Annotated in this window: 42 protein-coding genes (2 of these 42 running past the window's edge); 21 read left to right on the top strand and 21 right to left on the bottom strand. The window is 33.9% G+C overall.

The genetic code is table 11. The features are described 5' to 3' along the window. From gcvT to JS605_RS13840, 4 genes are all read right to left on the bottom strand, one after another. Positions 1-133, bottom strand: the start of a protein-coding gene (gene gcvT, locus JS605_RS13855; protein ID WP_203258316.1) for a glycine cleavage system aminomethyltransferase GcvT. The gene continues 950 nt to the left of window position 1, outside the view; 133 of the gene's 1,083 nt are visible here — the first part of the coding sequence; its start codon is at positions 131-133; its stop codon lies off the left edge, out of view. 1,026 nt (positions 134-1,159) lie between these two features. Beyond that, entirely contained in the window at positions 1,160-1,570 is a 411-nt protein-coding gene (locus JS605_RS13850; protein WP_203258315.1) for a hypothetical protein, read from the bottom strand. 96 nt (positions 1,571-1,666) lie between these two features. After that, positions 1,667-4,027 carry a P-loop ATPase, Sll1717 family gene (locus tag JS605_RS13845; protein WP_203258314.1) on the bottom strand — a complete coding sequence of 787 codons (2,361 nt, stop codon included), beginning with the start codon at positions 4,025-4,027 and terminating at the stop codon, positions 1,667-1,669. A gap of 673 nt (positions 4,028-4,700) precedes the next feature. Next, positions 4,701-7,574, bottom strand: a complete 2,874-nt coding sequence (locus JS605_RS13840; RefSeq protein ID WP_203258313.1) for a T9SS type A sorting domain-containing protein — start codon at positions 7,572-7,574, stop codon at positions 4,701-4,703. A gap of 405 nt (positions 7,575-7,979) precedes the next feature. Between JS605_RS13840 and JS605_RS13835 the strand changes: the two genes are divergently transcribed. After that, a complete protein-coding gene (locus tag JS605_RS13835) occupies positions 7,980-9,854 on the top strand; it encodes a transthyretin-like family protein (RefSeq protein ID WP_203258312.1) in 1,875 nt (624 codons plus the stop codon). A gap of 116 nt (positions 9,855-9,970) precedes the next feature. On the opposite strand, the gene JS605_RS13830 is transcribed toward JS605_RS13835, so the two are convergent. Together JS605_RS13830 and JS605_RS13825 are read right to left on the bottom strand one after the other, a co-directional pair. Beyond that, the gene (locus JS605_RS13830) at positions 9,971-10,237 is read right to left on the bottom strand and encodes a hypothetical protein (RefSeq protein ID WP_203258311.1); all 267 of its coding nucleotides are present in this window, start codon (positions 10,235-10,237) and stop codon (positions 9,971-9,973) included. Positions 10,238-10,500: 263 nt separating this feature from the next. Further along, positions 10,501-11,418, bottom strand: a complete 918-nt coding sequence (locus tag JS605_RS13825) for a hypothetical protein (RefSeq protein WP_203258310.1) — start codon at positions 11,416-11,418, stop codon at positions 10,501-10,503. A gap of 369 nt (positions 11,419-11,787) precedes the next feature. On the opposite strand from JS605_RS13825, the gene JS605_RS13820 reads away from it, so the two are divergent. Further along, a complete protein-coding gene (locus JS605_RS13820; RefSeq protein WP_203258309.1) occupies positions 11,788-13,098 on the top strand; it encodes a C2 family cysteine protease in 1,311 nt (436 codons plus the stop codon). Between the two features lie 92 nt (positions 13,099-13,190). Here the strand turns inward: JS605_RS13820 and JS605_RS13815 are convergent, their stop codons facing one another. The 9 genes from JS605_RS13815 to JS605_RS17710 form a co-directional block, all read right to left on the bottom strand. Further along, on the bottom strand, positions 13,191-13,421 hold the full coding sequence (locus JS605_RS13815; protein WP_203258308.1) for a hypothetical protein: 231 nt from the start codon (positions 13,419-13,421) through the stop codon (positions 13,191-13,193). 28 nt (positions 13,422-13,449) lie between these two features. Further along, a complete protein-coding gene (locus JS605_RS13810) occupies positions 13,450-14,229 on the bottom strand; it encodes a prohibitin family protein (RefSeq protein WP_203258307.1) in 780 nt (259 codons plus the stop codon). Between the two features lie 248 nt (positions 14,230-14,477). Beyond that, positions 14,478-15,458, bottom strand: a complete 981-nt coding sequence (locus JS605_RS13805; protein WP_203258306.1) for a T9SS type A sorting domain-containing protein — start codon at positions 15,456-15,458, stop codon at positions 14,478-14,480. A 16-nt stretch (positions 15,459-15,474) separates the two neighbouring features. Continuing rightward, on the bottom strand, positions 15,475-16,965 hold the full coding sequence (locus JS605_RS13800; protein ID WP_203258305.1) for a glycoside hydrolase family 30 protein: 1,491 nt from the start codon (positions 16,963-16,965) through the stop codon (positions 15,475-15,477). Between the two features lie 7 nt (positions 16,966-16,972). Beyond that, the gene (locus JS605_RS13795; protein WP_203258304.1) at positions 16,973-18,412 is read right to left on the bottom strand and encodes a glycoside hydrolase family 30 protein; all 1,440 of its coding nucleotides are present in this window, start codon (positions 18,410-18,412) and stop codon (positions 16,973-16,975) included. A gap of 15 nt (positions 18,413-18,427) precedes the next feature. Continuing rightward, a complete protein-coding gene (locus JS605_RS13790) occupies positions 18,428-20,146 on the bottom strand; it encodes a SusE domain-containing protein (protein WP_203258303.1) in 1,719 nt (572 codons plus the stop codon). Positions 20,147-20,159: 13 nt separating this feature from the next. Then, positions 20,160-21,635, bottom strand: coding sequence for a RagB/SusD family nutrient uptake outer membrane protein (locus JS605_RS13785; protein WP_203258302.1), 1,476 nt, complete (start codon positions 21,633-21,635; stop codon positions 20,160-20,162). A gap of 11 nt (positions 21,636-21,646) precedes the next feature. Further along, positions 21,647-24,589, bottom strand: a complete 2,943-nt coding sequence (locus JS605_RS13780) for a SusC/RagA family TonB-linked outer membrane protein (protein ID WP_203258301.1) — start codon at positions 24,587-24,589, stop codon at positions 21,647-21,649. A gap of 252 nt (positions 24,590-24,841) precedes the next feature. Continuing rightward, positions 24,842-26,509, bottom strand: coding sequence for a DUF6377 domain-containing protein (locus tag JS605_RS17710; RefSeq protein WP_203258300.1), 1,668 nt, complete (start codon positions 26,507-26,509; stop codon positions 24,842-24,844). A gap of 180 nt (positions 26,510-26,689) precedes the next feature. On the opposite strand from JS605_RS17710, the gene JS605_RS13770 reads away from it, so the two are divergent. The 3 genes from JS605_RS13770 (at position 26,690) to JS605_RS13760 (ending at position 30,868) form a co-directional block, all read left to right on the top strand. Beyond that, the gene (locus JS605_RS13770) at positions 26,690-28,774 is read left to right on the top strand and encodes a DUF3857 domain-containing transglutaminase family protein (RefSeq protein WP_203258299.1); all 2,085 of its coding nucleotides are present in this window, start codon (positions 26,690-26,692) and stop codon (positions 28,772-28,774) included. Positions 28,775-29,216: 442 nt separating this feature from the next. Continuing rightward, complete coding sequence (locus JS605_RS13765; protein ID WP_239000351.1) at positions 29,217-30,116, top strand: M23 family metallopeptidase; 900 nt, start codon at positions 29,217-29,219, stop codon at positions 30,114-30,116. 242 nt (positions 30,117-30,358) lie between these two features. Beyond that, positions 30,359-30,868 carry a hypothetical protein gene (locus JS605_RS13760; protein ID WP_203258298.1) on the top strand — a complete coding sequence of 170 codons (510 nt, stop codon included), beginning with the start codon at positions 30,359-30,361 and terminating at the stop codon, positions 30,866-30,868. 80 nt (positions 30,869-30,948) lie between these two features. Here JS605_RS13760 and JS605_RS13755 read toward each other — a convergent pair whose 3' ends face one another. Continuing rightward, positions 30,949-31,575 carry a hypothetical protein gene (locus tag JS605_RS13755; RefSeq protein ID WP_203258297.1) on the bottom strand — a complete coding sequence of 209 codons (627 nt, stop codon included), beginning with the start codon at positions 31,573-31,575 and terminating at the stop codon, positions 30,949-30,951. Positions 31,576-31,853: 278 nt separating this feature from the next. Between JS605_RS13755 and JS605_RS13750 the strand changes: the two genes are divergently transcribed. The 10 genes from JS605_RS13750 (at position 31,854) to crcB (ending at position 44,351) form a co-directional block, all read left to right on the top strand. After that, complete coding sequence (locus tag JS605_RS13750; RefSeq protein ID WP_203258296.1) at positions 31,854-32,234, top strand: response regulator transcription factor; 381 nt, start codon at positions 31,854-31,856, stop codon at positions 32,232-32,234. A 358-nt stretch (positions 32,235-32,592) separates the two neighbouring features. Then, on the top strand, positions 32,593-34,230 hold the full coding sequence (locus JS605_RS13745) for a hypothetical protein (protein WP_203258295.1): 1,638 nt from the start codon (positions 32,593-32,595) through the stop codon (positions 34,228-34,230). Positions 34,231-34,325: 95 nt separating this feature from the next. Then, on the top strand, positions 34,326-35,978 hold the full coding sequence (locus JS605_RS13740; RefSeq protein ID WP_203258294.1) for a 7TMR-DISM family protein: 1,653 nt from the start codon (positions 34,326-34,328) through the stop codon (positions 35,976-35,978). 98 nt (positions 35,979-36,076) lie between these two features. After that, positions 36,077-36,217, top strand: coding sequence for a hypothetical protein (locus JS605_RS13735; protein WP_203258293.1), 141 nt, complete (start codon positions 36,077-36,079; stop codon positions 36,215-36,217). Positions 36,218-36,265: 48 nt separating this feature from the next. Next, positions 36,266-37,090 carry a T9SS type A sorting domain-containing protein gene (locus tag JS605_RS13730; protein WP_203258292.1) on the top strand — a complete coding sequence of 275 codons (825 nt, stop codon included), beginning with the start codon at positions 36,266-36,268 and terminating at the stop codon, positions 37,088-37,090. A 39-nt stretch (positions 37,091-37,129) separates the two neighbouring features. Next, positions 37,130-38,464, top strand: coding sequence for a hypothetical protein (locus tag JS605_RS13725; protein WP_203258291.1), 1,335 nt, complete (start codon positions 37,130-37,132; stop codon positions 38,462-38,464). Between the two features lie 142 nt (positions 38,465-38,606). Continuing rightward, positions 38,607-41,582, top strand: coding sequence for a T9SS type A sorting domain-containing protein (locus JS605_RS13720; RefSeq protein ID WP_203258290.1), 2,976 nt, complete (start codon positions 38,607-38,609; stop codon positions 41,580-41,582). 11 nt (positions 41,583-41,593) lie between these two features. Then, positions 41,594-42,619, top strand: coding sequence for a hemagglutinin protein (locus JS605_RS13715; RefSeq protein WP_203258289.1), 1,026 nt, complete (start codon positions 41,594-41,596; stop codon positions 42,617-42,619). A gap of 336 nt (positions 42,620-42,955) precedes the next feature. After that, complete coding sequence (locus tag JS605_RS13710) at positions 42,956-43,975, top strand: SRPBCC family protein (RefSeq protein ID WP_203258288.1); 1,020 nt, start codon at positions 42,956-42,958, stop codon at positions 43,973-43,975. A 4-nt stretch (positions 43,976-43,979) separates the two neighbouring features. After that, on the top strand, positions 43,980-44,351 hold the full coding sequence (gene crcB / locus JS605_RS13705) for a fluoride efflux transporter CrcB (protein WP_203258287.1): 372 nt from the start codon (positions 43,980-43,982) through the stop codon (positions 44,349-44,351). Positions 44,352-44,429: 78 nt separating this feature from the next. Here crcB and JS605_RS13700 read toward each other — a convergent pair whose 3' ends face one another. The 3 genes from JS605_RS13700 to JS605_RS13690 all read right to left on the bottom strand — a co-directional run bounded on the left by JS605_RS13700 (position 44,430) and on the right by JS605_RS13690 (position 46,923). Then, entirely contained in the window at positions 44,430-45,335 is a 906-nt protein-coding gene (locus JS605_RS13700) for a TIGR01777 family oxidoreductase (RefSeq protein ID WP_203258286.1), read from the bottom strand. 85 nt (positions 45,336-45,420) lie between these two features. Continuing rightward, positions 45,421-46,104 carry a tRNA (5-methylaminomethyl-2-thiouridine)(34)-methyltransferase MnmD gene (gene mnmD, locus JS605_RS13695; RefSeq protein WP_203258285.1) on the bottom strand — a complete coding sequence of 228 codons (684 nt, stop codon included), beginning with the start codon at positions 46,102-46,104 and terminating at the stop codon, positions 45,421-45,423. Positions 46,105-46,302: 198 nt separating this feature from the next. Further along, positions 46,303-46,923, bottom strand: coding sequence for an L-threonylcarbamoyladenylate synthase (locus JS605_RS13690; protein WP_203258284.1), 621 nt, complete (start codon positions 46,921-46,923; stop codon positions 46,303-46,305). Between the two features lie 47 nt (positions 46,924-46,970). Here JS605_RS13690 and JS605_RS13685 point away from each other — a divergent pair, with 47 nt between their 5' ends. The 3 genes from JS605_RS13685 to JS605_RS13675 are packed head-to-tail and all read left to right on the top strand — an operon-like array spanning position 46,971 to position 49,813. Further along, positions 46,971-47,840 (top strand): alpha/beta hydrolase, encoded by an 870-nt coding sequence (locus JS605_RS13685; protein WP_203258283.1) that lies wholly within the window; start codon positions 46,971-46,973, stop codon positions 47,838-47,840. Positions 47,841-47,882: 42 nt separating this feature from the next. Further along, complete coding sequence (locus tag JS605_RS13680) at positions 47,883-48,848, top strand: pepsin/retropepsin-like aspartic protease family protein (RefSeq protein WP_203258282.1); 966 nt, start codon at positions 47,883-47,885, stop codon at positions 48,846-48,848. Beyond that, the gene (locus JS605_RS13675; RefSeq protein WP_203258281.1) at positions 48,845-49,813 is read left to right on the top strand and encodes a glycogen-binding domain-containing protein; all 969 of its coding nucleotides are present in this window, start codon (positions 48,845-48,847) and stop codon (positions 49,811-49,813) included. Before JS605_RS13680 ends, JS605_RS13675 begins: the two co-directional genes overlap by 4 nt. A gap of 3 nt (positions 49,814-49,816) precedes the next feature. Here the strand turns inward: JS605_RS13675 and JS605_RS13670 are convergent, their stop codons facing one another. After that, positions 49,817-52,192 carry an ATP-dependent helicase gene (locus tag JS605_RS13670; RefSeq protein WP_203258280.1) on the bottom strand — a complete coding sequence of 792 codons (2,376 nt, stop codon included), beginning with the start codon at positions 52,190-52,192 and terminating at the stop codon, positions 49,817-49,819. Positions 52,193-52,323: 131 nt separating this feature from the next. On the opposite strand from JS605_RS13670, the gene JS605_RS13665 reads away from it, so the two are divergent. Together JS605_RS13665 and JS605_RS13660 are read left to right on the top strand one after the other, a co-directional pair. After that, entirely contained in the window at positions 52,324-53,892 is a 1,569-nt protein-coding gene (locus JS605_RS13665; protein WP_203258279.1) for an FMN-binding glutamate synthase family protein, read from the top strand. Between the two features lie 17 nt (positions 53,893-53,909). Then, a complete protein-coding gene (locus JS605_RS13660) occupies positions 53,910-54,431 on the top strand; it encodes a DUF7935 family protein (protein WP_203258278.1) in 522 nt (173 codons plus the stop codon). Here JS605_RS13660 and JS605_RS13655 read toward each other — a convergent pair. After that, positions 54,415-55,347, bottom strand: a complete 933-nt coding sequence (locus JS605_RS13655; RefSeq protein ID WP_203258277.1) for a patatin-like phospholipase family protein — start codon at positions 55,345-55,347, stop codon at positions 54,415-54,417. The two genes, JS605_RS13660 and JS605_RS13655, sit on opposite strands and share 17 nt — an antisense overlap. A 183-nt stretch (positions 55,348-55,530) precedes the next feature. Between JS605_RS13655 and JS605_RS13650 the strand changes: the two genes are divergently transcribed. Continuing rightward, on the top strand, positions 55,531-57,671 hold the 5' portion of the coding sequence (locus JS605_RS13650; protein WP_203258276.1) for a PKD domain-containing protein. It continues 3,940 nt past the right edge of the window; only the first 2,141 of its 6,081 coding nucleotides appear in the window; it begins with the start codon at positions 55,531-55,533; its stop codon lies beyond the right edge, outside the window.

Raw genomic sequence — 57,671 nt, 5'->3', positions numbered from 1 at the left:
CACCAACAGCGTTTCTAACCGTTTCGTGTTCTATAGTTACACCTTCGTACTGTACAGGCATATTATATCCAGCAAAAGGCACCATTTTGGCACCAAGGGTTTCGTGTATATGGTTTAAAGCAGTATTTTTCATTATCAATGATTTTCAATCAATATATAGACGATTATAAAACAAACTATTAGAAGTGTAAATGCAATTATAATTGTATATTTAGTTTTAATTGATTCTACAAAATCTAAAAAGAAATTAGCGATAAACTTGATAACTCCAATTAAAAAATCTTCCATAGTTTGAACGTTAGCAAAAATATTGAAATTAATATAACTTCTAGTACTAAGAAATAGAGAAGTGTTATATTGGATGTAAAATACTCTATTTTACATAATGTAAATTATAGTGCAAATACCATATTTCGATTATATCTTGTTGTTATGTCATTTGTAAGCTATAATTCCATATTATGTAAAATATCCCAGAAAGTCTTGAACATACAATAAACTGCAGTACTTGGGTCATTAAATATTTGGCTCTTGGGTTTGTTGCTAAATAAGAAACATTCTGCTGTTTGTACTATAATTAGCCGTTATGTAAAATTGCCGCGCCCAACCGCTAGATTGTTTTTTAAAAATTTAAATGCCTCAATGGCATTTATTTTTAAACACAATTTGCCACCGCTTGGCCACACCAAAAAAAGCTAAACCTTTTGCTATTAATTATAATTCTCGTATTCGAGGAAAATCCTGCAAGATTTTTTTCTACGACATTCTCGTAAGCTTGCCACAAGAGTATAAAATTTTTCCTGGCTCTAATCCACGCTCTAAAATTTCTATACACTTGTTCTAATTGTGCTTTTATTTAAACTTTTAAGTGTTTGCATATCTTTTTGTCTTGATACAAAAAGAAACAAAAAAATCAAGGCTGCAGAAACCTTTGGAAACAATGTACGGCTCAATCACTATATTTTAGAAAACATTGTAACTCATTAAGATTGCTTAGAACTAGCTTAAAAATTCTGTTATTATTAAGAATATGTATTGCTAGCCCTCTAAAATATGTACGCTCATTCACCTATTGTTTTCACCAAAGTTTTCTGAGGCCGTTTTGCCAACGCTTCATCTGGGTAAAAACGCACGATCTATTTTACATAATATTATAAAACTAAGCTTTTAGTTTAACAGCCATATTCTTTAAAGCATACTTTTCTAGTTCTTCAACAGTTTTACTTGATATTATAATTTCCCAATTAGATAAACTAGGCATTAAACTCACTTCGTTATTTATAAAGTAATTGTTAATAGAATCTCGTAATTGCTTAGATGGGATTAAATAGACAACTCTTGGTTGTTGCTCTATGATTAAAACTAAAGCGATAAACAAGTTATCGTTGAGTTTTCCTAAATCTTGTTTTGAAACCTTAACACTTTGTTTTACAGTATCTAAATCTAGTGGTTGTAAGTATATTTGATAGTTTCCAATAAAAAAGTCTACTCCTTCCCTCCCATCTGTTTTGGCAACTAATTCTAAGCTATAGTTTTTTAATTCTGATTTTAGGAATTCTGAGGCAATCATTTTGTAGACACTGATAACTCTTTAATATACAAATTCAAGATTTCTACTATCTTTTTTTTAATATTATTTTTTTTAGCCAAAATTTTATATTTTCTGTTAAATACATTCAAGGTAAGGTACTAATGCTTTGTGAATTTCAAAACGATTAGAATTATATTTGTTAGCTAGCACTTTTATCTTTTTTGCATTATTTATATCATACTCAAAGCTAAAAGTATCTTTTCCAATTTCTCTACCTAAAATTGTTAAGCTAACTAAATGGTCTACGAATTTATCTACATCATTATCACCTTGATTATATATCTTTGAATTTGACATTTTTTCGCTAATATCTGCTTTAGTTAAAACCCTATTACTAGCCATTAATTCATACATAAATTCTTCCATTTGATTATATGTAATCCCATTTTCAACAAGTACAGATTTAAACACCCAACTTGAATAATCTTTTAACGAATCAATTACATCTTTTTCTTCAATTATGGCATGACCTCTAGATATCGCAGTATCCTTACATGTTTTAAAAAAATAAATAATATCTCTTGGTCTTGGGAATATATTTTGCGTTATAAAATCTTTTGTTCTCTGGCCTTTAATATGAGAAACAAAGAATCTTTCCCATAAATCTTCAGCTGAATATTTCCCATTACTTAAAGCAATAAATCTATCTTCAATAATTCTAAAAAGTATTTCTGGGTCTTCCCATTTTAAACGTGAAACTTCTATTTTATCTGGCTCTCTAGCAAATGAAATAACTTGTTTGAATATATCACTTCTTAAAAATATTGTTAAATGAAAATCAATTTTCTTATCCTTAGATTTAACATAAGATAACTCTCTAAATATTCTACCAGAAACGCCTAATAATCCTAAAATATATTTACTTAAGATATTAATCTTTGAGTCTTTTCTCCAAGATTTATCTAAATTATCGATTAAAACAATTAGCTTATGTTTCTTAGGCATTAATTCACCAAAATAATCTTTCATTTTATGAATTGAACCTTCATGAAGTAACTCGGAAACTTTAAGCCTAAATTCCTTGTTGTTTCCTGCACCAATTTCTTTTATATCATTTTCTCTTAGTACTTTTATCTGTTCTTCTAGCCTAGTAGAGAAGTCAGTTAAATATACAGCTCTATATGATTCTATATATTCAAGAAATTCAGTTTCAATTTCCTTTAATGCGTATAAAGGCTTTTCTTTTGTCTTATAGTACAGATATTTAGCAATTTCAGTATAAATTAGAAATTTCCAAATAGTTTCGATTAAAAAGCCCTTTTCAAAATCACTGTTAGATTCTTCCATTAATGAAATCAGACCATCAACTTCAAAATTTATAGGTTTGATTAGTATAATATTGTTTCTTACATCTTGTGATAAATCTTCTTTCAAATAATATAAAGTTGCAGTTTTACCAGACCCTTTTCTTCCAACTACAATATTATACTCATTTTTAATTAACTGTTGTGTATGATTAGTGTCAACATAATAATCATATAAGTTATTACTTTCATGTTCGGCTATAGCTTCACCGAAATTCACATTTTGTAATTCAGTTCTTTTTCTTTTATCCTTGGCTCTTTTATCTCTATTTATTAGTAACTCAGCTATTTCTCCATGAAGGTTCATTAAGAAATCGCTAACAAATAAAGAACACTCTTTTCTATTGCTAAATTTCTTTAGAAGCTCCTTAAAATCTATAGGAATACTATAGGGTTTTTCAGCTATAATTTGAAGTTTTAACCCTAATCCTAATGCAATTCCAGAAACTAGTGAACATTTTGAATTATGAATTTCAAACCCTGCTCTTGCTTGTGATGAAAATTGTACTAGAACAGCAGGTACAGAATGTAATTGTTCTAAATACCAACTTATAGGTTGCACAATATTTTCACTTGCATCATCTATAACACTGGGTAATTTATAAAAATTTAGCAGGTTATTAATCTCCAAATTATAATTAGTTTCAACTTGACTATTTAAAACGAGTAAAGCTTTTCTATCAAAACTATTTGGTAACGTAGCTGTTAAGTTATCCCAATATTTATCTACTGGGTCATTTGGGGCCATTTTATAAAAGCCTTCTACTATTTGATTTGTATTGGTATATGGGTAGTAACCAACGGTTGTTAATAGACCTAATTCATTAAATTTTCTTAACGAGTCTTCATGAGAAGTATCATTTATTAAATAAAGAGGTTTCTTTTTTGCTAATGCATAACCGATTTCAAATAGAACATTATCATTTAATCCTGTTAAATCAGCGCATAAAAAGTCAGCATTATCTATTGCGCTTAGGATATTAGATATAATTAATGAACCTGATACTTTTAAATTAATCCAAGATTCAATTTTAACATCTTCATTAGCTTCATTTATTATTTTTATTGCTTCTTCTATACTCTCACCGCTCGATGGTATTTGGGAACCATAAGCAAAAAAACCTGTTTGCATACTTTAATTTTATAAAAGCAATTTACTAAAAATTTAGGGTTGTAATTACAAATATGTAGGAAACTTTGTCATTACATACACATTCCCACTTCACTCCTATCGTCGCTTCGGGCAAAGCGTATTCCATTACATTTTTAAAGAAACTTTTTAGAAGGAAAAAAATCCAAGAAAATTGGGTTAAAGAACTTCGCTTTTACCAAAGCAAAGTTACATAACGCAGAACATTATAGTACAAATATCATATTTCGTTTATATCTTATTGTTATGCCATTTGTAAGCTATAATTCCATATTATGTAAAATATCCCAGAAGCTGCTGTAATTCTTATTAATATTCAGTACTTGGGTCATTAAAATTTCAAATACGCGATTCTCACGGATTACGATTTTATTTTATAAGGAAAGTCATTTGTAGCTATAATTTGCCGTTATGTAAAATATCCGCTGCCAAGCGCTTTATTGCTAAATAAAATCAAATTGCTTTTCCCAGCTGCATCTACTCGCAGATTCACAAAATTGATACTTAATCAATTTTACTCCCTCGTATTTTAACCATAATTTGCCAACGCTTGCCAGCGCATAATAAAAGCTTCGTTTTGGTGACCAATTATAATTCTCGTAAACGGGATTTGGGATAGGAAAAAAATCTAATATGTTTGTCGTTTATCCATATTTTAATCACTAATAATAATTTTTGAACTTTCATTATTACCATCTAAAAAATGAACTTTAATTATATAAATACCTTTTGAAAATTTGCTTAGATTATATGTCATTTCACTTGATAATGGGTTGTTTTCTTCTCTAATAAGACTTTTACCATAAATATCGAACAACTCAAAACTTTGTATTTGATTATTGTGTATTGATTTTAAATTAATAAATTCAGTAGTCGGGTTTGGATAAATATTAATCAGTTTTTTTGAGGTGTTAGCTTGTAATGCATCATAATTATTAAAACTAAGACTAGAAAAATTTGGTGTCGTTACATACATCTCGCTTCCACTTATATCATTTCTAGCTTCAAAATATAATTTATCACCATTTGCTGCCATATAACCAATGTTATCATATCCTTGTAAATTAGGTCCATTACTTACCTGAATACCTAGTTGAATGGCCTGATTAGGAACTCCATTGGTAGCCCATATATTCTTAGAAGAGATTTCAGCAATATAAAGAAGATACTCTTTAAAACAAGTAAAATTCCTAAAATATGAGAAGTCTTCAGTTTCAGATCCAGCAACCTGTAAAGTTCCACTTATTGTACCATCTGTTCTCCATAATTCATCAATTGCTGAAAAACCTTCTCGAATTCCAAAATACAAATAGTCTCCACATATCATTAACTGTTTAATATCATTATTATGTTCAGCTTGGAATATTTGAGTTGCAGTTATTCCGTCCGTTTTAAATAGTATATCTTCACTATTACCTCCAACAAAATAAAAATCATTTTCTCCTGCAACACTGGTTCTAATACCTCCACCAATATTTGCTAAATTTACTGTGCCAGCTTGTGTTCCATCGGATGCAACTAAAGTACCATTAAGACTTAATAACATCTTATTATTAATTACCCCGGTAATGCCTGCCTCACTTAAAAAATCAATTTCAATAGTTCCTTGACTAGTTCCATCGCTTTTCCAGAATCCTCTTTGGCTACCATTTTTTAATCCATTAAAAAATATATAGTCATCTACATAACCAAAATGACTTCCATAACCATCATTTGGTCCTTCAAATAGATCTTTTATCATATAAGTGCCTTCTTCTGTACCATCACTTACCCAAGGTTCAAAACCATGAATGCCATCATCTGCAGAAAAATAAATTTTATCTTTTATTATAGTGAATTCTTGATAGTCACCCATGCTACTATTCTTGCCTTCAAAAATATCTTTTATCATGTAAGTCCCATTGTCTGTGCCATCACTAATCCATAATTCATAGCCGTTAACACCATCATTTGCATTAACTATAAGCTTGCCATTAAAATCAATGAATTTAGACCTTTTATATATTCCTCCTTCATTCGATCCAATATTAAGATACCTAGTTCCTTTAATAGTTCCATCTGAAGTACAAAGTCCAAAAGTGCCGTATTTGTTTCCTCTGAAAAATAATTTATCTCCTACAGCCGTCAATAATGAAGGATTAACTCCATAACTATGGTTTACATCATAAAACAGTTTAGTTCCTTCGGGAGTGCCATCAGTTACCCATAATTCATTACCATTGAGTTTGTTTTTTCCGTTAAAAAACATACGATTATCGTAAGCAAGAAAGTCTTGCTCTGAAACAGATATATTAGTAACTTCAATATCCTCTGAAAGGACGCTAGTACCTTCTGGGGTGCCATCACTTTTCCAAAACAAACTTTTTCCTTTTTCGCTATTATAAGCAAAGTAATACGCAACAGTTCCGATTTCATTTCCTTCTATTATTTGAGGCCATGATGCATTTATAAAAATTGTACCTAGATCTGTCCCATCACTTACCCATAAACCAGATTGCTCTGCGCCATCAGTAGCTGTAAAAAACACTTTATCTCCTACTACTTGTAATTTTGCATCAAACTGAAATCCATTTCCTGGACCAGGATAAAAATCTTTAAATATTGCAGTACCCTCCGAAGTACCATCTGTAGACCAAAGCTCATTTCCATCAACTCCGTCATTAGCAATAAACAGCAATTTATTATTTAAAACCACTCCAATCATGCCATAACTACTATTATTGTATTTCCCAGGATAAATATCTTTAACTAATTGTGTGCCTTCTGTTGTGCCGTTGCTTTTCCATAACTCATAGCCTGTTTCTCCATTATCTGCAAAAAAATAGAAATCTCCATTATAAATAACTTGTCCTTCTGTAAGACCACCAAAACTGTTATCTTCCTGAATATATTTTAAAAGTACAGTACCGGTTTCTGTTCCATCCGTAGTCCAATACCCATAAGCACTTCCATCCACCGAAGCCTGAAATATTAACTTATCATTAAAAATAAAAAAACCTCTAGGGTTGCTATTGCCACTCTCTGTAATATCTTTTAATACAACTGTACCATCAGAAGTACCATCACTTACCCAGAGCTCATTGCCATAGGTTTCACTGTAGGCGCCAAAATATATTTTTCCATGATACTCAATTATTTGATTAATACCTTCAGTACTAAAACCTACATTTCTGTCTGTTAGCTGAATTGTTCCTTCCTCAGTACCATCAGACACCCACAACTCTCTATTATCTCTACCGATTTGAGCAACAAAAAAAACGCTATTTCCAACAGCAGTAATAGATGTAATATCATCGTACAATCCTGATTCAAAATCTTTTACTAAGTATGTGTTTTCAACGGAACCATCTGAAAACCATAATTGGTCATCTTCTGAACTAAAGAAAAACCCATTATCAACTTTCGTGAATTTTTCCGGGTAACCATCATTAGAGAATTTTAGTTCTAGAAGTGTTGCATCTAAAGTTTGTGATTGAAGTAGAGTTTGAAAAAAAAATACAAAATAGATAAAAAAAGAAATGTGTTTCATTTTTAGTGGAAAGAAATATATTAAAATTAAGTACTAAAAAAACTTACAAATAAAGGTATGCTTAATATTTTATATAATTTAGAGAAACAGGATAATCAACAAATAATTTCGACCAAAAGTTTAAAGGAAAATCCTTTGTTTATAGCTTATAAGTTATTTTCTTAATGTAGAAACGAATAAAAGCAACCAAACCAAAATTTGACCTTAAATAACTAAACCCATTCCACACACATTTTACCTCCCCACCCCTACCTCAAATAAAACCCAGACTTTGTGTTAGCATTCGTTTAATCCCCGTAAAAAAATAGGGGTATTACCTACAAAAAACAGTTAAAACACTCTTTTTAAGAATATTAGTACAGAGTACTTTTGAGACTATATATTAATCATAAAACTTAACACAAAATGGGATTTATTTTAAAAGGAAATCTTTTTGCAGAAATATGCAAAGATTGTAAGGAACCATTATTTGGTTCTATTGTACGCTTTTACAGGGTAGCAGATATAAACCTTGATGTGGTAACACATGTTACGGCACATCCTAAAGACACGTTACAAATTTTAGACGAAAAACAAATCAAAGCGAAATCTAAACTGCTATTAGCAGAAGCAGAAATTGATGAAAACGGCAATTATGAGACCGAATTAAAGGGTAAATATGCAGAATATGATGGCCCTATCATGATTGATATAGTAACAAAACGGGTTTACAATCAAACAAGTAAAGAACGTAGACCTATCCAGTTTACGCTTACTACCTTACAGCCAAGATGGAGACAGACGAAACTAGGTATTGTATTTTACTGGAAATATTGTATTAACAGTCGTTTTTGGTGTAGAATACGCGAGTTATTTGATGCCTGGGTAATTTGTGGTGTATTACTTGACTGTAAAAATGACTACATTCCAATTCCTGGCTTAAAAGTAATTGCAATGGATGATGACTGGATTCATGATGACGAACTGGGCTCTGATACTACTGATGCTAATGGACACTTTAGAATAGATTATAGTAGTAGCGATTTTAAACAAACCTTTCTTTCTCCGTTAATTAATATAGAAACGCCTTTTCCTCCATTTAATAGTGGACCGGATGTATATTTTAGGTTAGAATTCAATGGAAGTCCAATAGAATTTGAAAAACCATCTGATAAAAGAAATAACGTAGGGCCGTGCCTTTGCGTAAAGCTTTGTTTGGACGATATAGTAATTCCTGATATTCCAATTCCAGCATCATTTACCAATTTTGGGCTGACTAGAAAAATTAAAATACAGGACGAAATTAATTCTGCAAGCGGTAAAACATTACGTCCCGGATTTGATGGTTATGCTTTTTATAGAACGATTAATCTTATTGGTACCATTACACAAACATTAAATGGAAATCCAATGGAATATATGTTTGAATACCAAGAGGTAGGCGCCCCCAATAGTATTCCCGCACCAGCAGGATGGCTTCCGGTAACACCAGATATGGTGCCTCCCACAACAATTGGGAATCATATTTTCCTTACTGGAGATCCTATGAATCCCGTATCAAAAATACCATATATTACAGATGGTATTGCTCCAGATATTAATTTTAACGGCAATTGGATTCCTGTACCACAGGATGGTAATTTTGAGCCTCATCAAGATGCTGAAATCCTAAAACTTAATACTGTTGCATTAACTAATTTATTAGCTTTGGATATGGCAGCACCTCCATCTAATATTGGTACTGCAACCGTTTCGCCAGCAAGACCACATACTACCAATCGTTATTTTGCCATTAGAATGAAGCAACGTGAATTAAACAATGCAGCTACAGAAGTTATAGCAGGAACATCCAAACCTATTGCCATTTTTAATGTTGAATATGACAATGTAAACAAACACGGCAATTGGGCTCCAGAAATAGTACAAAATCAACTGGCTGCTGTTTCTGTAAATATTGATGAAATTGTTTCTGTGACTACAGGTTGTAATAAAATCACTAATGCATTACATGTAAAGTACCATGCTAGAAATGAAAACCTTTCTTCTATATCATTATCTATAACAGGGCCAAAAAAACCTGGCCAAAGTTTTGGTTTTGCTTCCATCCCAGTAGCAACGGCACCAGAGACATTTGGAACTGCCCAGCTTATTAATCCTGATTCAAGCCCAATTGGTCCTTTTGATGTTAATGATTTGCTACCTTGTGCTTATACTATACACTTAAATGCAAGAGTGAAACTCACTACAGGAGATGGTGAGCCTGGGGTAATACAGGATTTTATTTCGTTCTGTAAAGTGTAAAACTTTATAGTGCCTACATATTAAATTTTAAAGGGTGTCTTAAAATGTTAAGACGCCCTTTTATGTTTTTATCTTTGGTGTAAAAAATATAAATACTTGGCTGTTGGGTATTATTACTAATTTATTCCTAGAATTGCGCAGATTAAATCCACAATCAGTCTTCTTGTAAAAGAATTTATAAGTAAAAGAATAATTGCACCTATTACTTTAACTGCCCAATCTGTAGCTGAACCAATTGCGGCTCCTATGGCTGCACCAATAGCTCCAACTATTAAAGCTACAAGCCAATCTCCGTTTTCGGAACCTATAATTGCTCCTGTTAAAAAACCAAAAACCCCAAAAATACCTTGGAAAGGTCCAATCTTTGTTTCCTTGTTTCCCATTTGAACTAATTTTAGAATACCATAAAATAAATTTAAAATGATGCTATTTGAAATACCTACATGAGTACATTCCTGTAGAGTGTAAATATCAAAGAAATTAAAAGGGAGAACTTAATTTTAAACACTCACAGTAAAAATATAACTATTGATAAACAAAGATTTACGGGAACCAGTAATTAACACCTATAAAATATTCTGATATAATAAAACCTTCTATTTAAAACACTTAAATTAAAGATAATAGTTAACTAAATTTTATTTATCTAACTGTCATTTCCATTTACTTTTAAGCTGAAGCCTCCAACAAATCTAATTGAGAATTGAAATTGTGTATCGGTTAAACCATCTATTGATGTTTTTGAAGAACCAAGCAAAAACGGCATTGTAAACTCTGCAATTATGTTATTTAAACGAAAACCAAATGAGGGTTCCAATCCACTAAAATTTAAATCTTTTGTTCCTAAGAACAATTCTCTGGTAGTATCATTTCTGGAAGATGAAATATCCCCCCTTATATGTCGTGACCCATAGTGCAAACCTAAGCTCACACTAAATTTTCGTTTGTTTTTGTCATCTCTTATTTTATCATTAGGCAAAAACTCATGAAATAAACCAAATCTAAAACTTATTGCACCAGCATTTCTACTAAAGTTAGTGTCTACGCCATCACTATAATTCCAAAGTACATTTGAAGCATTAATTCTAACATTAGCGCCACTAAATACTTTTGTAAACCAACTCCCCTTTTCCCAGGCAATCTCTGGATTAAAAAAGATGTTAGTATTAATGAAGATAGATTGTTTAGGACTTACAGGATTAAGCAAATATGTACCAAATAGCCTTTGATTTGTGATTCCATCAGATTCTACATCTGCTCTTAGGGAATCAATACTAGATGCTACATTAATATATGCCTCCATATCGATACTTTCTATAAATTTATTTTTAGACTCATCTTTTAAAACTCCATTATTTGTTCGTTTTAAAAAATACCTTTCAAAAATCACTCCCAATCCAGCCGAACCCTGTACACCTTCGTTTGCTTCATTTATGTTCTGTTGTAAATTTGCAGTTCCCACAAAATCAATATGAAATTGATTGGGAGCATTTGTTGGAACAGACGAAGGATTCTGTGAAAATAAACTTGTAGAAAAAAGAAATAAAATGATACTTTTTTTCATAATTAAATGGTTTTGTTATTGAGTGACATGTTATGGTTTTAGTTAAAACCACGACATACCCAATACTGGTTAATTAATAAAAACTATGCTATTTCTTCGTTAAAAGGGAGGTTGAAATGTATCTCACATATTGTGGGTCAAGACTTAATGAGTTCAGGTTTGCTGTAGGTATTATCAAGCATTAGAGGATACTTTAGTTTTTATTCGAAATCTAATACTAAATGTGCTTAAGATGTACTGCTATAGATTTTTCCCTGTCTTTCAAATGGGGTATATCCCCTATTATAAATATTATTTTTCCTCTTTTACAGACTACTTTTTTCGTATAATTTTAACTACAAATTATTAACCTTATTATTAAATTAAATTATGGACAAAGCACCAAAACTTAGCATAGGCGCTATAAATCCCTATGCTTTAACCGAAACACTACTCGGAAGAAAAATTGATTGGAGTAAGAAAAATTCAATCAAAATTATGGAAGACACTCTGGAAACAGATTATAGTGAACTTTTTGATATGAAATTTAATTCGCCAATTTATGCTGGATTAAAATTAAACAAGGATAATATGCCTGAACCATTAAAGGCATCAGAAATTAAAATTAGAACTCTTGAGGATGCCGAAACTCCAGATATTTCCAGACTTAAAAAACTAAGTGAATTAGAAAAACTTGGCATTAAAAAGCTTAGTGATGTAAAAATAAAATCTGGACTTATTAATAAAGATACTTTAGAGCTTAAATTAGATATTCCCAATATAAACCGTACATTATCCAAATCAGTGTTAAGTGAGGCTTTAGCTTCTATTGTACTTAACAAATCTGGATCTTCTAAAAAAGATTGGACGCCGCAAAATGGTGTTTGGGTAGATAAGGGCGATTTTTTTAATGATGTGGTAGAGTATTCAGACCCAATTCAAGGAGCTGTGGCGAACTGCTACTTTATAGCTGCTTTAAATGCTGTGGCTTGGGCTGATCCTTACAGGATTGTACACAGAAATAGAGCTACCGCTACTGGCGAAACCGATAGGGTTAATGCTATTAAGTTTTACTCTAAAGGAGGTGGTAAGGATGCCCCAACCAAACTTGTGGAGGTTACTGATAAAACCGTAGTTAATACTTCTAATAGTAATTGGATTTATTGTCGCTCTAACGATAATAATGAGATTTACCCTGCACTATACGAAAAAGCTTTTGCTAAGTGGGTTACAAAAACCAATTCTGATAAGCCGGATATTACCAAAACTGCATGGGGAAATTGCGTGAAAGCTACAGCGCAGCTAAATAATAAAACCCCTCATTATTATAATACCAACAGTAGAACAGGAAGTGAATTGTATTCTATTGTAAGAGCAAACTCTATGTCTAGAAAAACGATTCATCCTATGACCGCATGGACCTATGGATCTTCGGACAAAAGCTACACGGGTACAAATGTTGTTGGTAGCCATTGTTATGCAGTATTGGGCTGGGCTTATAAAAACCGTAAAAAGTATATAGTATTGCGTAACCCCTGGGGAGTTACAGAACCTGCTGGACTTAACACTTACCAAGGCTTAATTTCATTTTTTGATGAAAGCTTTTGGCGCCCTATAAATACTATTGGTAATGATGGTGTTTTTGCACTTGAGGCCAATTCCTTTAAAACACTTTTTGCAGGAATAGGAGTGGCTAAGTAATAAAAGCTATTAGTCTACCCAAAAAAGCCGAACAACTTTTTTATTAAGGTTGTTCGGCTTAACCAACTAAACTATTTAACTAACACTATTCTCTAAACTGCTGCGCTAAGAGAAAATCCTTTAAGACGTTTATCTATTTTACGTTTTTTTATTGTTACCAATTTCATAATATCCATTAGTTTTGGATCTTTTGTTTTCTTGTAAATATTATTGATGGCCAACACTATGGCTTTAGCTTCTCGTGATGCTAACACTCTATCGCTAGTAGTCATTCGTGCCATACTTCTTTTTTCAAATTCTAGTGCTTTTTCTATTAATTTCATAACTTATTTAATTTAAAGGTTTAACCTATTATTCATCAGTTTCAATTAAAAATGGTGTTTTACCATCGGTAATAATAATTTTACTGTTGGGAGAGTTAGATAATTTATTAAAGGCTTCAATGCTTCGTATTTTTATTATCTCTTGTGTTAAGCCTTCTGATAAAATCTTTTGGGCATCTCTTTCGCCTTTGGCATTAATTATTTTTCGTTCAGCTTCTAACTTTTCCTGTTGGATTACAAATTCCATGCGCATTGCATCTTGTTCTGCTTGTAGTTTGCGCTCAATTGAACTTGCCAACCCACTGGGTAGCTGGATACTTTTCATCAATACGGCTATAAGTTCTATCCCATCTGCTTGTTTTTCTAAGTTTATCATCATTTTTTGCTTGATTTCTTCTTCAATATTAGCTCGCATCCCTGAATGCATATCTTTTGCAAAAAATTGGGCACAAACATCTGATGAAGCTGATCTGAATACACTCGTTATGATAGATTCATAATCACGTCCTAGGTTTTCTAAAACTGATGGGATTTTTTCTTGTTCTAAACGATAAAGAATTGAAATTTCAGATTTTACACTAAGGCCTTCTTTACTTGGTAGATTTAAGATAAGTTTTATGTTGTTAGTTTGGGTAGACTCTTTTATTACCTTACTGTTAAAAGGATTGTAGAATATAGTACCCTGCGTGACAACTTCGTTAGATAATTTACCTAATGTTTGTTTTACCCCTGCCTCTCCAGGTCTAATTACCGCACAACTTGTAAAAAGTAGAAGTGATGGAATTAATAATATGATTTTTGCTTTCATAACTGTTTAATTTTTTATTAAAATTACGAAACAAAAATCATATATTATTATTTATATTTTTTATGATTTATATAATATAAATTTATATTTTATCGCCTTTATACTTAGCTCAAATAATATTTTTTTTGATGAAATATGATGCACTACTAAAATTGATGATATCTAATAATAGTTTATAAAAAAACACGCTCCACATCATAATGATATGAAACGTGTTAGCTAATAACAGTTCAACGTGATTTATTTTACTAGTACACCATTACTTTTTTTACTGCTTGTTTATCTCCACTGGTAATTCTCACGAAATAGAGACCGTTAGTATGGTTTTGAAAATCAATAACTGTATTATGATTTAGAGTTTTGATGGATTTACCTGTTACGTCAAACACTTGAATCTGTGATGCGCTATCAATAAAACCATCATTTAAAATTTTCACTGTTCTATCTGATTGACTATACAATAGATTTAATGCGTTGGCATCAAAAACCTCTGTACTTAACGTGGAATAATTACAGGCATTAAACACATCTAGAAGATGCTCGCCGGAGCTATTAACGGTAACTAGCCTATTTGTACCAGTAACTGTAGCACAGGTAGCTTCTGGCCCTGGTGTTTCATCATTACCCCAACCCGAAGCACTTAAATACTTATATTCCAATTCGATAGGATAATCTGATGGTGTAGGAAGCCTTAAAATACCACTATGTATATCTCCTGAAACATTTGGTAGTGATAATACTTCGGCATTCCAATCGGTTAACCAGCCCGCTACATGTACATTACCTGGTGCAATGGTACCTTCACTAGACATGTCTACATTTAAAGTTACCTCAAAACTTGTTCCTGAAGCATTACAACCATTAAAAGGTACAGGTTCTAAAACTACAGCCGCTCCTGAATTATTGATATACAAGAATCTGTCTCCGTTTGACGGTGCGCAGGGATACCCTGCTTGCTCCTCTGTACCCCATGCATTTCCATTTAAGAATTTGTACCGATGCCATCCTTGATTTAACTGAATAGTTACAGCATAAATACTTGTTGCTCCTTCTTGAGTTAACATTGTAGCGTCTGGAGTCCAACCGTTAATTGTACCCACCACATGTACGCCATTAGCGCTTACAGACTGTCCTGCCATGTCTACTCTAATAGTTACATCTACTTGTGCAAATGCTTGTACTGATATAAGCATCGCTACAGCAAAGCTTAAAATGTAATTGTTTTTCATTGTCTTAAAATTTTAGTTAATAAATTATTGTTTGCATTGCATGGGGCATTATTTTATAATCGATTTGATAATCGCTTACTATTAATTTATAATCAATAGGATGATCTGTTTTATTCATTACTACAGTAACCATCTCTCCATTTGGGTTTTGAAACGAGGTACTTTCAATCGTACTTCTACTCATTGTCGTACTGATACGTTTTGCTTTAGGTTTTATAAATTTTGAAAAGTGTCCTATGTAGTAATAGGTAGGTGTATATATAAGCGTATTGGTTTTTGTATCTGCATGTATAGGCGCAAAACAGAAGTTCTGAACATGATTTGGTCCACCATTTTCATTTAATAAAATATTCCAATCGGTCCAACCAACAGTACCACTGTTAAAGTCGTTAATCATAGAATTGCCATAACGCTCTGCGTTAGACCAACGCTCGTACTGTGTAGCATCAAATTTTTCTTGACATCCTTCTGTGAACAATAAATTTTTGGAAGGGAAAGACGCTTTAATGTTTTTAAGATTATCGTATTTAGGATCTCCTCCTGTCCAAGTTTCATACCAGTGAAACCCAATTCCCCATGCGTATTTCATAGCTTCAGGGTCTTCAAAAATGGTATTAGCCCTGTGTGAAATTAAATCCCTATTATGGTCCCACACTACGATGTTTTTGTCTCCTAAGCCGTTTTTTTCAAATGTTGGCCCTAAGTTGTATTTTAAAAAATCCCGCTCTTCTTCTGCAGTATAAATACAGGATTCCCAACGCTGTGTGGCCATAGGTTCATTTTGAATTGTAACCCCCCAAACAGGAATACCTTCTGCCTCGTAGGCCTCTATAAACTTTACGAAATAATTAGCCCAAGCTTGATAGTACTCTGGCAACAACTTACCGCCCTGAAGCATGTGCTTATTGGTTTTCATAAATGCTGGTGGACTCCACGGACTTGCATAAAACACCAAATCATCACTCACCAAAGCTTGCGCACGTTTAATCATGGGTATACGCTTTTCCTTGTCTTTTGCTATTGAAAACGTTTTAAGCTCCATATCTCCTTCTTCTATATAAGTATGGCTACCTAAACCAAAATCGCTACTGTGGATACTGGTTCTTATAATATTATAGTTGATACCTTCCTCAGAGAAATAAGCGTTTAAGAATTCCTCTTGCTTGTCTTTACTTAATTTTGAAAACACCTCTGCTGCTGCATCGGTGATAGCACCTCCAATACCAAGAAATTCTTGAAATTTTTTTTCTGGATTAACAAAAATGGCTACTTCGGTTTCTAATGGCTGCTTTGCCTTTGTAAATGCTTTTTGGGTATCTAGAGACAAACGTTTGTCTGTGTTTTCGGCCGTAGTAAATACACGCGCATTATTACCTAACAAATTTAGTTTTGCTTTAGCCTCGCTTTTATAATTCATAGCAAAATCCTTAGGATTATTTGCTTGCTTACAAGCAAAGAAAGTGGATGCTATAAAAAGGACGTATAAAAATATTCTATTCATTTCCATTATTTTTTTACCAAACAAACGTGGCTACTGAACCTGCTGGTATAGTTACAGTTATAGGCTCTGATGTTACGTTAATGTTTAATGATTTCTGTACGTCTGAATTGTTTAGAACTAAGACTACAATGTTATTTCCAGGTGTTTTATATGATACATTTGGAAACTCAAAAGAAGCGTTAGATTCTATTCTTATTGAACCTGGTGGCACAAATTTTGAAGCATGCGCTATAATATAATACCCAGGGTTTCTTTGGATAGAATTGCCATCTATTGTAACAGCGCCCAAACATTCTTCACAACCGCCATCGGTATGTGGATCGTTATTAGGGTCTGATGCCAGATTCCATTGCAATACATTTTTACTCCAGTTACGTGGTGCCCCCACCATAAGCTCTCTAACATGCCAACGCATATCCTCATAGAAATCGCCTGGGGCCTGAATCCACTGCTCTGTGAAATACAGGTTTTTATCTGGATGGGCATTATGAACAAGTGACATATTGCTAATTTGACCTGCATATAGGTGAAATGCAGAACCGTCTATATAGGTTTTAGCAGAGGCATCATTCATTATTGAAATAGGATAATCTGGATTATCAAGATTATGATCAAAAAGAATGATTTTAGCTGTAATGTTTTCTGTTGCAAATAAGGGGCCTAAGTGGTCTCTAATAAAGATTTTTTGCTGTTCTGCACTCATGACCATACTCGGGTTGTTAAACGGATTTTCTGGCTCGTTTTGTACAGTAATAGCATCAATAGTGATACCTTGAGCGGCCATACCTTCTACATACTTCACAAAATAATTCGCGTAGGTACCATAATACTGCGGCAACAGCTCACCTCCTACTGTTGCAGTATTACTCTTCATCCAAGTAGGTGCAGACCATGGTGTGGCTAAAATTTTAATGCTAGGGTTGATTGTTAAAATTTCATTTAGTACAGGAATTAAATTTGCCATATCTGGATTTAGAGAGAAATTATCCAGATTAATATCAGTTTGACCGCTAGGTAAATCATTATAACTAAACGTTGTTTCATCCAAATCTGATGAACCAATACTTATTCTTAAGTAACTAATACCTATACTGTTGTCTCCTATCCCAAAAAGCTCCTCTAAAAGACTGCCTCTAGCTGAAGACGACATGTTATTAATTAATTTAGCACTACCTCCTGTTAATGAATATCCAAAACCATCCATCTCTTGATACGTGGTACCTTCATCTACATTAATTGTAAAATTATTATTGGTTACCATTGGAAATAGACCATTTGTAGTTTGAGCCAGTAAATTAGCTTCATCCGGAGATGTGAGGTAAAATGCTACGTTTACATCTGCAATTTCTGGTGGTGGGTACGTTTGCATTTCATCTTCTTTGCATGCTTGTAACGTAACTATGAGAAGGAGTATATAATAAATATTCAAGTTGTATCGATTTAATAATTTCATAAGTTTTTAATTGTATTATTGAGCAAATTCGTAGGTACCTGTTTGATAATCATCACTTAATATGATGGTTACTGTATATGAACCATCAGTTTCTATATTGAGTAAATTTGCTCCACCTCCATTAATAAGGTTTCCTGTTAATGAAGTTGGATCATCACTACCTAAGTCAAAATCCCATGGACTAATAAATTTGCTATCTGATCCCGCTGTAAGATTAGCGGTAATTGTAAATGTATTTGGATGGCTATACGTCATCTGCAGTTCTTCTCTTTCATCCCAAACTTTCCAATGAAATAGTTTGAAATTGTAGTAAGACCACGTGAGTTCTGGTGCGCTAAAATCTATACTGAAACGCAGTGCCCTATCTGAAATAATCGTGAATGCTTCATTACCTTCAACCAACCTAACAGCATCTGTTACCAAATCGCCATCTGGGGTTACACTGTTGGCTAATACATCATTAATACTGTATGAAGTCCCAGACCCATCTATAGCACTATTTAGTGTATAGCTGTTACTAGCTTGCATTGGAATGAATCGATTAGAACTAAAAACATCGCCATTTGCTGATAATTCTTCAATCATGGTTCCGTTTTCAAACAGGAACAATTGTGATGGTGTAGTTATGGGCTCTACAACAGTATCATCAATTTCAAAAGCATAATTATAGTTTTCTGCTGAAAGGTCTAGAGTTACAAAATATTGTCCTGTTTGGTTGTTTGGTATATCTTCAAAAGTTACCCCTTGGTTAGCAGCATCACTTTCTAAAACAAGTGTGTTTGGTGTACCAACAACGCGTTTCAATAAATAACCCCAATCTCCATTGGCTCTAAACACAAACCCACCTGTTTCCGGCAGATTGATAGATGCTCTCCAAACACCATTGCCTTGATAAGCTAAAGGTTCGTCTCCTCCCCAACCTCCATTGATGGGTGTACCTACCATACTCCAAAAATTGATTTGAAGCAACTCGTAAGTATTGTTATCTAAATCTACTTTTATTCTAAATTGACCTGAATCGTTAGCTACTATATCATCTCCAAACGATACGATATTACCGTCGCTTCCTCCAAACTCTAAAGCAGGAAGTGAACGTTCACTGTAAAACTTATAACTTTCTCCTGCTACAAGACTTGTATACACTTCGTATATATTGGATAAACCTCCATTACTATCAGTTAATCGTCTTAACGCTATTGCCTGCGACAAATCATTATTGTTTTCTGTAGCTGTCCCAGATATGTAAAGCGATTGTGGTAGTAGTTCATTTTCAAAACGCGTAACACTTAAGTTTGCAGTAGTTTGGCTAGATTTGCTTAAACTGTTTGCTTTTACAGCAAAAGTAATTTGCGCTTCTTCATTTGCACGAAACCCAGAGAAAGCCAATGCTTGATCTAACGCCTCATAACTTATGGAAAGAGAGGTGTTTGTACCACCATTAGAAGATGCTGAAGTAAAAAGCGGCGTTGTAAAATCTGCCCCTATTTCATCTATTAAAACCTCATAAGTAACGGCATATCCTTCTGAAGATGTTGCTGCCTCCCAGCTAAATGTTACAGTTTCGTTAGGTGTATCTTCATCTAAAACAATTTCAGAGTCTAATGAAGGGGTTAAAATCATTGGAGTACTTAACTCCCACTGCCCTTCGGGTTGCAAGTTGCTTTCTGTTTGGCAAGATGTAAATACCAGAAAGAATGCAACAACAATTTTAGTTATGTTTAAATTCTTTGTCATTATAGCGATATTTTTAAAATGGATTTGGATCTAAAGCTGGATTTCTGTCTAATTCTTGCTGAGGAATTGGTAATAGTTTTTTTGCTTCAGTCATATTGTAGTTCACTGCATTACCCGTTCTTAAATCTATTTCTACAACATTATTCATGGTAGAAACTAGCACACCGTATCTTGAAAGGTCATCCCAACGTTGTCCTTCTTGAAATAACTCTAAGCGGCGTTCTTTGAGTATGGTTGTACTTAATACTTCTTTGGTACTGCTTTGTGCATCTGTTAAATCTGGTAGTTCTGCTCTAGACCTAATACGGTTTACCTCTGTAATAGCAGCTTGAAGTTGATTTGTTGCATTTAAAGCTTCTGCTTTAAGTAAAACAATATCTCCGTATCGTATTAGGTATGTATTATCTGCACTTGCAAAACCACTAGCGTTTTTCCACTTGTAACTAAATGGAATTGATGTACCTTGACTATTACCCCAATATTCATCTACCCATTGTACAGATTCAAACAAAATGGCAGCATTTTTTCTAACCGTATCGCCTTCTGCATCAAATGCATTGATTAAATCTACCGAAGGTGTTACAAATTTTCTCCAAGTATCACCACTTACTGATGGTGGCAACAAAAGCTGTGGGCCAAAATTACCTTCATTTCCTCCTAAATATTGTACTTCAATAATAGATTCTGCATTATTGTAATTATTACCATCAAATAACTGATTATAATCTATAAGCTGATAATTAGCTGCACTAGCCTCAACTGCTTCAATATGAGTTAAGACAGCTTGATAATCTGGCGTTGGCTGCTGAGCATAGGCCTTAGCTGCAAGAGCATGAGCAGCACCTGATGTAGCTCTTCCTTTATTAATACTTGCATCATTTCCGTAAACATCTGGTAATAATGATGCTGCTAAAACCAAATCTGAGGTTATTTGTGCATATACTTCCTCTGTTGAGGAACGAGGTATATTAATAGCATCAGCTTCTGTTGAAGTTATTGTATTAGTAATTAAAGGTACTCCTCCCCATAATTTTACTAGTGTAAAATAATGGTATGACCTTAAAAAGAGCGCTTCACCTCTAATTTGGTTTTTACGTTCTTCTGTAAGTAAAGGGTCATTTATACCATCTACACGTTCTAATACTAAATTAGCTTTAGAGATGGCATTATAAATATTTGACCAATGCTTGAATAATCTAGAATGTGTTGGTGCTATATCAAGAAAATCTAATTGAAAAATTTCAGGATTATCTCCTCCTGCGTAACAGTTATCAGATCTCACATCTTGAAATAATAGATAATCCCAAACATAATATTCTGAAGACTGAAAAGATTCGTAAGCTCCAACTAATGCAGCTTCAATTTGACTAGCTGTTTCATAAGCATTTCCACTTGTTTCTATAGAAATAGGTTCCAATTCTAAATAATCATCACAAGAAAGCCATGTTATTGAAATAAATAGAATCGTTAAAATTTTATATAGTTTCATAGATGTATTTTTTAAAATGTTGCGTTTAGTCCAAATATTAAATTTCTGGTTTGTGGGTAGGTACCAAAGTCTATACCTTGCACCGTATTACTACCGCCAAAAGCGTTCACTTCAGGGTCGAAGCCAGAATAGTTTGTAATCGTAAAGATATTCTCCCCCGTTCCATAAATTTTCAAAGCAGATACACCAAGTTTATCTAGAATACTTTGTGGTAGATTATAGCTTAGAGTGATGGTTTTAAATCTTAAATATGAACCATCTTCAATAAACCTTGTAGATACTCTTGAATTATCACTGTTTCCAAAGCTTGATCTTGGAATATTGGTAATATCCCCTGGATTACGCCACCTGTTTAAAACTGCTATTGATTGATTTTTAGGGTCTATCATGCCCTCGGTTTCAATACGTGTAACATTTAGCATATCTTTACCTTGGGAACCCTGCAAGAATACAAACAAACCAAACCCTTTATAACTTAAAGTATTTGTGACACCATAATAAAAATCTGGGTTGGCATCGCCTATTATGGTTCTATCATCTGGACTTGGAGTAAACGTAGAGTTTCCATTTCTATCAATGTAAAACGCATTTCCTGTTGCTGGATCTACACCTCCAAAAATATAACCGTAAAGTGAGCCTAAGGGTTCTCCTTCTCTAACCAAACTTGCTTCTCCTCTACCTCCAGTAATACCTCCTTGAAGTAATTCTTGGCCTACTAAACCAACAACTTCATTACGATTAAATGAAATATTAAATCCAGTATTCCAGGATAAGTTTTTTGTATCAATATTAACTGTATTTAACGCAAATTCTAATCCTCTGTTTTCAATCACACCAATGTTTCTTATGGCATTATCAAAACCAGTAGCTGTTGGCAACGGTGCATTTAATAGTAAATCTTTTGTCTTTTTAATGTAAGCATCTGCAGTTAAGCTTATTCTACTATTAAATAGTGCTACGTCAATACCTATATTAGTTTGCTCAGACTCTTCCCATTTAAGCTCTAAATTTTCTATAGATGCAGGAAAAGTTCCAGGTTGTACTACTCCTGCGAAAGGATAATTGGCACCAGAACCAACACGCCCTAGATAACTGTATGCTTCAATATTATCATTACCTACAATACCCCATCCTGCTCTAAGTTTTAAATCATTAATGAATGAGTCGTCTTTGATAAAACTTTCTCTAGACATACGCCATCCCAATGAAAATGATGGGAAATATCCCCAGCGTTTATCAGGTCCAAAAACACTAGATCCATCCGCTCTAAAATTGGCAGTTACAAGATACTTATCATCATAGCCATAATTTATTCTGCTTAAAAACGAAGTATTTGCTCTTTCTGATTTAAATGCTGATGCCGAAAAGAGTTCTGCACCACCACTAGGCGTTGTTATGGCATCACTTGCAAAATTTCTAGTTTGTATACTACTATCCTCAAATCTAAATTTTTGCGCAACAGAACCTACTAATGCTTCAACTTTATGTTTATTATAATTTTTATTAAAGCTTATTGTATTTTCTACAATGTGATATGATTTTTTGTTAGTATTATTAATACCTTGACCACCTATAGCAACACCAAAACCGGTTCTAAAAGGATCAAGAAAAGAATCAAAAACACCATGACTATTATCTATACCATAATTAAAACGGTATTTGAAATTTTTTAAAAACTTAGCTTCTAAGTAAATATTTCCTAAAAAGCGTTGATCGTTAAACTCTCTATCCAATCCATCTGTACTTGCTAATGGGTTTTCCCAATTTTGAAATGGATTACTTGTAAACATACCATTATCACTAAAGACTCCTATGATAGATGGCGTTGTTAAAGCACCTAAAAGTACGCCTCCTTGATTTACACTATTATTATCATTAACATCAACATCTCTATATATAGTATACGCTATTCTTGTGCCTACTTTTAGCCAATTGTTTATTTCTTGATCTATATTAATCTTAAAATTACTACGCTCTATCTCAGAACTTCTAACAGCTCCTTCTTGAGATAGGTAACCGCCAGATATAAAATAGTTAATACCATTTACTTTTCCAGAAACTGATGCTTGATAGTTTTGTGAAAATCCATTTTGAAATATTTCATCTTGCCAATCTGTACGTTCTGTGAAACTATCCCAATCTGTAGTTAAACCCATTTCTGTCATTAAATCTCGATACTGTTCGCCATTCAATACTGGCAGGGTATTCCAAACTTGAGAGACTCCAGTATAGGCATCTAAAGTGACTTTTGGCTTAGATGTTGTTCCTCTTTTAGTAGTAATTAAAACAACTCCATTTGCCCCTTGAGCTCCATAAATAGCTGCAGAAGATGCATCTTTTAAAACGGTAATAGTATCAATATCACTTGGATTTATAGATCTAGTATCGTTAGTAGGTACACCATCTACTACATACAAAGGTTCGCTACTAGCATTAATAGAATTGGTTCCTCGAATTCTTAAACTAAAACCAGCAGATGGTTTACCTGAACTTGAGATAACTTGTACTCCTGATGATTGCCCCTGTAATAACGACCCCACTTGTGTGTTAGGTCTAGATTCAAAACTATCTCCATCAATAGTAGCTACAGCTCCTGTAATGTCTTTTTTAAGTTGAGATCCATAACCAACTACAACTACTTCATCCAGAGCACTAACATCCTCCTTTAACTGTACATTGATTACAGCTTGTCCGTCAACAGGAACTTCTAGGGTCTTAAAGCCCAAATAGCTGAAAACAAGAATAGAAGAATTGGATATATTCCCATTTAGAGCATAGTTACCATCAAAATCTGTAGTCGCTCCAATAGTTGTGCCTTTAACAAGTATTGAAACACCTGGTAATGGTATGTTACTTTCATCTACTACTAATCCAGAAATACTGTTTTGGGCTGTTGTGAAAAAACAAGTAAATAAAGTAAGTATTGCAACTGTTAACCACCTTAGTTGTATCATTTATTTAGTTTAGTTTAGGTTAAAAATTTTCTTTGATGCAAGTTAGTTCCGTATAGCACATATTACAACGGGGATATTCTAAAAAGTGGACTCAGTAAAGTCTTTTAAATATGTAAGTATTTAAAAATTAGTATTTTAAAAATTGTGTCTTGATCTTAAAAAGTGGATTTATATTAGAGAAATAACAATAAAACACTACTTTTTTTGTATAATGCCTATTTAAAAAGGAGTGAAAAAGTAGAGTTGAAAATCTTATTGTATCTTTTTTATTAAATCCTCAAACGAGGATTTATCTTTCGCCATACTTTTTATGGCTGCCCTGTAGTTATAAATTGTATTAACAGAATATCTCAAGATTTTTGCAATTTTAGAACTGCTTGTTATTCCTAATTTTAGTAATGCCAAAATCCGTAATTCAGTATTAAGTTTGGTCTTATCTTCCAAGTGTATTTGATTGTCTTGCTTAAGTAGTTTGTTAACTGCATCAACAAAGTCTGGATAGATGTGCAAAAAGGAACTGTCAAAATTTTTATTAAATATCTCTAATTCTTCATCAATTAATTGTTTTGATTTAGAAAGCTTTAATAAGGCATTCATTTGGTTTGCGTTTACATATTTGCTCACTAACTTTCTGTAGACGTCTAATTTTGAGATGTATTCAGAATAAAGGTTTAAAAAATTACCGATGTAGTGCTCTTTAATTTTGTCAACTTCTGAAAGCTCTTTGTATAATTTTCTTAAATCTTCATTTGCTGTTTTTAATTCATTTCTAGCTAACGACACCTTTTTCACTTGTTTATAGATAAAATACACGGCAATTAGTAAAAAGACCGTTAGTATGCTTATGAATATTAATGATTCTTGGAGCCGCTCCCTTTGCTTAGCTGTTTTTTCCTCATAAGCCTTAGTTATTAAAGGCATACTATTGGCAATATTTACAAAGCGCAGGTTGGAGTTGTAAAATTCTGCATCATCATAGGAAAAGTTGATATAGCGGTGCGCACGATCAATATCACCTTCAGTAAAAAGTATCTTTGCTAGTGTGCCCAGCGAGGCATTGTCTTTTACAGAAGAGGTAATATCAGAAATTGCGGATAGGATTAAATACTCTTTTTGCTTAGTAACATTCTCTTCTAATTCATAGAGTAAAGACCTCTCAAAAGTTATCAAAGAAAATAATCTGGACCCGTCGCTTACTTTAGACAAACGTTGGTCATTGATCTTTAAAGCCATGTTTAAATCCCTATTGTCCCTAAACTCTTTTTCTTTAATTCTTAGAGATTCTTCAGAATCAGATTCAAGACGTGAATACAGTGAGTCTTGATAGGCGATGTATAATTTTGTGTAGTTAGATTTACTACTGTTAACCGTGGTGTTATATGCTAAACCAGAATAGCCTTCGTTAAAAGCTATATAATAGTCATCTAATAAAGCATTAGGGAGCGTTTTTTTGTCAACCTCATTTAAAGCATCAATGGATTCTTTGTAACGACCAGTATTTACCAATAGCACTCCTAATTTGAGTTTTGATTCATTTACATAGGTTGTATTTTTTAATTGTCTAGCAATTAGAATATTGTTTTCAATATACTTGAGCGCATTATTAAAATTATAAAATTGATAGGTTTTAAAAAGCGCGTTGTTTAACTTGTAAGTTTGTTCTAAACTGGTAGTCCGATCTCTCTGGGTAAGAAGTGTTTTAATATGGGCTTCTTTTTGCAAATCATAGTCTTCATGCAATTGCATTGTAGATTCCAGCTCAACCAAAAGAGAATCTAGTTGTTGTGCATTAACTTTTAAGCATGTAAAAGCAAATATGGCAATGAATACTATGGCTTTCAAATGAGCAAATTTTTCACTAAAATATTGATAATATTTTATAGGGCATGCAGTACTACGTGTATCTACCCTAATGTGCACAAAAATATATATTTTACACGGTAAATATTTGTATTTAAAGCTACCTATATTGTAATTACCATTGAACTCATCTTGATTTTTTATGACTTAAGTAAATAAATCGTTCATTTGAAATTATATACGTTGTGCTGTAAAGCTTTACACAATATTTTTAGTTTATTTGTTTCCTAATCTAAGTTTATGACCATTAAAGCCAATAATCTCTACCTTTTTACTTTTATTTCCTTTTTTAGTTTCAGTGTATTTTATGCACAAATAAAAATTAGTAATACACCTGCATGGGTAGTGCACCAATCTTATGATAAAACTCCTGAAATAGACTTAAACGACATCTCTTATGGCTTGTTAACCTTATTAAGTGATGAACAAATACATATTCCAAAAAAGGAACGTTACATTCGTTTTGTTCGTAAAATAACAGATAATGTTGGTGTACAAGATGGATCTTCAATATCTATTAATTACGACCCCACTTACCAACAGTTGTTTCTACATAGCATTACGGTATTTAGACAGGGAGAAACCATTGACAAGCTTGATGTAAATGATTTTCAAAGCATTCGGCAAGAGTCCAATTCAGAAAGTTATATTTATGATGGTAGCCTTAATGCCATAGCAAATTTAGCTGATATACGTAATGGCGATATATTAGATGTAAGCTATTCAATTAAAGGGTTTAACCCCATACATGGCAATCATTTTTCAGGAGGTACTTCCCTAAACGATTTTCAACCTGTGGGGAAAATTAATTATTATTTAATCTCTAATAAGACATTAAAATACAAGACCCTGAATTCAGACATTAAACCCCAAATAGGAAATTACCAAGGCCATACAACTTATAATTGGACAACAACCCTAACGAAAGCCCCAAAGTTTGAAGAAAATACACCAAATTGGTATCTCTCTTACCAAAACCTATTTGTTACCGATTTTGAGACTTGGGAGGCTGTTGTAAATTGGGCGTTAAACATATACCAAGACAATGTTAAACCATCGCAGTCATTACAAACTAAAATAGACCAAATACAGAGTAGTACTGAGTATGAAGGCGAACGTATCTCTACGATACTTAAGTTTGTACAAGATGAAATTAGATATCTTGGTTTAGAATCTGGTATTGGAGCATATAAACCTTTTTCTCCAAGTAAAGTATTAGAGCAGCGTTTTGGGGATTGTAAGGATAAAAGCTGGCTTATGGTTACCATGCTACGTAAAATGGGTATTGAAGCTTATCCAGTACTAATTAATACCATATACGGCGAATCCCTTCACCAATTTTTACCATCCCCTAAAGTATTTGACCATGTTGTGGTTAAAGTTATTGATAGTACAAATACCCATTTATTTTACGACCCAACAAACAGTAATCAATTTGGAAATTACAAGTCGGTTTCATTTCCAAATTATGGCAAAGCACTGGTTATAAAAAAAGGCAATACGGCTTTAGAGCAAATTACCCCTAAAAGCGAAAATGTAGTTGAGGTATTTGATACATTTGATTTGCCAACAGTAGGGGGACCAGGCTCCCTAAACGTCATGACTGTTTATAAAGAGGCTGAAGCGGATGTGATAAGAGCGCGATATAAATCGAACAGTATATCTTCATTACGTAAGGATTTTAAAAGCTATTATGATAATCTCTATGATGGTGTTGAAGCCTTAAAAGACCCTGTTTTTGACGATGATAGTTTGGTTAATGAGATACTGGTGGAAGAGTCATACAAAATTACCGATATATGGAAACCTATGGTTGGAAACGATAAAAATATTGCTGTAGAGTTTACACCTTATAGCATATTGGATGTTTTTATGTTACCTAATGAAAAAGAGCGCAAAACACCATATGCTTTATATTATCCAACACATAAGAAACATCAAATTACGGTAAAGCTTCCAAAGCGATGGAGTGTTCCCAAAGATAATGTCACGATAAATTCCAAAAGTTTTAATTTTTCGATTAAGTCCAAAATGAATCCTTCACGAGATATTCTCTACATTAACTATGAGTATAAAAATAAGAGTAGCTACGTAAAGCCAGAAGATTTTGAAGAATACTATAACAAAATTAAAGAGGTAGAGCAAATTATAGCTTACTACATTTTTATACCAAAAAGTGAGGCAAGTAACAAAAGTTTTGATATGTCTGTATTTGATGATACAATGGCATCAAATGTAGCCAATATATTTTACTGGATTATAGGTATTATGGCAACTGTGGTAGTAGGTTTGGTTGTTTTTGTTATTAGAAGTAATAAAAAATAGATATTAATGGGTATGGTAAACTTTTGTTAGTAAAAGTCAACTAATCATCAAAGTCTTCGTCGTGATGATGCTCATTGTTTCTGGTTAAATACCTACTAATAAATACAAAAACTACAAAACCAATGTTTAAAAATACCAGAACATAAAATATGTAGTCTTTAGTTGTCAACTTTTTGCAATTAGTTAAAGGGAGTCTCCATGCAAAGTTAAGGCTTTATTGGTCAATTATAATGCACTTCCACATTACCATTAGGTAGATATGTTTTTGCCTTGCTTCCTTAAATAGGTGTTTTAGATAATAAAGTACACAAAAATTATCCAGTAGATAAAATATTTATGACATAAATAAGTTGTTAGTAAGTCATTATAATTAACTTATGGTTCTAGCTTCTAAATACTTAAATTTGCAGGCATCCAACCAAAAAATAAGACTTTAACCCTCATGAAAGTATTATTTTGTATCGTACTGATGGCTTTATTAGGTTTTCAGTTAAATGCTCAAAAATATGACTTCTTACAACCTATAGAAATTGATATAGTAGTTGATTCTATACCCACAGCTGTAAATTCAATTAATATTGAAAGGGAAAATATAACAAGCGAATATTGGATAAACACAGTGTATAATCCTTATAAATATGCAAAAGATTTAAAGTTTCCACTAAAGTTAACTTTTGAAGATTCTACTTATGCCTCTCCAATCAAAAAGAAAAAGGTAGTAACGTCTCGTTATGGCTGGCGCTGGGGACGCCCTCATAAAGGTATAGATATTGATCTTGTTACCGGTGATAGTATTTTTTCCATGTTTGATGGTGTTGTTAGAATGGCGAGGTATACTCGTGGCCATGGTAAAACTGTTGTGGTAAGGCATTACAATGGGTTAGAAACCGTTTATGCGCATCTATCGGTATACGGTGTAAAGGAGAATGACAGTGTTGTAAAGGGGAGTTATTTAGGAAAAGGAGGTGTCTCTGGAAATTCTAGAGGGAGTCATTTACATTTAGTAGTAAACTACAAAGGCACTTCTATTAATCCTGAGTACATTTTTAAATTTGATGAAGAAAATACTATCCGAGCCCAAGAGATTTGGGTAACCCAAAAATGGACTCAACCCCTAGCCCACAATTCTAAACGACAAAGTAAAATAAAACCTTTGCTTACTGAAGAAGAGGCATTAGCTAGTTTGATAAAACAACGTTCTATTTATATTGTAAAACCTGGAGATACACTTTCTAGAATATCTAAACGGAACGAGGTTACTATTGCTTCTTTATGTAAAGTGAATACTATCCAGAGAAATTCGGTTTTGCGTATCGGTCAGCAATTAGTCATTGAAAAATAGGCGTTCCTGCTACACTTCCATGTTGTTCATAAGACAGATTAATACTGTCCCGTATATCTTATCTAGGTAAACAAGAAATATACCATATTGCTGTAGTTAATACTGCAAAAAAACCCTTTTATTATAGTTCAGAAAAAGATAAACTTAAATTCAAAGTTGAGAATTACTAAATAAAGTGATGACATTTTTAAATGCTTTCGATGTTTATGTAAATAAATAAATACAAACAAACATTGAAAACCATGAAAAAATTGATTTACAACGTATTTCTCCTAAGCTTTATTATTGCTTTAACATCTTGTTCAAATAGTGACGATAGCGACTCCCAAATGGAACAAGAGTCAGAAAAAAATTTTGCTTCTATAACCATTAATGGCGATGGGTTTACAGACCTAAAACTTGAACTAGATATTGTTGACATTGTTGATGTTGAAAATGATAGGGTTCGCTTAGATGTTAGAAATCTAGAAGGTTACAGAATTACCTTTACGCTTCCTGCACCTGTTGAAAAAAAACAATATACCATGATTGTTTATAATAATACTAAGGATAACATTTCTAGTATGAGTATCCCAGATAGTGGTATCTTTTTATCTAAAGCTGGAGGTACTTTAAATATTAATGAAATTATTGAAGATGGAGATTGTAAAATTTTTAAAGGAAGTATAAATGTGGAATATGACAGGCAAGATAACACTCCGGGAGATATTACAGTTGTAGGCTCCTTTGAAATACCTTCTGAATGCAATTGAGAATAGGTATGTAACTAAAATAAAAATCCCCGAACATACATAGCGAGGTATGTTCGGGGATTTAGTTTACATAATAAACACTAATATGTTAGGGTAATTGAAGGTAATACAATGTTACGAGTTCCTACAAGCAAACCATCTTGTTTCTCTAACTTAAGTATATTGTTGATGCCTCGTTTTGCAATTTTTTTACGACACGATTTTCTTAAAAACGGATCGTCATCAAACACAAAATGATTAATAGGATAAACTTCCGTGTCATTGGGCATTTTTACGTATCCGTGAATTTGTTTTAAGGCTTTACTGCCCCAAACTGTTCCCGGAACAAATGTATAAAATGTGTATTCGCCATTTTTATCGGTTTTTACCCATCCTTGATGTCTTAAAACACGTTTTCCATTTACTTTCTTAGAGTGGTAATCACCATCCTCATCTGCCTGACAGATATAAAATATCACATTACTAGCAGGTGTAACACCATCGCTTTTAAATATAGTACCTGTGATTTTTAACTTATCAGATTGTGTATTGAAACCAGGAATTGTGTCTATACTATTTAAATCACTCTCTGCGTAATCATATATAGCATGACGCTTTTTATTGGTTTTAGAATTTTGTATTGAAGTATCAGCATATTCTTGTGCTTTAGCCAAATCTGTATTGGCTAAAAAAGCTGATAAAATTAGAATTGTTAGTACTCGTTTCATGGGGCTATAATTATTTAATCTCCTCAAAACTAAACAACTACACTTAACATGTCTTAAAAAATCGGAAAAGTGCAAAAAATTCATGTTCATTGAACGGGCACAAATATGAACTACAAAAATCAACGATAAAATACGCTTAAATACTGAAGAAGTAATAACTGTATATTTTAGAAAACATAAAGTATAACTAAAAATAATCTCAACTGAATTTACCTATTATTGGTTATGTTTTTTAAAGCCTACTGAATTTATCTTAGGCTTTTAAAGATATTCAATGAATGACCACATACAAAGAAATTATAAAAACAATACATACGCTTAAGGCCAAAAATGCTAAACTTTCAAAAGCAGACATTATAAAAATACTTAATGCTACCAAGGCCATTACACCGCATAAAGATATTATGGATACACTTCTGTTTTTTTTAAAAGCTTACCCTTCACATATAAACCCTAATGCAGTTTTAACTAAGAGAGAATTAGAGGTATTGCAACACATTGGTAATGGTAAAACATCTGCTAAAATTGCAAGCCATTTAAGGCTGAGTATTGCTACTGTGGAGACTCACAGAAAGAATATTAGAAAAAAGCTAAAGCTGGTTGGTAAGGGAAAGTTAATAGAGTTCGCCATTTTGTATTGCCTAAAACAACATTCTTAAAAAAACGAAACTTATACACTGGGGAAAAATCAAATTAAACTGTTATATAAATAAAAATGGTTTCTTAACGCAACCTTTTTTAAACAATTGCATCTTAACAATAACATCAACAGACAACAACATGAAAATAATACTTATAATTAGCTTACTCATTGTTGTTAATTTAATATTATTAGCTTTTAGCGTTAATAAAAAAACAGAACCTTAATTAAGGTTCTGTTTTTATTTTTATTAGTAATTGCTACAGGATTCTAACCTGTGACCGTTTGCTTAGAAGCAGAAAAAATTTTATACCTGCACCCGTTTTGCACCCGTATTTGTGTTTTGGTTAAAATTGTAGAGTAGTAAATTTGGCATCATGATTAAAATTTACCACAATACACTAAAACTTTTTATAACGCTCTTATTCTGTCCTTTTGTTTCTTATAGCCAAAATGATAGTATTAATGTAGATAAATTATACAATCTAGCTGTAAGAAATTCAGATACCAAGCCTAAAATAGCAAAGGACTATTTATACAAAACCGTGACTTATATAGATAGTGTTCTAGATGTAAAACCAAGACTTTCTAAGTTTTTCATAAATAAAAAAGCGACGTCATTACACTTCTTAAGTTATTTTGAAAGACGAGAAAACAATTATGATATAGCTTTAAAGCACATGCTAGAAAGCATCAAAATAAAAGAAAGTCTTGAGAATTATGAAGAACTACCAGTATCCTTCCACCAACTAGGAATTTTATGGATGTATCAAGAAGAATACAGTAAAGCAAAAACAAATTTAGATTCTGCATTAACACTAAGTAAAAAATATAACGTAACAAGAGAACGCTTAGGTGTATTAAGCACTATGGGGAACTTGTATCTCAATTCCAGAGACACTTTAGGTGCCGAACAATATCATTTAAGAGCTATAAAACTTGCAGACTCTATAAACAGCCCATACGACATAGCAGCTGTAAATGCCAATTATGCACAGTACTTAAGGCAAAGTAGAAGAATGAAAGAAAACCTTCCTTTTCTAAAAAAATCCATCGAGTACCACAAAAATAACAGCAACAAAATTGGAATGGAATCTGGATACGCCGCTTTAGCTACAACTTACAGGAATCTAGACAATCCAAAACTGGCATTAAAATACATGCAAGTGGCACTGAAATTATCGGAAGAATTGGGAAACGAAGCACTTTTACCCTATCGTTATAAAACCATACAATTCGCTTATGCTCAACTTGGAAACTACGAGAAAGCCTACGAAAACCATGTCAAGTATTTAAAGCTACTTGAAAAACGTTATAATGACGAAACTTTTAAACGCATGGCTGACTTGGATGCCAAGCATAAATACGAGAAACAAAAATCAATTGATAGTTTAAAATTAGTAAAGCACCAGGAAATAGAAACCGAACGATTAAAATATGAGTCTAACAGACGTTTATGGATTGTAGCAGTAAGTCTACTCGCATTAATTATTTTACTTAGTATTGGTTATATGGTTCACAGAAATAAGAGCATAAAAGCTGAACAGTTAGCATTAAAAAGACAATTTGAAAATCAGAAATTACAAGAAGATGTCAATGTCAAACAAAAGGAAATTGTAAGTTTAATTTCTGAAACTATAGATCATATCAATACTAAATCTAATCTTGTTGAAGAGCTTAAAAAGCTAAAGTCTGGTTATAGCACTCAAGATTTACAAAGTATAATTGCAGACTTAAAATCAAAAACGGTTGAAGAAAACAAATCACTTTTATTAAAAAATTACATTGAAAGTGAAAATCAGGAATTTATTAATCTCTTAAAAAGATCACATCCCAATCTCACAAAAACTGACATAGAAATTTGCACGCTGATACGACTAGGCTTATCGAGAAAAGAAATAGCTGCCCTGAGGAATACATCTATAGAAGCTATTAAATCCTCTAAATTCCGGTTAAAGCGTAAAATGAATGTTTCGAAAGACATTGTTCTAGATGATTACATAAATAACTTATAGTCAATTAATTGATGTAACTGCACCCTGTTTTGCACCCTATTACTCTTTGTTAATTATTACCTTAGTTTTATTATTGCAAAAAAATAATAGTGCACATGAGGTTATTGGGTTTAACTTGTATACTTACATTACTATCAACGTATAGTGTATATACTCAAAACCAAGAACTTATACCTCTTGAAATTAATAAGATCTCTAGAAATGACAGGATTGGTCATGCCTTTCAATACTATTACACAGACAGTATTTTATCTATTGAAGAGGTAAAAAACATACCGTTTAAACCTGCTGAGGAAAACATCATAAATCTAGGTTTTAGTACTGGCACACATTGGTTAAAGTTTCGAGCTGTAAATACGTCGTCTAAGCCTGTTAAAAAATTACTTCAAATACTAAAACCGCTTCAAGATTCAATCATAATGTATCATCAAAACAATAATGCTTGGGCAAGTTACCCTTCAGGTATGATGATTATGGAAGACCAAAAAGCTGAACAAGGTGCATCATTATATTTCCCGATAGAATTAGCGTCTTATGAAACTAAAACATATTATCTAAAGGCACGCAGTAAATATGGCAAATGGTTTATGATGCATGTTATTGATAAAAAACAAAAAGAACGTTTTGAAAACAGAGAACTGCTTATAGTAGCATTAATTATTGGGGCACTTCTAACTATAGCCTTGTACAATTTATTTATAGGTATAGGCCTAAGAGATTCGCTGTACATCTACTATGCCATAGCCATTATATGCTCTTTGTCGGCTCAAATTACTGTTAGAGGCTTTTCTAAACAGTTTCTAATCGATGAATATCCTTTTATGCTAGAATGGTTTCCACCTCTTAGTATAGCACTAGGTATTATTACCCTATGCATATTTTGCATTAAATTTTTGAACATTAAAACCTACAGTACGTCTGCATATTGGGGATTAATGGGGTTAATATATTTTCAGATAGGTTCATTCCTCTATGAAATCATAAATATGGAAGTCTTTGGTAATTATACCACTAATAAACTTGTTGCTATGGGAACATTTGCCTCTGGTTTCATAGCATTATACGCAGGTGTAAAAGCGTATTTAAATGGCAATAAGTTTGCACGTTATTTTATAGGTGCTTGGATAGTATATTGCTTTGGTATATCACTCTATGCTGGCACACTATTACAACTACTACCCGTAAATAAAATTACAGGGAACGCTTATGTAGTAGGTTCTTTTCTAGAAGTATTATTATTATCATTTGCTTTAGCAGAACGCTATAATATTTTGCAAAAAGAAAAATTTCAGTTAACTCAAAAACTAAACATAAAAGATAAAGATATAGAGTTAAAAAAACAGGAAATTATTCAGTTGATGAGCGAATCGGTGCAATTACTTAAAAATAAAGCAAAACTAGCCGAAAACCTTAAAAAACTATCTCAAGAAGAAGATGGTATATCCTTAAAAAGTATTCTAACCGAACTTAGATCTGATAGTTTTGAAGATTCAAAATCACTATTTATTAGAGAAAATATAGAAAGTGAATATTCTGATTTTATGTTTAGAATAAAAGAAAAACATCCAAAACTTACCAAATTAGAAGTAGAAATGGCTACGTACTCCATAATGGGGCTTACCAGAAAAGAAGCAGCTACTTTACGAGGAACTTCTGTTGAAGCAGTAAAATCTGCTCGCGCAAGACTGAAAAAAAAACTCAATTTAGCACCCACCACTACCTTAGAGCAATATTTTAAATCACTATAAAACAGCTATTTAACATCATGCCCCCGCATTTGCACCCTTGATTTTTTGGAATTAATAATCGATAAACGGTATAATTGTATCGACAAAATACATATGCCGTGAAACAATTTTTAAAAGTATGTTTTGAATATTGGCCTTTTCCTATGACTAGAGCCAAGACCATTTTAAAACAAGAATATGATTATACCGTTGATGATAAATCATCAAAAACTAAAGAGATTAAGCTAAATAAAACCTAATCTATAGCTAAAAGTCTATCAAAAAACCAATTAATACCCCAAATCCCAATGAAACAGCTTTATTTATTACTGTCAGTTTTAATTACAAGTTTGTCTTTTTCTCAAACGTATGACTATAGCTTGTCTTTTAGAGGTACAAACGCTTCAACTAGCAATTACCAAATAGCGCTTATAGCTACCCCAGACTTTACTCAATCTGTAGATGCTCCTTCAGCAGATATAGGTGTTGCATTATACATTCCTTCTGGATACTCCTTAGGCAATTTTGAATCTGGAAATTCTGGACTTCAAAATACAGAATGGACAAATACCCAAGAAAACTCGTATGACGGTAACACAACAGATTTGGTACAGTTATTACGAACTGATATGATTCCTAATGATTTCACACACACATCTGGCCAAACTATAGAACTGGTGTTGTTTGATATTATAAGCGATCTCGGTAACGGTAATAATCCAAATTCTGGAGAAATTACAATAGCTGAAAATACAGATGCTAATGTTATTGATAACTATTATGAGACGTATCTAAACGTTAACCTTCAAGATGGTAACGGTACACAAAACTATTTTGGGCAAAACCATCCTACAGCAAAAACCATCAGTTTTAGTACCTTATCAATTGATGATAATGGGGTGCTAACCGATATCTATCTACACCCAAACCCTACTAAAAATTACATCAATATAGCATCTCCAAATTTTACTATCGAAAGTATTGAAGTATACACTATTACAGGACAACTTATAGAACGTAAAACCACAAGTTTAGAAACCATCAACTTAAAAGACGCAAACAACGGTGTTTATTTTATAAAGCTTTCAGATACTCTTAACAATACTAAAACATTTAAAGTCGTAAAAGAATAATTTACAAATCCATTTAATTAACCCTAAAACTATTAAACCATGACAACCAAAACATATTTAGTAACTCTCATACTATGCCTAATGATATGCTATATTTCAGCACAAACACCACAAGGATTCAACTATCAGGCCGTGATTAAAAATGCTTCGGGAGACGTTATAAACAATGGTATAGCCAATACGGAATTTAAAATACATCAAGGTAGTGCTACGGGTACCGTAGTCTATACCGAAACTCATGAATTGACTACCAATGCCAATGGCTTAATTACAGCCGTTGTGGGACAAGGCAATTCCACAGATATCTTTTCAGATATCAATTGGAGTTCAGGTATCTATTTTTTAGAAGTTAGTGTGGATACTACTGGTGGTGGAACGTACGCCTCACTTGGCACACAACAGCTAATCAGTGTTCCCTATGCCTTACATGCAGAAACTACCAGTGGAATTACAGATACCGATGCTGATACAGGTATTGAATTGGTAGAAAATACGGCAGATACTTTGGCAATAAAAGTAGATGGAAGAACTTATGGATTTCTAAAAGACCGCTTGGAAATGAGCGATGCTAATTTTAATGTTGCCATTGGAGATGGTACATTAGACGGAAACAATACTGGCAGACTAAACACAGCTGTAGGTAATTGGGCTTTATTCGAAATAAACAGCAATCTTAACAGCAATACGGCGATTGGAAATAGAGCGGGTAGGCGTATCGCAGGCAGCGGAAATACTGCCATCGGGCAGAGTACTTTACAATACGCAGGAAACTCAAATACAGCTGTAGGAAATAATGCTGGAAGTACTGCAGATCCTGGAGGCTTAGGTGTAGGAAATCAAAATGTATTTGTTGGTGCTGGAGCAGGTTTTGATAGTAATGCAAGCTATAATGTTCATATAGGATATACTGCTGGAGAATCAGCACAAGGTGACGGTAACGTATTTATTGGTTATGGCGCAGGAAAAGATTTAGATGATGATGATCAACTCGTTATAGATAATGAGTTTGATACAACACCCTTAATCACAGGAGCTTTTGATACTGATGATATTAACTTAAATGCTGATGTTACCATTAGAGACGGACTTACCTTAGGTGGAGGAACCAAAGTAAGTAAACTAGCAGAAGGTGTTTATGATTATAATACCGATGGTGCAGCAGGCGTAAATACTACAACGATCACATTTGGCACTACGTTTAACGCTGTTCCTAAAGTCAATATCACTGTAAAATCTGGTGTGGCCACAGAAATGTATGTAGCTAATGTGGTTAGCACCGCAACAACCAGTGCTACTATTGCTGTATACCGTATTGATAATAATGGCGGTACTTGGACTACCGATTTAGATATTGAATGGATGGCGTGGGAGTAAAAAAGAGCCCCTCCCAGCCTCCCCGATGGGGAGGAGAAAAGAAAGATAAGTTTAGAATAGAATTAACAAATAGTTCAATTAAGGCGTCATTACGAAGCCAAAAGGCTGAAGTAATCTTTTTATTAAAATAGCCCAAAATAGCATGAAAAAAATTACCCAAATCTTAAGCATACTAATGCTACAATGTTTTACAACATTAACATTAGCACAAAACATTACTTCTGTATTAAGTTGTGGAGACTACACTTGGTCAGTTAATGGAGAAACATATACGTCTTCTACAAAAGTAACCTCAGGTAGTGAAACCTTACATTTAACGGTGTATGATAACTTACCCGAAGTCACTCGCATTTTTGCAGACACGGACTACTATTGGGATCGAACAGATACCACTTATAACACTTCGGGGACGTACTCAACTACAGCAACCAATGCGGATGGCTGTACCAAAGAATATATTTTAGAGTTAACGATTGATCCTGCTTTTGCACCAACAAATCCTGCTGAATGTAGTGTTATGGGATGGCAAGAATTAGGTGGTCCAATAGGTGCTTGGGAAGCAGAATCGGTAGATTTAGATGGTTCAGGAACTATAGTAGCCATAGGGAATACACGACAAGGAGATAAAGGCGAAGCACAGGTGTATCAATGGGCACCAAGCGGGTGGACACAAATGGGAAGCACCTTATCTGGCGTTACTTATGGTAGATTTGGTGGCGCTGTACGTTTATCTGATAATGGTAAAATTTTAGCCGTAGGAGCCGCACAAATAGGAACTAAAGGAGAAGTATTTATCTATGAATGGAATGGCACCGATTGGGCTCAAAAAGGAAGTCTGTTAACAGGTTTAGAAGCTGGTGGGGAATTCGGCTTTGATATCGATTTTAGTAGTGATGGTTCTATTATTGCTATAGGTGCACCAAGTTCAGGATTTAATGGTATAGAATTAGGAGAAGTGATAGTTTACCAATGGGTAGGTACTGATTGGGAGCAGTTGGGAAACCGTATTGCCCCAAAAGATGTAGATTTCAGCCCCAACAATAATGGACATTCAGTAGCGCTTTCCGAAGATGGAAAACATCTATTTTTTGGTGCGCCATTTTCATTAGGGTCTATCACTACCGCACCAGGTGCAGTGTATCAGTATGATTGGAATGGCACCAATTGGGAAGAAAAATATTATTTTCCAGGGATAAGCCTTCGTAGCCGAAGAGGCGCAGAAGTTGTGTTATCGAAAGATGGTAAAAAGGTTGGATTTACGGAACCAGATTTTGATACAACTAATAAGGGTAGAGTATTATTTAATTCAGTAATAGAAGGTGAAACTAGTGATAGAATGGGAGACGGGTTAGCCACTAACTATGATGGCACTGTAATTATAGCAGGTGCTCCTAAACATACGGGTACTGTTACACGTCAGGGAAAAGTCCAAATATTTAAAGCTAACGGTTCTAACTGGGACCCTATGGGTGAGGCTATTTTGGGGGAATTAGAAAATGAGGAATTTGGGAATGAAGTGGCCATGAATCATAGTGGAAACATCATAGCCGTAGCAAGTAGTGAAGGTCCTTCTGGAGATACTGTAACCAATATGCATGTATATTATTATGGATGTACCAAGAAATTTAGTTTTAATACTACAGTTACAGTTACAGATGCTGATGGTAAAGATACAACTCCTACAGGATCCTTAGTATTAAATTTTGAGGATGTTAGTTCACAAAGCCAAGTCCAGTTTAGCATAGATGGAGGTAGTACTTATCCTTATGCGTTTGATGATACTGTAGGAACTGCTACTATCGGTAATTTACCAGTAGGAGATTACAATTTGTGGGCGCGTGGTGGAGACGGAACTGATGCAGAAGAAATTGGCTCATTTACAATTAGTACCATTGAATATGTTGATATTCCAAGTTCAGAATTTGAAGCGGTTTTAAACGACTTAGGATATGATGACGCTGTGGGAGATAATAGAGTACCAAAGGCTAACATTGAAAATGTAAAGGAATTAGATATTATAAATGAAGGCTTATCCAGTATTGAAGGGATTGAGCACTTTACTACGTTGATAGAACTAAGGGCAAGTTCAAATAACCTTAATAGTGTGAATATTTCTGCGCTTACAGCATTGGAAATCTTGATGCTAAATGGAAATAATATTAGTAGTATTGATGTATCTGCTCAAACTGATTTAAGCACTTTATGGCTTCACGGGAACAATCTAAGTAGTATCGACGTGTCTAACAATACACAATTAGCAGATGTACGATTAGGCTCAAATACGATATCAAGTTTGGATACATCTAACAACACTAATATTAACACACTATATTGTTCGGATTGTACTTTAACAGCTATAGATGTATCTCATCTATCAAACTTAAGACGACTTCGTTTAGATGACAATAACTTAACGTCTTTAGACCTATCAAACAACACAAAGTTAGAACAAGTACGATTGCAGCAAAATCAGTTGGAGTACTTTACCATCAAAAATGGAACGAATACGATAATTACGGAATTTAGAATAAATAGTAATGCATCACTTAAATGTATAGAAGTGGATGATCCCGTCTACTCTCAAGTCAATTGGGGACAAAAAGATGCTGTGGCCTCTTACGGTATCGATTGTACACCGCCAGTTATAGAAATATTAGGTGACAATCCACTAATTATTACACAAGGGTTAGGATATACAGAGTTGGGTGCTTCAACTGATGATGGCTCTATAATTATGATAGACGATTCAGAATTTATGGATGCCATTGGTATATACAATATTTATTACGATACTACAGATAGTTCAGGAAATTCATCACAAGCCACAAGAACTGTAGAAGTTATAGCTTCAAACTTAAGTACAGATAGTAAGGATTTTGAAAGTTTTAAAATATATCCTAATCCCGCAACAGATGTGCTAAACATAAAACTACCACAAGGATATAAAAATGTATCTGTTAAGGTTTATGATATTTATGGAAAAGAAATTTTAGAACAAAAAGATAGAAGCGGTTTAAAATTCAAATTAAACGTTTCAAACTTGATGAGTGGTTACTATTTAATTAGTATTAATTCCAATAATATAATTTCAGAAGTTCATTCCTTCATTATTAAATAAAATTTATAAAGATGAAAAATATCAACAATATAATACTTGCAACATTATTACTTATTTTGAGCACAAGTACAGTAATTGCGCAATCTGTAGAACGACAAATCAATGGATCTGCTGGCTCTACCCTATCCAACGGCACAAATACTGTAGAGTTCACAGTTGGTGAGTTAGCTGTAACCACATTGGGAAGCGGAACAGTAACAGCTTCTCAAGGGTTTCATCAAGCTATATTAAAGCTATCAGTAAAATTAAGTCCAATTGCCTATTTGCAAGGGGCGTCCCTATCGCCTAATGCGGGCGAAGAAAACTTAATGCGAGACGATTTGCGCATTGGTGGCTGGCTACCAGTAACAAGTCCTTATGCAGATGCTTTAACTTGTAATGCTTCGGTATTTAATACAGGTGGCACATTTGGCTCTGGCAGCAAGAATAATAATATTGTAGATTGGGTGTACATTGAGTTGCGAGACGGTACTGATAATACATCTGTTGTCGTTGGAAGATCTGCTCTTTTGCAACGCGATGGAGATATTGTTGATACTGATGGGATTTCAGATTTAGAAATTGAAACCGAAGAAGGCGATTATTTTGTAGTAGTAAAACATCGCAACCATTTGTCCATAATCAGTAATATCGTAATTGCCCTTTTAAGAGATGTCACGACTATAGTTGATTTTACAGATGCTAATAACCCGATAACATATGGTACTAATGCCCAATCTACATATGGTATGCCTATAGATATTCTAGGAATGTGGGGCGGAAACACTGATAATGGTACTACTGTAAGATATCTTGGATCTGGTAATGATATCAACGTCATTAAAGATATTGTGCTAGCAGATTCTGGAAATAGCAGTACCAGTAATTTGTATTTTTTTGACACTTATAATAATGCCGATATAAATTTAAATGCTACAGTGCGTTATCAAGGCACTTCAAATGACTCTAATATTATTAAAGATATTGTATTGTCACACCCAAATAATACATCAGGAAGCCTCCTATATTACATTAAAGAACAGTTACCAGAGCATTGAAAAATATTGCCTAATTTAGAAATGCAAAATTTAAACAAGAAAGGCTTCTCATAAATGAGACGCCTTGTTATTCCTGTGATCGCAATCAAAATCTTGTTTGTCTAACAGTCAGGATAAAAGCAAACAAGCTTCTTTATTTTATATTCTTAATTTAATGTTTTAGTGTATTGTTATATTTCTAATGAAGTAAGTGATTATTTCATTCCGGTTATGGATAACCAATAATAACTAAAAAAAGGTTACAAAAAATCCTCATTTTACTAAACAAATGTAACAAATAATAATTCCAAATTTTAAATTTAACTATATTTGTTTTTACAAACTAAACACATTAAAATGAAAGCTTTAAAGTACATTTTCTTCTTGCTACTCATCGTAATAATTGGATTGGCAATTTACATTGCGGTACAGCCTAATTCCTTTGAAGTTACGCGTACAAAAACCATAAATGCACCTGCTTCTGTGGTTTATAATAACGTTAACGATTATAAAAACTGGGAGGCTTGGTCGTCATGGGCTGAAGCAGATCCAGATATGAAAATTACACTTGCTGAAAAAACATCTGGTATTGGTGGTGCTTATAAGTGGGAAGACAAAGATGGTATTGGTACTATGAAAACAACTAAGGTCATACCAAATACCTCTATACACCAAGAAATGCAGTTTGCAGATTTCCCTCCCTCAGACATTACATGGAACTTTACTCCAAATGATGATGGTACTACAGAAGCAACATGGTCTATTTCTGGTAAAGATTTAGGTTTTGGTTTTAAAATGTTCTCTACTCTTATGGGAGGTATGGAAAAACAAATAGGGCCACACTACGAACGAAGCTTAGAAAAATTGGACAGTATCTTAGTAGCCGACATGAAAAAGTATAGTGTCACTGTAGATGGTATTACAGAACATGGTGGTGGTTTTTACATATACAACACTGTATCTTGTAAAATTCCTGATATGCCAAAGCACATCCAACAAATGATGCCAAAATTGGGCACCTATGCTACGGAAAATAACATTAAAATAGCTGGGGCGCCATATACATACTATCACAAGTGGGATGAAGCCAATAATACGGTTATGTTATCCTGTTGTGTACCAACAACAAGCAAAATAATTACTACCGATCCTAGCATTCTCACAGGGCAATTAAAACCCTTTAAAGCACTAAAGACCACGCTTAAGGGCAACTACAATAATTTAAAGGAAGCCTGGGAAACATCCATGACGCACATATCCGAACATGGATTGGAAACCGATGACAACGGACCAATGTTAGAAGCCTACGCCAATGACCCTATGGAAAATCCTAATCCAGCAGATTGGTTGACTGAAATTTATATTGCTCTAAAATAAGTAAATGAAACAACTCTTACTAGTATTTTTGGGAGGCGGACTGGGGAGTGTATTACGTTTTCTTGTTGGTAAATATTTTAATAGTACAGAAAATGGTGTTCCCTATGGCACATTTGCTGCCAATATTCTAGGGAGTCTATTAATTGGTATTATTTTAGGGTTAGCTGCAAAAAATAATACGCTCTCACAAAATCAAACCTTACTTTTAGCTACAGGATTTTGTGGTGGCTTTACCACATTCTCTACATTTGCTTATGAAAACCACTTGTTTTTAAAAAGCGGTGATTTTACAAGTTTTGCCATTTATACTATTGCCAGTTTTATCATTGGTTTTTTAGCTGTTTTTGCTGGGATGTATATAGTAAAGTATATTTAAGGTTGTGGATAATAAATAAAAAATTAAAGCAGTGCATTTTAAGTGAGACATCTATTGAAAACCTACAATAAAAAACACTTAATGTAATAGATTGGTTAGAGCAGGCTGTAAATGATGAAATTTAAAATCAAAGCCTTTATTTACAATTGTTTTTGAACTTACTCGCTGACTCTCAAACAAAATTATATGCATCTCTCCCAAAATCAGTTTTATAAAAAATTTTGGGATATTGGGTAAAAACAATGGTTTGCCTAGCACTTTAGCTGTTGTTTTGGTCAATTCACTGTTGGTAACAGGATTAGGTGCTACCCCATTAAAAACACCTTGTAGATTGTGCTCTGAAACAAACAGAAACATTTGTGCTAAATCTTCGATATGAATCCATGATTGCCATTGTTTGCCTGAGCCAAAAGCAGCACCCACACAAAATCTGATAGGCTTAGCAATTTCTTTTAGTGCCCCTCCTTTATCAGATAGCACGAGCCCAATTCTAATTTTAGAAACCGTAATGTCTAAACTTTTAAAACCATCCACTGCAGCTTCCCAAGCTTTTACCACTTTTCCTAAAAAAGAATCGCTTATCTTCTCGTGGGTTCTATCATAATATTTGGTTAATGAATCCGGATAAATACCAATGGCACTTGCTGATACTACTTGCTTTATGTTATGCGATTCTCCTTTAAGAGCATTTATAAGAAGGTGGGTGCTGTCTACCCTACTGTCAATAACTACCTTTTTGTAGTCTGCTGTCCATCGCTTAGAAATTGAGGCACCTGCCAAATGAATAATAGTATCTACACCTTTAAAACAATTAGTGTCGATATCTTGATTTTCAATATTCCAATAAAACCCTTTATAGTTATTTTTATCTGAGATTTTGGACTTACTTGTAGTTAAGTAATTTACTTTTATATCTCTCCCATGGCAGAGCTTTACAATTTCCTGTCCAACCAATCCTGTAGCACCTGTAATTAAAACCCGCATCTTCTTTTTTATATAAAATTACGAAAAGCTAACGCCTATTCATTAAAGTTTAAGTAAGGTTTAACAGAATGATTTTTAAAAATAATTACTTGGTAGCTCGAAGCATTTCCCGTTTTCCTGGAGGACCTGGTAGCTTTTCTACCATAAACCCAACAGATTGCATGGCACGACGCACACTACCTTTAGCAGCATAGGTTACCAATACACCTTCATCTTTCAAGGCGTTATACATTTTTCTAAAGATAAACTCTGTCCATAATTCTGGTTGTACCCGCGCCCCAAATGCATCAAAATAAATGAGATTAAATGCGTTGTCATCCTCAATTTTGTCAAACATTTTTTGCTGTTTGGTTAATGAAAAATATGAGCTTATCTTATGCATGCTCTCCCAGTCTAGCTCATGTATTTGCTTAAATATTGAGTTTTTGTGCTGTACACCTAACTCTGATGAATAATTTAGAAGTTTAATTTCTTCTTTTACAACTGGGTAACCCTCTACCCCAACATAATTGATGTTCCAATATAGTTTTTCTGCTTCAAGATAAGTTATAAATGCATTTAGACCTGTACCAAATCCTATTTCTAGAATTGATAGTTTGTCCTGAAGTGTTTTGCCTTGCTCTGAATTACCTAGGTAATGTAAACCATGTTTAATAAACACATGATATGCTTCTTGAATAGCACCATGTATGGAATGGTATTGTTCATTCCAGTCAGGAAGATGTATGGTGTTAGAGCCATCTGCAGTTTTTATAATTTCCCGTTTCATGAATCCCGAAAGTAAGGTTATTTGGTTTGCAAATTAATTAAAATGGTAGTTTATGCAAACTATTACAGATACCTTTGCACTACCCATATAAAAACACGTAGTTCCTCTCTAGTTTTAATTGGCTCAGCTCCTTTTTGGAATAGTACGGCAATAGATTAGTTACTGTATCTAGGATTAAAAACTAATACCTCAATAATCTTAAAAAATCTCTAAATCCCCCTTGCCTTCTCTAATAATAGTAGGTTCATCTACAGATAAATCAATTATTGTTGATGGCTCATTGCCACCATAGCCTCCATCTATAACTACATCTACAAGGTTGTCCCATTTTTCAAGGATCAATTCTGGGTCTGTAGTATACTCTAAAATTTCGTCTTCATCATGAATGGATGTAGAAATAATGGGATTGCCTAATTGCTTTACGATATCTAAAGCTATATTGTTATCTGGCACTCTTATTCCCACAGTTTTTCGTTTTTTGAAAGGGTTGGGCAAAGACTTAGATCCTGGTAGAATAAATGTGTAGGCGCCTGGGAGCGCTCGTTTTAGTATTTTAAAAGTAGAGGTATCTATTTGTTTTACGTAATCACTAAGGTTACTTAAATCATGACACACAAAGGAAAAATTAGACTTTTCTAATTTTACACCTTTAATTCTTGCTATTTTCTCGAGAGCCTTAATGTTGGTTATGTCACAACCCAAGCCATAAACAGTATCAGTAGGATAAATAATAAGTCCTCCATTTTTTAGTACCTGTACTACCCTGTCTATTTCTTTTGGGTTGGGATTTTCCTCGTATATTCTAATAAAATCGGCCATAATATTTATCTTGCACCAACGTTTTTAAGGTAAGCATAAAATCTCTCATGAAATTAGGAAAACTTTTTTACCTAGTAATCTTTTTTACTGGTTTATTTTTTGGATGCTCTAATGATTCTGCTGATGTAGAGGAAGTCCCTAAAGATGTTTTAGATACTAGTAAGATATTTGAAGCATTAAACATTTCGTATGGCAGTCATGAGCGCCAGAAGTTTGATTTGTATTTGCCAGCAAGCAGAAATTCTAATACTAAAACCGTTATTTTAGTACATGGTGGTGGATGGACGTCTGGTAGTAAAGCCGATATGGATGCTATTAAAATATTAATAAACCAGGAACTACCAGATATAGCTGTAGCTAACATGAATTATAGGTTAGCAGATACGAATACCCCGCCTTACCCTATGCAAATTGAGGATATTACCAGTATAGTACGTTTTCTAAAAGAGAACAAGGACAAATATTCTATCTCTGAAGATATTGGATTTATTGGTACGAGTGCTGGTGCGCATTTATCGCTTTTATGGAGTTATGCTTTTGATGTTAATAATAAGGTAGATATGGTTTGTAGTATTGTAGGGCCAACAAATTTTACCGATCCCGCCTATTTAAATAGTTCCGATCCTATTTTACAAGATTTGTTAGACGTTTTTGGGGTTAATCCCAGTATTGATTTTCTAGAAGAGGTAAGTCCCTTACACCAGGTAAACACATCTTCTCCGCCTACCATTTTATTTTATGGAGGACAAGATCCGTTAATTCCAACCACACAAGGCACCGACTTGAGGGACAAATTACAAGATTTAGGTGTTGCGCATCAATTTACTTTATACGAAAATGCAGGGCATGGTTGGACAGGAGTGGAATTACTGGACACTTGGGGTAAGTTAAAAGTGTTCCTAGAAATTTATTTATAGTGTTTCTGTAACATTTTTTATATATTATAGTCTTTATTATATATGAAAAAAAGGTGGTCTACAATACTATTTTTCCTAGTAAGTATTCATTTTACACATGCAAATACTAAGGCTTCCCCGCCTATTGTGTTTCCTAAAGCAGAGGTTGTAAACCAATATACCACACGTATTCCTTTTAAATTGGTAGACCATTTAATTGTAGTAGAGGCAGAATTAAAGGATGAAAAAGGAAATTTTATTATTGATACTGGTTCTGAAGCTTTAATCCTAAACAGTGTGCATTTTGATAATCTTTACGAATTTCAAAAGAAAGCAACAAGCGCTTCGGGCGTTAGTGACGTACTAGATTACTCCTATGAGAGAAAGGTTAAGGAGTTTAATTTAAGTCATTTTAAACTTCAAAACAAAGTGTCGGATGTTATCAACCTATCACACATTGAAAACAGTAAAAAAATTAAACTACTTGGTATTATAGGATATAGTATTTTAAAAGATTTTGAAGTTTTTGTTGATCTACACCTAAATCAAATCACACTTACAAAAGTTGATAAGCATGGTAATATGCTGAACGATAAGGTGTATTTGGAAACGATTGTGGATAGTTTAGACTTTAATCTAAAAAGACATACTATTGTAGTTGATGGTTTTATAAATACTCAAAAGGTGCGATTAGGTATCGATACTGCTGCAGAATTCAACCAAATAAATAAAAGTGTGCATAAAAAAGTGCTACGATATTTTGTTCCTAAGAAACGATTGAAACTTAACGGTGTTAGCGGAAAAACTATTAGGGTTTTAGCAGGAAAATTGCACAGGGTACAATTGAGTGATAAGGTGTATTTTGGACCCATGTATACCGTTTTAACCAATCTAAGCCAAATGAATGAAGCTTTTGGCACACAGCTAGACGGTATTTTGGGATATGAGTTTTTTGCTCAAAAACGAACCATTATTAACTACAAAAAGAAGAAACTGTATTTTATAGATTACCCATTGCAGATAGAATGAGAAGTTTAAATTCACATATCCTCTTTTCCATATTCGTATTTATAGGTTGTTATGTCTGGGCGCAAAAAGACTTTAAGGGCTATAACATCGAAAACGATAGTATTGTATTTCGTTTTGATGTTAGGGATTACTCTAAATTTACCCAAGAGCATACAGGACAACGTCTAGAGTTTTCAGATTTCAACATTGAAAGTGTGGCTGTTTCCGGGGAATTCAATCTTTGGTCCCGAGAAGGCTGGAGCATGCAAAAGGTAAGCGATTATATATACGAACTTAAGAAGTGTGCTTCTGATTTTAATGATGCGTTTGCTTGGGAGTTTAAATATGTGATAAACAATGAATATTGGGCAGAACCAACAAAAAGGGATGGTAATGTAACCAAAGCCATAAAAAATGGAAAAAAGCTTAGAGGTGTATATAATTTAAAAATGTATACCGCTTACCCGTCGTCTAAAAATGGTAATGCCTACTTTAGGTTGCAGGGGTATAAAAATGCCAAAGAAGTAATTCTGGCTGGGTCTTTTAACAAATGGAACGAACATCTATTTAAAATGAATAAAACAGACTTTGGGTGGGAACTAACACTAAAAATGAAACCAGATGTGTACCAATACCGCTTTATTGTAGATGGGCATTGGATGGAAGATCCTCATAATCCTCATAAAACACCTAATGAATTCCATGAGTATAATTCTGTGATTGACATCCAAAAATATACAACATTTGCTTTAGTGGGATATCCCAATGCCAAAGAAGTAATATTGGCAGGATCTTTTAACGGTTGGAATGAAGCTGATTTAAAAATGAAAAAAACTATCGATGGCTGGGTATACACCTTGCCTTTATCAGGAGGAAAACACCACTATAAGTTTATTGTTGATGGTAAGTGGATGACAGACCCTGATAATCCCATTAGGGAATATGATGGTGAGGGGCATATCAATTCGGTGTATATGGTAAAGTAAGCTTTACCCGATTACCTCCAACTTAGCAAAACGTAGCAATAATTTTTTGTTACCTCCAGTTTCGAACTTAATTTCGGCTTTAGTATCAGCACCTTTACCTTCAATTTTTAAAACCTCTCCTTTACCAAAGCGTATATGTTTTACAATATTACCTACAGCTAATTTACTATCAAATAAATTTGAAACACCATCACTGGTTTTAGATACAGGTTTTAGATTTTTTGGTGTAGTAACTTGAAATTTCTCAGGAGCTTTTCGTGAGACTCCTTTTTTAGGCTGAAACTGTTTTGCAGGTTTAAATCTTATTTTATTTGGAGAGGTAGCTTTATCACTTGATGATCTTTGTTGACTATTGGGTAGCACATCTCCAAAAATACTGGCATCTAGCATTGGGTTATAGCGACGCTCTTCAATAGGTGTAACAATATCTAGGTACTGCTCGTCTATTTCTTCTATAAAACGACTTGGTTCTGCATCTATTAATTTTCCCCAACGGTAACGCGATAAGGCGTAAGTTAAATAGGCTTGTTTTTCGGCTCTGGTTAAGGCCACATAAAAAAGCCTACGCTCCTCCTCTAGTTCGCTGCGCGTGTTCATGCTCATAGCACTTGGGAATAAATCTTCCTCTAAACCTACAATAAATACATAAGGAAATTCCAAACCTTTTGCTAAGTGAATGGTCATTAAGGCTACATGGTCTGTATCCCCCTTATCATTATCTAAATCTGTGGCTAACGCCACATCTTCCAAAAATTCAGCAAGAGAACCCGTGGCATCTGCAATTTCCTTTTGGCCCTCTACAAAATCCTTCATACCATTAAGTAGCTCTTCAATATTTTCCATTCGGGCTACACCCTCTGGCGTACCGTCCTTATTAAATTCCCTTATTAAACCGCTGCTTTTTGTGATATGTTCTGCCAATTCAAACACATCAGCTGTTTGGTTCATTACTTGATAACTTTCAATGAGTGTTGCAAAATTATCGAGTTTTGCCTTGGTGCCTGAATTAATTTTAATTTCAACCTTGTCTAGGTTTTTAATCACATCGAATATAGGTTTGCCATATCCATTTGCTGCTACAACCAATTTATCAACTGTAGTTTGTCCGATGCCTCGGGGTGGAAAATTAATCACACGTTTTAAAGCCTCCTCATCAGCAGGATTAATTACTAAACGTAGATAGGATAATACATCCTTAATTTCCTTGCGTTGGTAAAAGGACAACCCGCCATAAATGCGGTATTTTATATCGCGTTTTCGTAATGCATCTTCTATCGCACGGGACTGTGCATTAGTACGGTACAATACGGCGAAATCTTTATTGGGAACATGTTCTTGCATTTTGGTTTCAAAAATGGTGCTGGCCACATAACGCCCTTCGTCCCCATCAGTCAAAGACCTATTTACTTTTATTTTTTCTCCCTCATCATTAGCAGTCCATACTACCTTTTCAAGTTTTGTTTGGTTTTTATCAATAATGGAATTTGCTGCATTAACTATATTTTTAGTAGATCGATAATTCTGCTCTAAACGAAATACTTTTACATCATCGTAATCCTTCTGAAAATTTAAAATATTATTAATGTTTGCACCTCTAAAGGCATAAATACTTTGTGCATCATCCCCTACTACGCATATGTTTTGAAATTTATCAGATAATGCGCGTACAATTAAATATTGAGAGTGGTTGGTATCCTGGTACTCATCTACAAGTATGTATTTGAATCGGTTTTGGTATTTAGCCAGTACATCTGGGAAACGTGTTAGCAATTCATTTGTTTTCAAAAGTAAATCGTCAAAGTCCATAGCGCCCGCTTTAAAGCAACGCTCTACATAGGCTTTGTAGATGTCTCCCATTCTAGGTCGTCTTGCCATCGCATCGGCTTCTATCAATTCTGGATTTTGAAAATAAGCGCGAACGGTTATCAAACTGTTTTTGTAAGATGAGATACGGGAGCGAATCTGTTTGTACTTATAAATATCTTTATCAAGATTCATTTCCTTGATAATGGAAGCGATCAATCGGTCTGAATCTTGGGTGTCATAGATTGTGAAGTTGCTTGGGTACCCCAACCTATCGGCTTCAATACGCAATATTTTTGCAAACACAGAGTGAAACGTGCCCATCCAAAGGTTTTTGGCTTCACTAGCACCAACTATAGAGGCGATACGTTCCTTCATTTCTCGGGCCGCTTTGTTGGTAAACGTTAACGATAAAATATTAAAGGGATCTATCCCTTTGCTCATCATATAAGCAATACGATACGTAAGCACTCGTGTTTTTCCAGAACCTGCACCAGCAATAACAATCATTGGGCCATCAATTTGGATGGTAGGTTCTAATTGTGCACTGTTTAATTGATTTAAATACTCTTCCAAAAGCTACTTCTTTTTCAACACGTGAAAATAACCAATGTTTATGGCATATTATGGTTGAATTATCAATAATTATAAACAATTCTTCTTAATATATTTTTGAATATATTTAGGCTTATTTTCAAAATTAGAATATGGATAGCGTGGTAGATTTTTTATCTAACATTCCTTGGTGGTTATGGATTGTTATTGTGTTAGCACTAATTGCTTTACGGGATATTTTTCAAAGAAAACATACAATAATTCATAATTTCCCCTTAGTTGGACATCTTAGATACTTATTAGAGAGTATAGGTCCAGAGATGCGTCAATATTTTGTGGCTAACAACAGGGAAGAATTGCCCTTTAATAGGATTGAACGTGGTTGGGTATACGCTTCCTCTAAAAAAGAAAATAATTATGAGGGATTTGGAACAGATAGGGATATATACGAGCACCAACATATTTTTATAAATAATGCAATGATGCCGTTTAACATGCAAAAAGGGCATCCAAACACTATAGATAATACATTTCTGCCCTGTGCAAAAGTTATTGGGGCATATAATAAGCGTAAAAGGCCATACAGACCAGCTTCAGTTATTAACGTCTCTGCAATGAGTTACGGCTCGTTATCAGCAAAAGCTATAGAATCCTTAAACAAAGGTGTGCAAATGGCAGATGCGTATCATAATACTGGAGAGGGAGGCTTGTCGCCATATCATAGTAACGGTGGCGATGTTGTGTTTCATTTCGGAACCGGCTATTTTGGTGTAAGGTCCAAAGACGGCGGTTTTTCCATGGAAAAAATGGTACAGTTGGTTGAAGATAATCCTTTTGTAAGAGCTATTGAAGTTAAATTATCCCAAGGTGCAAAACCAGGAAAGGGCGGAGTACTGCCTGGGAAAAAAATCACTAAGGAAATTGCAGGCATAAGAGGTGTAGAAGTAGGTAAAACAGTACTCTCCCCTCCTACACATAAAGCGTTTTCCAATGTGCCCGAAATGTTAGATTTTATTGAGTCCATTGCTGAGAATACAGGATTACCTGTTGGTATAAAGGCAGCTATTGGAAAGTTGGAACAATGGGAAGAATTAGCAGATTTAATGGTAGAAACAGGTAAAGGTCCCGATTTTATTACCATTGATGGTGGCGAAGGTGGTACTGGAGCTGCGCCTCCAAGTTTTGCAGACCATGTATCCTTGCCTTGGGTATATGGTTTTGCTGATATTTATAAATTATTTAAATCTAAAGGCCTTACTGAGCGCATTGTTTTTATAGGAAGCGGAAAATTGGGATTCCCTGCCAAAGCTGCTATGGCGTTTGCGATGGGGGTTGATTGTATTAATGTAGCAAGAGAAGCCATGTTGAGCATTGGTTGTATACAAGCTCAAATATGTCACACAAACCGTTGTCCAACAGGTATTGCCACACAGAGTAAATGGTTGCAAAATGGTATTGATACGTCTTTAAAATCGGTACGACTTGCGCAATATTTTAAAACCTTTAGAAAAGAGCTTATAGAAATTACCCATGCCGCTGGTTATGAGCACCCGTGCCAATTTAAAATGAGTGATATTGAAATGAATGTGGATGACCATAATTTATCCAAAGAGTTAGATAAAGCCTATATGTACAACAAAGTAAATGTGCCATTTAAAAGTATGCAACATTTAAAAGATTGCGTATATTTGGGAGGCACTAAAAACGCTAAAAAAACCTAATTAGTTAGCTTTTAATTATGGATTCAAGTAGAATTATTGATTTATTCTTATTTAGCCTTCCAGCATTAATTACCGGATTGATAGCGTACTATTTTTTTAAAACCCATACTGAAAATGAAGATGGCAGAAGGCGCTTTCTTTTAAAGAAAGATCTACAAACCACATCATTACCTTTACGTTTACAAGCTTATGAACGATTAACACTGTTTTTAGAGCGTATTTCTCCAAATAAATTACTTTTAAGAGTTAAGCCAACATCTTCAAATAAAGAAGATTACGAAACTTTATTGATACAAAACATTCAACAGGAAATGGAGCATAATTTAACACAGCAAATTTATGTTAGTGAAAAATGCTGGGGTGTAATTATGACGGCTAAAGCAGCAACAGTACAATTGATACGAAAAGCAAATCTATCTGAAAAAACAGATTCTGCTGATAAGCTTCGTGAGATTATTTTAACTGAAATGATGGAACGAAGTTCACCAAGTGATGCAGCAATTTCTATCTTAAAAGAAGAAGTTAGGGAATTGTGGTAATATCGTTGTCAAGTCTTAATTCATTGGATTGTGCTTGCTCGCACTTGTTTTTAGCATAGTCCCAACCTTGTTGCCACCAAGATGTCATTAATTGTTTATTAAAAATTAATGAGTTTTCTGTTAGTTTAGATGGGGTATAATACAAATTAAGTTCTACGCCTTTATTTTTTGCGGCAAGTTTTCCAATGGTAATATCATTGCGTTCTAGTTGGTCAGACAGGTGTCCAAATAGATTAATCATCAAAGAGAAAGGATTTTTACCCAACACTTTATTGTATTCCATACTTTCAGATTCTAAAACAATGGCGTCAACCTGTGTCGCACCTCTTAAAATGGCTTCCCTAATGGGGATTACGCACCCCAAACCACCATCAGCATATTCAAATCCATTTTTTTCAACTAAGGACATAAAGGGAATGTAATTACATGAAATCCAAATCCATTCACAAAATTCATCATAATCATAATCTTTGATGGATTTATATTCAACTCTATTTTTGGAAAGATTGGAAACCGTTACCACAACATCATCCTTTGTTGCTTTAACTTTAAGATATTCCTCTTTGGTAAAATGTTTTTTTATATGACGCTTTAATGCTTTACTCTCACCAAAGGTGCGTTTCATTTTTATAAACTGCCAAAGCGTATTAACAAAATCAATTGAAACAAACTCTCGTTTTCCCTTTTTTCTTATTGTAAACGGATTGACACTAAAGATATCACTCTGTTTTACGTTGGTGTATACATGATAAATTTTGTCTATCTCGCCTGCTGCAAGATGAGGGACTAATAGACTTCCTGTAGATGTGCCTAAAAACATATCATAGTCACGTCCATCAACTTCCATTAAATATTGAGCAACACCACCTGCATAGGCACCTTTACTTCCTCCTCCCGATATGACTAAGGCTTTCATAAAAACTATTTACGCATAAATATAGTGAATAAGACCAAACACAAAAATCATTGTATAATAAATATCAACATGTATACCTAACGCTAGGTATTTTGAAGAAAAAAAATCACTTTATCACGATATTTTTAAAGATAAGCTAAAAAGAATATATATTTTAGTGGGGCTATTAACCTAACTTTCATTATGCTAAAGAAATCTATTCTTGTTGCATTATTTTCTATTGTAATAATTGCATCGCTATTTGCTTTAAAGCATACGAATCCTGTTTTTCAAAATACATACACAAGCTTATCTTCTTTTTTACCGCCTTCTGCATCTATTTCAGGCACAACAGAAGTGTGTTTAAATAGCAGCCCAAATCCAGAAATTACGTTTACAGGTTCTGGAGGTGCAGCGCCTTACACCTTTACATACACCATAAATGGAGGAGGTAATTTAACCATTTCCACCGTTGGTGCTAGTAGTAGTATAGATTTACCCGTAAGTACAAATACAGCAGGAACATTTATCTACAGATTGGTCTCTGTTGAAGATAATACTGGAGATACCGATACAGCCAGTGGTGCAGCCACTATAACTGTAAATACCCTTCCAACTGTAGATTTTACATTTGATAATAACACGGCTTGCTCTGGTATAGCGGTAAATTTTACACCAACAGCTACAGGTAATGGCCCCTTTAATTATAATTGGAGTTTTGGGGATGGAGACACATCTTCAAGCAACAATCCCTCTCATGTTTTTGAATCTCTTGGTTGTGGAAATCAAATTTTTAATGTTACACTTACTGTTACTGATGATAATGGGTGTACTGCATCTGTGACAAGACCTGTAACAGTGCAGCAAAAACCTTTGTTGGAATTTAGGGATGTTGATAGTCCTTTTGATCCATTTAACAATTGTGGTAATAACACCACAGACCCTTCTTATACCATTAATGTTAATATTAGTAATGTTTCTCCTTGCGTTAACTCGTATGATGTAGATTGGGGAGATGGCAGTGCTGTAGAAACAGGAGTTACTTTTCCAGCAACACATACTTATACGCAATTGGGTTCTTTTAACATGGAGATAACTGGAAGAGGCACAAATTGTGATAATACAGTAACGTATTTAATTAAAAATTCCAGTAACCCTACAGGAGCTATAGTAAACCCTGGTAATACGGTAAATTTATGTACTCCTGTAGATCCTATTGAATTTGCTATTGGATCCTGGGCTACTAACCCTCCTGATACAAATTATCAAGTAGATTTTGGAGATGGTACGTTTGAAAGTTATACACAAGCGCAGTTAGAGGCTTCCACATATTTTAATGCTGCAGACCCCGTAAATTCACAAGATTTCCCTATTCCTCATACCTACACGGAAACAAGCTGTCCTTTAAGTTACACAGTGTTTTTATCGATTACAACATCTTGTGGTCAAACTAATTTAACTGCTGGGCCTATTATTATATTGCGAAGGCCTGTTGTGGATTTTGAAGATCCTCCGATAAGTTGCGTTAACACTCCTGTACAATTTGTAAATACCTCACTAGATGGATTTAGCAATAACTGTAGCGTTAATGATGGTTACTTTTGGGATTTTGGAGATGGTACCACATCAACCAATAGAGATCCTTCTCACACATACACATCACCTGGCACTTATACCGTTTCGTTATATGCTGAAAATTCTTGTGGCGTAACTAATACTGTTACCAAAGATATTTGTATTGAATCTGATTTGACCGCAGCTTTTACTTTAGATACCAATAACGGCTGTACAGCTTTAAATGTTCAGGCTACTAACACTACGGACTTAAGCAATAGTTGTGGCGGTGTAACGTATTTATGGGAAGTAGCACATACTTCTGGGTTTTGTAATACCGGTATTGCCTCATGGAGCTTTACAAACGGTACGGATGAAAATTCTGCGTCGCCCTCGTTTGAATTTAATAGTTCAGGAACTTATACATTAACCTTAACCACTACAAATACCTGTGGTAGTAGTACTATTTCTGAAACTGTAGAAGTAAAACAACCTCCTACAGTTGTTATTAATAGTATTCCTGATTTTTGTGGAACAGCTTCCATTACACCAGTAGCCAATGTAGATACTTGTGCTCCCGCTTCTGAAACAATAACCTATAATTGGAGTTTCCCTGGAGGAACACCAGCTACCGCAACTACACTAAATCCAGGGACTATAACATATAATACTCCTGGAAACTATCAAATTACATTTAGTGTGACTTCGAGTTGTGGTACTACTAACGATACCGAAGATTTTGTTATAAACGAAATCCCTACAATTACCAATACGGATTTAACACAAACTAT

It is taken from the genome of Hyunsoonleella ulvae, from assembly GCF_016827605.1.
Classification (GTDB): Bacteria; Bacteroidota; Bacteroidia; order Flavobacteriales; family Flavobacteriaceae; genus Jejuia; species Jejuia ulvae.
This window is presented reverse-complemented; position numbering and strand designations above follow the sequence as displayed.

Excerpts from the sequence above, each read along its gene's own strand:
- JS605_RS13685 (WP_203258283.1), top strand. The coding sequence starts at position 46,971 with ATGAAATTAGGAAAACTTTTTTACCTAGTAATCTTTTTTACTGGTTTA.
- JS605_RS13770 (WP_203258299.1), top strand. The coding sequence starts at position 26,690 with ATGACCATTAAAGCCAATAATCTCTACCTTTTTACTTTTATTTCCTTT.
- JS605_RS13845 (WP_203258314.1), bottom strand. The coding sequence starts at position 4,027 with ATGCAAACAGGTTTTTTTGCTTATGGTTCCCAAATACCATCGAGCGGT.
- JS605_RS13825 (WP_203258310.1), bottom strand. The coding sequence starts at position 11,418 with ATGAAAAAAAGTATCATTTTATTTCTTTTTTCTACAAGTTTATTTTCA.
- JS605_RS13835 (WP_203258312.1), top strand. The coding sequence starts at position 7,980 with ATGGGATTTATTTTAAAAGGAAATCTTTTTGCAGAAATATGCAAAGAT.
- JS605_RS13655 (WP_203258277.1), bottom strand. The coding sequence starts at position 55,347 with ATGAAAGCCTTAGTCATATCGGGAGGAGGAAGTAAAGGTGCCTATGCA.
- JS605_RS13745 (WP_203258295.1), top strand. The coding sequence starts at position 32,593 with ATGATTAAAATTTACCACAATACACTAAAACTTTTTATAACGCTCTTA.
- JS605_RS13680 (WP_203258282.1), top strand. The coding sequence starts at position 47,883 with ATGAAAAAAAGGTGGTCTACAATACTATTTTTCCTAGTAAGTATTCAT.
- JS605_RS13700 (WP_203258286.1), bottom strand. The coding sequence starts at position 45,335 with ATGCGGGTTTTAATTACAGGTGCTACAGGATTGGTTGGACAGGAAATT.
- JS605_RS13690 (WP_203258284.1), bottom strand. The coding sequence starts at position 46,923 with ATGGCCGATTTTATTAGAATATACGAGGAAAATCCCAACCCAAAAGAA.
- JS605_RS13710 (WP_203258288.1), top strand. The coding sequence starts at position 42,956 with ATGAAAGCTTTAAAGTACATTTTCTTCTTGCTACTCATCGTAATAATT.
- JS605_RS13715 (WP_203258289.1), top strand. The coding sequence starts at position 41,594 with ATGAAAAATATCAACAATATAATACTTGCAACATTATTACTTATTTTG.
- JS605_RS13660 (WP_203258278.1), top strand. The coding sequence starts at position 53,910 with ATGGATTCAAGTAGAATTATTGATTTATTCTTATTTAGCCTTCCAGCA.
- JS605_RS13790 (WP_203258303.1), bottom strand. The coding sequence starts at position 20,146 with ATGACAAAGAATTTAAACATAACTAAAATTGTTGTTGCATTCTTTCTG.
- JS605_RS13810 (WP_203258307.1), bottom strand. The coding sequence starts at position 14,229 with ATGAAAGCAAAAATCATATTATTAATTCCATCACTTCTACTTTTTACA.
- JS605_RS13805 (WP_203258306.1), bottom strand. The coding sequence starts at position 15,458 with ATGAAAAACAATTACATTTTAAGCTTTGCTGTAGCGATGCTTATATCA.
- JS605_RS13820 (WP_203258309.1), top strand. The coding sequence starts at position 11,788 with ATGGACAAAGCACCAAAACTTAGCATAGGCGCTATAAATCCCTATGCT.
- JS605_RS13750 (WP_203258296.1), top strand. The coding sequence starts at position 31,854 with ATGACCACATACAAAGAAATTATAAAAACAATACATACGCTTAAGGCC.
- JS605_RS13730 (WP_203258292.1), top strand. The coding sequence starts at position 36,266 with ATGAAACAGCTTTATTTATTACTGTCAGTTTTAATTACAAGTTTGTCT.
- JS605_RS13760 (WP_203258298.1), top strand. The coding sequence starts at position 30,359 with ATGAAAAAATTGATTTACAACGTATTTCTCCTAAGCTTTATTATTGCT.
- JS605_RS13795 (WP_203258304.1), bottom strand. The coding sequence starts at position 18,412 with ATGAAATTATTAAATCGATACAACTTGAATATTTATTATATACTCCTT.
- JS605_RS13765 (WP_239000351.1), top strand. The coding sequence starts at position 29,217 with ATGAAAGTATTATTTTGTATCGTACTGATGGCTTTATTAGGTTTTCAG.
- JS605_RS13740 (WP_203258294.1), top strand. The coding sequence starts at position 34,326 with ATGAGGTTATTGGGTTTAACTTGTATACTTACATTACTATCAACGTAT.
- JS605_RS13675 (WP_203258281.1), top strand. The coding sequence starts at position 48,845 with ATGAGAAGTTTAAATTCACATATCCTCTTTTCCATATTCGTATTTATA.
- JS605_RS13800 (WP_203258305.1), bottom strand. The coding sequence starts at position 16,965 with ATGGAAATGAATAGAATATTTTTATACGTCCTTTTTATAGCATCCACT.
- JS605_RS13780 (WP_203258301.1), bottom strand. The coding sequence starts at position 24,589 with ATGATACAACTAAGGTGGTTAACAGTTGCAATACTTACTTTATTTACT.
- JS605_RS13830 (WP_203258311.1), bottom strand. The coding sequence starts at position 10,237 with ATGGGAAACAAGGAAACAAAGATTGGACCTTTCCAAGGTATTTTTGGG.
- JS605_RS13840 (WP_203258313.1), bottom strand. The coding sequence starts at position 7,574 with ATGAAACACATTTCTTTTTTTATCTATTTTGTATTTTTTTTTCAAACT.
- JS605_RS13665 (WP_203258279.1), top strand. The coding sequence starts at position 52,324 with ATGGATAGCGTGGTAGATTTTTTATCTAACATTCCTTGGTGGTTATGG.
- JS605_RS13725 (WP_203258291.1), top strand. The coding sequence starts at position 37,130 with ATGACAACCAAAACATATTTAGTAACTCTCATACTATGCCTAATGATA.
- JS605_RS13720 (WP_203258290.1), top strand. The coding sequence starts at position 38,607 with ATGAAAAAAATTACCCAAATCTTAAGCATACTAATGCTACAATGTTTT.
- crcB (WP_203258287.1), top strand. The coding sequence starts at position 43,980 with ATGAAACAACTCTTACTAGTATTTTTGGGAGGCGGACTGGGGAGTGTA.
- JS605_RS13755 (WP_203258297.1), bottom strand. The coding sequence starts at position 31,575 with ATGAAACGAGTACTAACAATTCTAATTTTATCAGCTTTTTTAGCCAAT.
- JS605_RS13785 (WP_203258302.1), bottom strand. The coding sequence starts at position 21,635 with ATGAAACTATATAAAATTTTAACGATTCTATTTATTTCAATAACATGG.
- mnmD (WP_203258285.1), bottom strand. The coding sequence starts at position 46,104 with ATGAAACGGGAAATTATAAAAACTGCAGATGGCTCTAACACCATACAT.
- JS605_RS13815 (WP_203258308.1), bottom strand. The coding sequence starts at position 13,421 with ATGAAATTAATAGAAAAAGCACTAGAATTTGAAAAAAGAAGTATGGCA.
- JS605_RS13850 (WP_203258315.1), bottom strand. The coding sequence starts at position 1,570 with ATGATTGCCTCAGAATTCCTAAAATCAGAATTAAAAAACTATAGCTTA.